Source organism: Klebsiella sp. GW_Kp181 (genome assembly GCF_040062315.1).
GTDB lineage: Bacteria > Pseudomonadota > Gammaproteobacteria > Enterobacterales > Enterobacteriaceae > Klebsiella > Klebsiella oxytoca.
This window is the reverse complement of record NZ_JBEAFR010000004.1, coordinates 57672-114218: the sequence shown is the minus strand read 5'-3', so window position 1 is coordinate 114218 and position 56547 is coordinate 57672. Positions and strand designations below refer to the sequence as shown.

The window sequence follows — 56547 nt, the reverse complement described above, 5'->3', positions numbered from 1 at the left end:
TGGTAATTATTTTCCGAAAGATTTTTTATAACATTTTCAATATCGTGATGATTATAAACCTGACAAATTTTAAAATCTTCATTGGTCATGTTCTGGTAATGGCGTAAGGCGCTGCAAAACTGCGGGAAACCAACGGCGGCGATTTTTTGCGACTTACTATTCGCTTCTTGTAAGATGCGATAAACGCCATGAAAATCATGGGCGATTTCAATGACGGGGATAGTAATATTGCTACGCAGGAGTGCGGCGGTACCGCCTCGGCTAATAATTATCTTAGTGCCGGATTGAATCATCTCATGGGCTTTATCGAGAACTTCTGAATAACGAAATTCATACACGGGGATGTCGAGTTTCCTTTCAATAAGGACATTCATGATTCGTTGGGTTATTGTCCTGGAAACTGAAAAGATAACAATTTCATTATTATTCATGCATTATTCTCGCAGACAGCAGGGTAGGCAAGCCTTAGTATATGATGAGCGCGAGGGGAATCAATGAGTGAAGTCATATTATACGCGATTCAGAATAAAAGCCTTACGCCGATGTAGACGTAAGGCTTAATAATTAGCGATTAGAAGCGCAGGCGGCGGTAGACAATTTGACCATTACACAGGGTAGCGCAGTTATCAATGTAACGGTCGCCTTCAATTTTAACGCCCTGAGTATCTTCAAAAACAATCTTCTCTTTTTGCAGTTTAACAATCGAAATATCAGCAAACGCGCCGGGCGCCAGGGTACCAATTTGTCCCTGCATCTTCATCAGGCGGGCCGGCGTAGCGGTTACCGCGCGAACAATATCGAAGAAGGACATTCCCATGTTGAGATATTTCGACATGACGTGGAGCAGACTGTAGACCTTATCCGTCCGTAAGCTATTTCTTAAAGTGAGATCGGTACTAATGATATCAGGATAGAATCCCTGCGCCATGGCGGTTCTGGCAACGTGAAAATCAAAGTGGGCCACGCCGTTTGAACAGTCGAAGATAACGCCCCGGGACTGGGCCTCTTTTATCGCCGCATAGACCTCGCCCTGTTCATTGAGAATCGAGTGGCCGGTGCCGTGGAAACAGTGCGCGTAAATATCATCGGCATTAAAATAGCGGATCAGTTCATCGGCGCAGAGAAGAGAGTCCGTGACGTGAACGCAAATCGTGGTATCCAGTTTACGCGCCAGGGAGACGGTAGATAGAAGAGGGTCGCTGGCGTACTGTTTCCCTTTAGCGATATCCTGGCTGTAGCGTAGTTTCAGGCCGAGAATATTGTCTCTGTTGCCATTCAGCGTTTGCGCTATCTTCACCTCGTTGTAATTTGCCGGGTTGGTATTTTCCAGATAACCGGTCGGCCCGCCTCCGAGGGTAGAAAGTCCGACGTTGACCACGTTCAGATAGCTTTTGATTTTCACCATGGCAGGATGAATCACGCTATTGCGAAAAAGCTGATAATTTACCCAGCCGCTGCTGCCGGCATCGACCATACTGGTGACCCCATTAGGCAAGCATACGATATCAGGGTTAACACTGATGGCGGTCCCGCCATGAAAAACATGGCCATGGAAGTCGATTAAGCCAGGCAGTACGATACAACCTGCGGCATCAATAACCGTTTCGGCCTGTAAATCATCAACGGCATTTAAGTCAACGATACGATCGCCGATGATGCCAATATTGCGATTAATATAATCGCGGCTATCAAGATCGGCGACCAGACCGTTTTTAATCAGAATATCCAGTTTCATTTTATGCTCCTGTTAAATGCCGATAAACTTCCAGTAGGGAATACCGATCAGGAAGAAGATTAATACGTTGACCACCACCATGATGGTGCCCAGCATCCAGAATGTTTTTTGCGGGACGTAGCCGCTGGAGAACGTAAATACGCCAGCGCCGTTGCCATAGTGCGTCAGCAATGCGCCATAGCCTGCGGAGAAGGCCAGAGAAAGCGCCACGTACATCGGGTGCGCCTGAGTCGTCATTCCCAGGGTAAAAAGTACCGGGTAGAATGAGACCACGAACGCGCTATTAGAGACAAAGAAATAGCGGACAGCAAGGCTGATAAAGACCAGGACGGCAATCGCGCTGATTTCATTCAGGTGCGACAGGTCAAGATAGTTTTTGATAACGTCGACCAGGAAGACATAGAACCCGCCTTTTGATAGCGCAACCGCGCATCCATAAAACGCGCCGTACCAGACGAAGGTCTGCCAGGCCGATTTTTCGCTCACCACGTCGTTCCAGCTCAGGACGCCGAAAAGCAGCAGGCAGGCGAGGAAAGCCAGGCCGACGGGAATAAAGGCGATGCCGGTAATGGAGCCCGTCATCCAGCCGAGTACGCCCAGAATAAAGAATACGATCAACAGCTTCTCTTCGCGCTTTACCGGACCCAGTTCACGCAGGCCTTTTTCAGCAATTTCGTTGACGTTATCAATAACTTTGAGTTCCGGGGCGTAGATTTTATACAGAATCCATGGCGCGAGCAGCAGCACCAGTCCGGCGGGCACAATGGCGGCTTTAAACCAGGTCATCCATTCGAGATTCACTTTCATGATCTCGTTAGCCAGCGAGACGGTAATTGAGTTGGTCGCCATCCCCGTCAGAAACAGGCTGGAGGTTCCCATTGAGACGACGTACATCAGGATGGTCAGATAGGCGCCGATTTTCCGGCTACCGTCGTCGGGCTTCGAGCCCAGCGCTTCGGCGATGTTCCTGAAGATGGGATAGGTGATGCCTCCGGAACGGGACATATTTGAACCTGTTGCCGGGGCCAGTACGGTATCCGTCACCATCATCAGATAGCCCAGGGTGAGGGTATTTTTACCGTAGCGTTTTAGCAGCAGATAGGCGATACGTTTACCCAGACCGGTAATGACAAACGCTTTGCAAATAATAAAGGCGCTGATGATAAACCAGACCATCGGGCTACCAAAACCCGCAAACAGAGGTGCAGGGTCGAGAACCAGAGAGGCAAACCCGAGAATAATCAGCATAATGACCGCATCGGTAAACGGACGTAAAACCAGTCCGCACAGCATCGCCAGATAGATGCCAACCATATGCCAGGTCGGCGCGGCGACGCCTTCCGGGTGCGGTATTATCCAAAATAAAACGGGAAAAAAGATAATGGGCAAGAGTTTTAAATAAAGCATTTTTATTACCTTTGCTTTAAAGCCACGGCCCGTCAGGGCACCGCGGCCTGATATTATTTAATCAAATTAACGATACATGTCGTCGATAAACTCAACGCCTGTCTCATCCAGTGATTTTTTGACCCAAAGGCGATTCGCGGTGCCGTTTTTCGCGGCCTCTACTTTGCTTGCATCGAATTTTGCATAATCTTTGGCTTTATTCAGTACGACTTCTGCGTCGCCGAGGGGGATAACAATGACGCCATCCGCATCGCCGACGATCAGGTCGCCCGGACAAACCGCGACGCCGCCAACGGCGATCGGCGTGTTCACCTCGCCGGGACCTTGTTTAAACGGGCCTGCGGGGTTGGAGCCGGTGGCGAACAGTGGAAAATCGAGAACCGACAGCGCATCGATGTCACGGATTGGCCCGTCCAGCACGATACCGGCGACTTTCTTCATGCAGTGGGCATAGGCCACCATGATCTCGCCCATCAGCGCTCGCGAACGGTCGCCTTCGTTGGAGACCACAATCACATCGTTCTCACCCGCCATATCCAGCGCGGCGTGCAGCATCAGGTTATCGCCCGCACGAACTTTTACGGTGATGGCGAAGCCCGCCATAATCGGTTTTTTCGGCGAAGAAATACGTTTAATCCCGTTACCCAGTACGGCAATACGATTCATGGTGTCAGCAATATTCGCCGCCGGGAGCTGTTCAAATTCTTTCAGAAGATCGACGCTGCAGGCCGGACGTTTTAAAAAAATACGGTTACCAATAGTCATGTTTTTCTCCTTAAAAACCCGGCACCGGCCAGGATGGTTTCTTACCGGATAAGACTTCATCAATGCCAATCGCGGAATGGAGCGAGGCTCTGTCGGTCGCTTCGATAGTGGCGGCGCCAATGTGCGGGGCAATCACGATATTGCTTAGCGAGAAAATCGGATCGTTGGCATCAAACGGCTCTTTCTTTAAGACGTCCACGCCCGCTCCGGCGATAGCGTGGGTGCTCAAGGCGTGATACAGCGCCTTTTCATCAACCAGCTTTCCGCGTGCGGTATTAATGAAGTAGGCGGTGGGCTTCATCATGGAAAACTGTTTCTCACCGACAAAATCGGTGGTTTCCGCAGTCGTCGGGCAGTGCAGAGAAACGAAGTCACTCTCTTTGAAAATACGGTCAAAATCGTCGGTGAGTTCTACGCCTTCGGGGATCTGCTGCTGGGTTTTATACGGATCGTAGGCGATAACTTTCATATTAAAGCCATGCAGCGCTTTGATTGCCACGCGTGAACCGATATTTCCCACGCCAATCAGGCCCAGCGTTTTACCATCCAGCTCCACTTTTGGCGTGCGCAGTTTTGCCCAGTAATAATCTTCAAGCATCTTTTCTTGTACCAGCTTGAAATTACGCGAGCAGTGCAGCATATAAAATATGGCCAGTTCGGCAACGGACATGCTGTTAGCAATTGGCGCATTTAATACGACTACGCCGTGACGTTTCGCTGACTCCAGATCGACCGTATCGTAACCGGCACCGTGTCGTGCAACGACTTTCAGCTTTTTAGCCGCCTCAAATACGCGATCGGACATTTTTGAAAGGCGTACGATAATACCGTCGCAGTCCCCGATGTCGCGAATGATATCTTCTTCTTCCATCCCTGAACCGTTAATCAGCTGATAACCGCGACTTTCCAGGTATTCTCTCCCTTCAGCCATGATTTCCTGCGGGAGTAAAATTTTGTACGTCATTTAACTATCTCCAGTGTTGATTACGTGGAGGTAATTGCATGGCGTGTGCCATAAATTAATTCAGCAAGCGCGTTTTCTTTAATTATTTGATAAGTATGAATATTTTGTTTTTTGGTTGGCTGGCTTATAGTGATGTCGTTCACATCCGCAGACGCCGCCGCGAGACTGGATATTTAATAATGAAATGGCTGAAATGCATAATTAAATGCGCTAGCGGTCAGCTTCACACTTTATTTTATTTGTAGGGGCGGAGGGGCCGTTTGTACCGATTGACATTCCGTACTGGACAACTTAAAACGTAAGCCAAAGGTTTAATCGGGAGAAATTTCGGCAATGAATAAATCACAGGTGGAGATATTCATGCTTATGGTTCGGGAGGGGAGTATTCACTTTGCATCTCAGCGGCTGAGTATTGCCCCTTCGCTAATAACAACCAGCATATGTGCGCTTGAAAATGAACTGGGTTTTAACCTGATTACGCGTGGCAGGAATATCAGAAAAGTTATTTTAACGGAGAAAGGGCACGCTTTTTATCGACTTGCACCAGATTTACTGAGATTGCTTAATGCGATTGCTGATATTCGTGGGGGAATAAAACAGCCCGGCAAGACGTGCCCGCCGGGTGCAATAATCAATTCAGGCCAAGAAAATACTGGGCGATTTTAAAATAGATAATTAATCCGGTACCGTCGATGAGGGTGGCGATAAACGGCGCTGACACCACCGCCGGGTCGATGCCGACGCGCTTAAGCGTCAGGGGGATCACCGACGACACCACCGCGCTCCACAGGGTGATGCATACCAGCGTCAGACTGACAATCAGGGTGATCTCCATGCCGATGCCCATCATCCAGGCGCGCAGGCAGCCCGCCAGGCCGAGCGTGATGGCGATCAGCAGCGAGGTTGAGACCTCTTTGCGGATCACGCGTCCCATATCGCGCAGTCGCACTTCCCCGAGCGCCATCGAACGTACTAGCGTAGAGGTTATCTGCGTTCCGCTGTTGCCGCCGGTACCAATCAGCAGTGGTATGAAAAAGGCCAGCGCGATAGCCGATTCCAGCGCCTCTTCAAAATGCTGTAACACGCTGCTGGTGTAGGCTTCGGCGACAAAGAGCAGCAGCAGCCATACCGAACGTTTTTTCCACAGCGCCCACGGGCTGGTTTCCAGATAGGGCTTTTCCAGCGGCAGCGTTGCCCCCTGGCGCTGAGCATCCTCGGTCACGTCATCTTCCAGCAGATGAGCGATCTCTTTTTCCATCAGGCAGCCGACCAGCTCACCCTTTTCGACCACCGGCACCAGATCGAGCCCGCGCTCGCCGAGTTCGGCGACCACCTGCGGGCGCGGGTCGTCGGGCCTGACGCGAAACAGACAGCTATCCATTAAATAACGGATGGATTGCGCGGTATCGCTCTCCTGCAGCAGCTTTTTAATCGATAAACTGCCGCGCAGTTTTTTTCCGGCGACGACAAAAACCTGGCCGGGGATCTCATCGCTGGCCAGCTGAGAAACGAACAGTTCTCGCGCCTCATGAACGCTGAGATGCTCCGGCAGGGTAATGAAATCGGTACGCATGTACTGGGCAATTGCGTCGCCGTCGAAAGTCGAAGTCGCCTGGTGTGCGGCGCACAGTTGAATGGAAGACATGGTGTAATTCCCTATAAAAAATCACTCATAGGGGCGAACAAGACAGGATGAGCACAAGCAGATCCCTACGTCCTGGTTTTAGCACTGCACAACGTATCTGTCCGACATGAACGCCGTCAGAAGTTACCTTGGCAACACCTTGATTCGATGGAAGCCTGTATTTCCCTGAGTGGTCTCTCTCGATACCAACAGGGCGGTAACTTATGTTTATGCAGGAGCCTCGCCATAACGAGATCGTTAAATGAGACGTGATTATTAGCGAAGTGAAATAATTAACCAAACGTATAATTCATGTCGTTTATTAATGGTTGAGAAAAACCGCTGGTTTTCGCGATAGGGGAGGTAGCAGGAGCGGGTTGTCTTAGCATGCACTTGTTAGTGGCAAACTATAATGATCGATGAATAAGTCAAGCAGGCTGTTATCAGCGCATTGATTAGTTGAAAAATCAGAGGTGACACATCCTATAAGCGATATTGTAAGAGGAAATCTATTATGTTGAAAAACAGGGTTAATCTCCAGGTTATTATCTGGACTACGCTGATTGGGGGCTTTATTAGCTCCCTGGTTAAGTCGGGAACGGAGGCCAATATGCCGCCTCGCGTGGCGGGAGAAATATCGCCTCCGGCGGCGCATATCGACGCCTGGCTTGGCTGGCTCGGTATTAATTCACACTCGCTGGACTACGTTTACCAGGGAGTGACGATCCCCGGCGCCGTCATGCTTTATCACTGGTTATTCAGTTTTGCTTTCGCCTTTCTTTATGTCTTTATTTCCGCGTACTGGCCAAAGATTCGGCTCTGGTACGGCGCGGCCTATGGTCTGATTATTACTCTCGTTATGCACGGCTTTCTCATTCCCGCGTTGGGCTTCAGGCACCCGGCCTATTTAAACGGGGAAACCGGATGGCTGTGGAACCTGAATGGCTACGAGCTGTGGAGCGAAACCCTCGGTCATATTTGCTGGTCGTTTTCGATTGAAATCAGCATGATTGCCGTTCTTGCCCTGCTGGCAAAACCGCTACGAGGCGCATGGGCTAACGAGCCAGCATGATAGCGTTAGCCCCACTCGCGAGTTAAAAAGCCGTTTATCGCCGCGCACAGTTTATGAGTGGGGGGATTCCTTCTCCGTCGGCAGGCACTGCAAATGGCCGTGGCGCACGCCGCGCTGGGCGATAACGTCATCGGCAAAATGCTGAACGTCGCCCATATCCCCTTTCAGCACGGCAATTTCCAGACAATCGTCGTGATTAATATGCACATGCAGAGTAGCGACGGAGAGATCGTGGTGGTGATGTTGGGTGGAGACTAAACGGCTGGCGAGATCGCGTTTCTCATGTTCATAGACGTAAGAGAGCACCGCGAAGCCCTGGGTACCGTGCTCCTGAGCGGCCTCCTGGGCCAGCGCGCCGCGCAGAATATCGCGGATCGCTTCGGAACGGTTGTTGTAGCCACGGCGCTGGCTAAGGCTATCCAGCGTATCGAGTAAATCGTCATCGAGAGTAATGGTAATTCGTTGCATCTGGCTTAAACCTTATTTCGGCGCACGGGAAAGGCGGGAAGTACCGCATTTTGTAACACGCGACCGGCGTCAGAGGAAAAAGTTAATGCCTCGCCCACGGTTTGTATCTCCACGATTTTCCCCTCATCCATCACCATCACCCGCTGGCAAAAGCGCTCAACCAGGCGTAAATCGTGGGTGATAAAAAGACAGGCGGTGCCGAACTGCTGCTGGAGCTTTTTGAGCAGACGAATAACGCTCGCCTGGATCACGAGGTCGAGGTTAGAAACCGCCTCATCCAGGATCAGCAGCTTCGGTTCTACCGTCAGCGCCCGCGCCAGGCAGATGCGCTGTAGCTGCCCGCCGCTCAGCTGCGGGGGGCGCTTATTCAGCACGCTATCGTCGAGATCCACCGCCCTGAGCATTTCGCTGGCCCGGGCCAGCTGCTCCGCTTTCGTCAACGATAGCAGGTGACGCATAGGCTCGCGCAGAATCTCGCGTACGGTTTTACGCGGATTGACCGCGCTGATGGCGTCCTGAAACACCATCTGAATATCCCGACGGAACGCCTTTTGTTTAGCGCGATTGAGCCGGGAGAGCGGCTCTCCCCGCCAGCAGATGCGACCCTGCGTTGGGGATTCCAGGCCGACGAGCAGGCGCGCCAGCGTGCTTTTGCCGCAGCCGCTACGCCCCAGCAGGGCCACGGTTTCACCGCTTTTCAGCGCTAAAGAGACCTCTGTTAGCACCTTTAAGTCCGGGTAGTGATGGGTAATTGTCGAGGCGGTCAGTAATGTCATCAGCTTAGCTCCAGACCATAAAGGGCGAGATGCGCCGCCACCAGCCCGCGGGTGATGTCGTGTCGCGGGGCGCGAAACAGAGATTCCACATCTCCCTGTTCCACAATGCTGCCGCTATCCATTACCGCGACATCGTCCGCCAGCCTGGCCACCACCCCCATATCATGCGTCACCAGCAGCATACCGGGGCCGCGGTTTTGCATAATACTTACCAGCAGATCGAGAATGCGTGCCTGGACCACCGCGTCCAGATCGGTGGTGGGTTCGTCGGCAACGATAAAGGGCGCATCGCACAGCAACGCCATAGCAATCATCATTCGCTGCAGCATGCCGCCGCTCATCTCAAACGGGTATAGCTTGAGCACGCGCGGCGCGTTCTCCAGCCCGACGGCTTCCAGCGCCGCAATAAGCGTGGCGTCGTCTGAGGCTTTATCCAGGGCCCGGCAGGTTTCCCGGGCGTGATCGGCCATTGTTCGCAGCGGATTAAAAGCGCTGCGCGGATTCTGCATAATGGTGGCGATTTTGCTGCCGCGTAGCGCACAGGGAGAAACCGGCTGGCCGTCGGCAAGGATTATCCCCGCCGTCTGGCGTACGCCGGGAGGCAAAATGCCCAGCGCCGCGGCGCAGGTCAGGGATTTGCCGCTGCCGCTGCCGCCAACCAGCGCCAGCACGCGCCCGCGTTTGATCGTCAAAGAAACGCCGTGCACCAGCGGACGCTCGGCCCGTAAGGCGATGTTTTGCAGTTCAATTTGTTGCGGCATCAGTGGGTATGCTCCGTAACCAGATGAGGGTCCAGACGATCGCGCAGCGCGTCACCCACCATGTTAAAGGCCATCACGGTGATAAACAGCGCCAGCCCCGGCCAGAACATTTGCAGCGGCTGGGTCCAGATATATTGGCGCGCGTCGTTAATCATCACTCCCCATTCGGCGGTGGGCGCGGTGACGCCGAGGCCAAGGAACGACATCCCGGCGACGTGCAGCATCATGTGACCAATATCCAGCGTCGCCAGTACCAACAGCGACGGGATCACGGCACCGGCCAGATGGTCGATAAACACCCGGACATGGCCCGCGCCGGAAAGCCGGGAAGCGAGCACAAATTCGCGCTGGCGCAGGGAGAGGGTCAGGCTGCGCACCATCCGTGCGTACCACGCCCAGTGCGACAGGGCGATGGCGATAATCACATTGGTCAGCCCGGTTCCCAGCACGCCGACCATAAAGAAAGAGAGGATCGAGGTCGGGAAAGTCATAAACATATCCGCGATGCGCATGGTGACCTGATCGACGCGACCGCCGATAAGCCCCGCGCTGCCGCCGACGATCAATCCCAGCGCCAGCACCAGCAGCAGGCAGGCCATCACCGAGCCAAGCGATATGCGGGTTGCCGCCAGCAATCGCGAGAAGATATCGCGGCCCAGATGATCGGTGCCCAGCCAGTGCTGGCTATCAGGTGCCAGCAGGCGCGAAGGCAGATCGATCGCCTGCGGATCGTAAGGCAGCCACCACTGGCTGGTGAGCGCAACGACCGCCAGCAGGGCGATGATGAGTAAAGAGAGGCGAACAGACCCGCGCGAAGAGAGGAAAAAGTTCACGAACGCGCTCCTTCATGGCGACGAATGCGCGGATCCAGCGCGGCATTCAACAGGTCAACCATCAGGTTACAGACCACAAAAACAATCACCATCATCAGCGTAAAGCACTGAATGACCGGATAGTCGCGGTTAAATATCGCCGAGACGGCGTAGCGCCCCACGCCGGGCCAGGCAAAGATATTCTCGATAATCATCGTGCCGCCAATCAGCTCGCCGATATGCATTCCTACGGCGGTGATCATCGGCAGCGAAGCGTTACGCAAAATATGACGACGTTCGGTTTGTTTCTCGTTCAGACCGCGCAGTCTGGCCCAGGTCACATGGCGCTGCCCGGCGACCTCCAGCATACTGGCGCGCAGCAGACGAGCGTTGATCGCCAGTGACATAAAGGCAATCGACACCGCCGGTAGAATGATGTGCTGCCAGCCGCCATAGCCCATCGCAGGCAACCATTGCAGGTAAACCGAAAAGAACATCACCAGCAGAAAGGCAAGCCAGAAGTTGGGCATCGACACGCCAAGAAAGGCGATAACCCGCACAATAAAATCCGGCAGGCGGTCACGATGCCGCGCCGCCCAAATACCGAGCGGTACGGAGGTGAGGAGAATCAACACCAGCGCAGCCCCCGCCAGCTGTAGCGTGGCGGGCAGGAAGTTCAGCATGTCATCCAGCACCGGACGCTGAGTGGCGAACGAGATGCCGAAATCCAGATGCAGCGCCTGCCACAGCCAGCTGCCGTACTGGACGATAAGCGGCTGATCCAGTCCCAGCATCACGCGGGTCGAGGCGACCATCTCTGGCGTTGGCGGCAGGTTCGACAGACGCAAATAGTCGAGCGCCGGGTCGCCGGTGCCCAGGCGCAGCATGAGGAAGATAATCACCGAGGCGGCGAAGATCATCGGGATCAGCAGCGAGATCCGCCGTAGCGCGTAACGTAGCATCAGGGTTTCACCGGTTTAATCTGTTCAAACGGAATTTCAGACGCGATCGGCGCGTAAGGAATCGCCCCCAGCTCCGGTCTGGCGACCACCATCGTCGAGACATAGCTGATGGGCAGATAAACCGCGTCATTGTGCAGACGGGTCAAAATGTCGCGGTACAATGCCTGACGGTGGGGTTCGTCGGTGGTTTCCAGCACCTCGCCAATCTCTTTATCAATAACCGGTTTGTCGGCTAAACCCTGCTGCGCCTGAAAATCGGCGTGCGACGGCACGCGCATCGAACTCATAAAGGCGTGCGGATCGTACGGCGCCCCCCAGGTGCGGTTGAAAATCATGCCGAAGCGACCATCGCGCTGGCGGGCATAAATACTGCTCTCTTCCTCGCCGACCAGCGCCACGTCCACGCCAATCTGCCGCATATCGGCCTGAATGATTTCCGCCATCGACTTGCTCAGGGCGTCAGTGCCAATGAACGACAGTTCAACGCGCAGCGGCTGGCCGTTTTTCTCGCGAATCTCTTTTCCCGCAGGCAGTAGCCAGCCCGCTTTTTCCAGCAATGCTTTCGCCTGCTGCGGATCGTACCGGCGCGGCGTCAGGCCAATGTCGGCATAAGGCACGGTGGGGGCGAACAGCGTATCAGCAACCTGCTGCGTGCCGTACAGGGCGTTATCGATCAGCGTTTTTTTATTCACCGCGTAGTTCAGCGCTTCACGCACCAACAGCTCACTGGTGGGCGCTTTGGCGGAATTTAGCGCCAGCATCACCGTCTCTATTGGCCGGGAAAGCTGGGTACGGTACGCCGGGTTCTGGCTGAAACGGGCAAAGGTGTCGAGCGGCAGCAGCCCTTCGTTACCGTACAGCAGGTCGATATCTCCGGTTTCAAAAGCTACAGCGCGGGTCGTCGGGTCCGGGATCACCTTGACGGTAATCTTTTCAATTTGCGGCTTTTCCCCCCAGTAGCGCTCGTTACGCACCAGCACATCGTACTGATTGAGTTTTGATGCCTTCAGTACCCAAGGGCCGGTGCCAATCGGCGCTTTAATGCCGTGCAGGGTCTCATTGTCTTTAAACTGCGACGGGGCGATAAAGCGGAAAGGGCGCGGCAGGGCCAGCTCTTGCAGGAACGGGTAATACGCGCTTTTCAGGGTGATTTGCAGTTGGTTTTGGCTGAGCGCTTTGACATCGACAATCTGATTGACCAGCTCCAGCCAGGCGTGGCGCTGGCGGTTATCGAGCACCACGCGGAAGTTCTCCGCGGCGGCATGGGCGTCAAACGCTTCGCCGTTGGAAAATGTCACATCATCGCGCAGGGTGAAAATCCAGACTTTGCCGTCCGCCGATTGGGTCCAGCTTTTGGCCAGCCAGGGTTTTACCGAACCATCCGCCTGATACTTTACCAGTGGCTCATAGACCATGCTCTGGGCGAACATCTGATTGGGCGTGTAGAGGTGAGGATTAAGCGGCCCCACGTTGACCGGCCATGCGGTGGTGAGTTCATTGGGCGCGGCGCAGGCCAGCAACGGAGCGCAGGCGAATAGCGCCAGCAGGGTGGTGCGGATGATAGACAAAGCATTTTCTCAGCGACAGGAAAGTATGACGATTTTAATAATTCATCATACTTTCGACGTAAGCTGGATCAATATAGGGGCTGAAAGTATAAGAAAATGATATGTCTCTTTCGGCTGTATGAGATTGCGAACCCGCCTGCAGCCTGGCTAAGCGTAGCGCAAGCCTTGAAGCATCAGCTTCGGGAGCAGAGCGCAGCGTGACAGAGTTTCCCGGAGGCGATGCTGCGCATCTGTCCGGGCTACCGGCCCGCAGACGGTGATGAATCTGTAGCCCGGGCAAGGCGCGTTAAGCGCCGCCCCCGGGGAGCAGAGCGCACAGTGCAGCAGAGTTTCCCGGAGGCGATGCTGCGCATCTGTCCGGGCTATCAGACCCTCAGGGGGTTCTGAACAGATCCAGCAGCGTGGCGACCTGCTCATCAATGGGCGTTAAATCACGCTTAACGATCAAATGCAGCGGCGTGGCGCGCCGCGCGCCGTGTCCCAGCGGCAGCATCTTCAGCACTCCTTGCTGTAGCTGAGGGCGAATACGCTCCTCCGGCAGCCAGCCGAAACCGACCTGGTACAGCACCGCATCAATGGCGGCATCAATGGTGGAAAAGGTCCATGCATCGCGGGAGGATTGCGGATCGCTGCTGCGATCGGCGATGCGCACCAGCGGCCAGGGGGCCAGCGCGTTATCATCCAGCGGCCCCTGCAGCGCGGAGAGCGGATGCTCGCGATGGGCGACGGCGACAAAATCAATATTCATCAGCCATTCGCCGCGGCCGGTAATATCCTGGCGGCGGGTCAGCACCATCACGTCCGCCTCGCTGCGGGCCGGATGTTCCTCCTCAACGTTTTCCAGCACTTCGGTCAGCCTGACCTGGGTCTGCGGATAGCGCTGTTGAAACTGGCGCAGAATGGCGAACAGCCGCTCGCGCGGAAAAATGCTGTCGACCACCAGGTCCAGTCGGGTTCGCGTGCCGTCGCGCAGGGTGGCGGCATGGGTTTCGACGTAAGCGAAGGCCTGCAGCAGCGGTTTAACCTGGCCAAGCAGCAGCTCACCCGCCGGGGTCAGCACCGCGCGACGGCCCGATGGCGTGAGTAGCGTGACGCCGAGGCGCTCCTGCAGCAGCGCGAGATTATAGCTCACCGACGACTGACTGCGGTGGGTCTCTTCCGCCGCCTTCGCGAAGCTACCCAGTTCGACCACCTTTTCCAGCAGCGCCCATTGTTCCAGCGTAGTCTTGTGCATGATTCATCTAAAAAGTGAATGAGTTTAATCCAAACATAGCGTTATTCATCCATTTTTTAAAGCAGTATGCTTGTTCTCAACAAATAGAGGAGAACAAATTATGAGCACATTCGACAAACATGACCTGAGCGGTTTTATCGGTAAACATCTGGTTTATACCTATGATAATGGCTGGAACTACGAAATTTACGTGAAAAACGCCACCACTCTGGATTACCGCATTCACAGCGGCATCGTCGCGAATCGTTGGGTGAAAGATCAACAGGCTTACATCGTTCGCGTTGGTGAAAGCATCTACAAAATTTCCTGGACCGAACCAACCGGTACCGACGTCAGCCTGATCGTAAACCTCGGCGACAAACTGTTCCACGGCACTATCTTTTTCCCACGCTGGGTGATGAATAATCCGGAAAAAACCGTCTGCTTCCAGAACGATCATATCCCGCTGATGGTTTCCTACCGTGAAGCCGGCCCGGCGTATCCGACGGAGGTGATTGATGAGTTTGCCACCATCACTTTTGTGCGCGATTGCGGCGCGGATAATGACGAAGTGATTAATTGCCCGGCTAATGAATTGCCTGAAAATTTTCCTGGCAATCTGTAATAATTTTGAAATAGTTTAGTGATTCGACTGGATTTTTTATATTTGGTCATCCATGTTTAAAAATGGCTAATTGAAAGCTGGTTTAACTTCCGTTTACTTTTCCCTACTGCGTTCCCGCTATTTTGCTATATGGCGGGAACATCATGCCTCCTTACCTTACTCTGAATTCCTTCGTATCTTATTGAATTTAAACATAATTACCATTCACATTTAATTAATATTAATTTCTTAATATTATCCTAAGCAAACCTGTCTAGATTTAATAACATCTGAATACAAAGTAATGAAACGCGGCATCGGACTGATTTGCTTTCATTTTCATTTTGTTTAAGTCAGCAGGTGCAGGATATTTCTTATCGACCCCGTGTTTAGTCGGGTCATTTACAGAACAGGAAAATGATGAGCGATTTTTTGCCGTTTTCGCGCCCGTCGATGGGCGACGCAGAGCTGGCTGCGCTGCGTGAAGTTTTGCAATCCGGCTGGATCACCACCGGACCGAAAAATCAGGCGCTGGAAGAAGCGTTTTGCGCATTAACCGGCAACCGCCACGCCATCGCCGTCAGTTCGGCGACCGGCGGCATGCACGTTACGCTGATGGCGCTGGGTATCAGCGCCGGCGATGAAGTGATCACCCCTTCGCAGACCTGGGTCTCCACGCTGAACATGATCTGCCTGCTCGGCGCGACGCCGGTGATGATCGATGTCGATCCCGATAACCTGATGATTACTCCCGAAGCGGTTGAAGCGGCGATCACTCCACGGACCAAGGCGATCGTCCCGGTGCACTATGCGGGCGCGCCGGTGGATATCGACGCCATTCGCGCGATTGCCGAGCGTCACGGTATTCCGGTGATTGAAGATGCTGCCCACGCGGCAGGGACGTACTACAAAGGCCGTCACGTCGGCTGGCGCGGCACCGCCATTTTCTCATTCCATGCGATCAAAAATATGACCTGCGCCGAAGGCGGGCTGGTTGTAACCGACGATGATGAACTGGCCGCACGTATTCGCAGCCTGAAGTTCCACGGCCTCGGCGTAGATGCTTACGATCGGCAGACCCTGGGTCGCGCCCCGCAGGCGGAGGTGATTTCGCCGGGCTTTAAATACAATCTGGCGGATATCAACGCCGCGCTGGCGCTGGTGCAGCTGGACAAGCTTGCCGCCGCCAATCAGCGCCGTGCCGCCATTGCGCAACGCTATCTCCGCGAGCTGGCGGATACGCCTTTCCGGCCGCTGGCGGTGCCGTCATGGGAGCATCAGCACGCCTGGCACCTGTTTATTATCCGCGTTGATGAAGCCGCCTGCGGTATCAGCCGCGATGCCCTGATGGAAAAACTGAAGGCCATGGGCATTGGCACCGGTCTGCACTTCCGCGCCGCGCATACGCAAAAGTATTACCGCGAGCGTTTCCCCGACGTTTCATTACCGCATACGGAATGGAACAGCGCGCGCATTTGTTCCATCCCATTGTTCCCGGATATGACCGACGACGATGTCACTAGGGTCATTTCCGCACTGCACCAGCTGTCAGGACGTTGATATGTTTAGCTATCCTCCCGTGAAAAAGGTCTCGGTCGTTATTCCTGTCTATAACGAGCAGGAGAGCCTGCCGGAGCTTATCCGCCGTACCGATACCGCCTGCGCGACGCTCGGTCGGCAGTATGAAATTCTGCTGGTCGACGATGGCAGCAGCGATGATTCGGCGCGAATGCTGACCGAAGCCGCTGAAGCCGAAGGCAGCCATGTAGTTGCGGTACTGTTGAACCGCAACTACGGCCAGCACTCGGCAATTATGGCGGGTTTTAGCCACGTCACCGGCGACCTGATCATCACCCTCGATGCTGACCTGCAAAACCCGCCGGAAGAGATCCCGCGCCTGGTGGAGAAGGCCGACGAAGGCTACGACGTTGTCGGTACCGTGCGTCAGAATCGCCAGGATACCTGGTTCCGTAAAAGCGCCTCCAGGATGATCAATCGTCTGATTCAGCGCACCACCGGTAAAGCGATGGGCGATTACGGCTGCATGCTGCGCGCCTATCGCCGCCATATTATCGACGCGATGCTTAACTGCCATGAGCGCAGTACGTTTATCCCGATTCTGGCGAATACTTTTGCCCGTCGCGCGGTGGAGATCCCGGTGATGCACGCCGAGCGCGAGTTCGGTGATTCCAAATACAGTTTTATGCGTCTGATTAACCTGATGTATGACCTGGTGACCTGCCTCACTACCACGCCGCTGCGCCTGCTGAGCCTGTTCGGCAGCGCCATCGCTCTGCTGGGCTTCGCCTTCGGTCTGCTGTTGGTGGTGCTGCGCCTGGTATTTGGCCCGCAGTGGGCGGCGGAAGGGGTGTTCATGCTGTTCGCGGTGCTGTTTATGTTTATCGGCGCCCAGTTCGTCGGTATGGGTCTGCTCGGGGAGTATATCGGCCGTATCTATAACGACGTTCGCGCCCGTCCCCGCTACTTTATTCAACGTGTTGTTCGCCAGCCGGAAACGGCATCTCAAGAGGAAGATCGTTCATGAAAGCCGTAGTCTTCGCTTATCACGATATGGGTTGTGCAGGTATTCAGTCTCTGCTGGATGCCGGTTATGACATCGCCGCCATTTTTACCCATCCGGATAACCCTGGCGAAAACCATTTCTTTGGCTCCGTGGCGCGCATTGCCGCGGAACAAGGTATTCCGGTATGGGCGCCGGAAGATGTGAATCATCCGCTGTGGATCGAACGTCTCCGCGAGATAAAACCGGACGTGCTGTTCTCGTTCTATTACCGCAATCTGCTGTGCGAGGACATTCTGAATATCGCGCCGCAGGGGGCTTTTAACCTGCATGGTTCCCTGCTGCCGAAATACCGCGGCCGCGCGCCGCTGAACTGGGTGCTGGTCAACGGCGAAAGCGAAACTGGCGTGACGCTGCACCGCATGGTGAGCCGCGCCGATGCCGGGAATATCGTAGCGCAGAAAAGCGTAGCTATCGGCGAGGATGAGGCGGCGCTGGCCCTGCATCGTAAACTCTGCGCTGCGGCGTCGGACCTGCTGGCTCAGGCGCTGCCCGCGATCCGCGATGGTAAAATCGAAGAGCGCGCGCAGGATGAAAGCCAGGCGACCTGGGTCGGTCGCCGCACGCCGGAAGACGGTCGCCTCGACTGGGAGCACTCCGCCCGGAGCCTGCATAATCTTGTGCGCGCGGTTTCCGATCCATGGCCGGGCGCGTTCGGCTATGCCGGCGCGAACAAGTTTATCGTCTGGAAGTCCCGCGTACGTGACGATCTACCCGCCGCCAAAGCGGGGACCGTGCTTTCCGTCACGCCGCTGGTCGTCGCCTGTCAGGAAGGGGCATTAGAAATCGTCACCGGGCAGACCGAGCGCGGCGTTTATATGCAGGGTACGCAGCTGGCGCAGGCGCTGGGGCTGGTAGCCGGAGCGGTGCTGAGCAGCAAACCGGTCGTGGCGATTAAGCGGCGTACCCGCGTGCTGATCCTCGGGGTGAACGGTTTTATCGGCAACCACCTGACCGAGCGTCTGCTGCAGGACGACAACTACGAGATTTACGGACTGGACATTGGCTCAGACGCCATCAGCCGCTTCCTCGACAACCCGCGTTTCCACTTCGTTGAGGGCGATATCAGTATCCACTCCGAGTGGATCGAGTATCACATCAAGAAGTGCGATGTGGTCCTGCCGCTGGTGGCGATTGCCACGCCAATCGAATATACCCGTAACCCGCTGCGCGTGTTTGAGCTGGATTTCGAAGAGAACCTGAAGATTATCCGCGACTGCGTGAAGTACGATAAGCGCATCATTTTCCCGTCGACCTCGGAAGTGTACGGCATGTGCACCGACAACAATTTCGATGAAGATGCCTCTAATCTGGTCGTCGGGCCGATTAACAAACAGCGCTGGATCTATTCGGTCTCCAAGCAGTTGCTGGATCGCGTGATCTGGGCCTACGGCGATAAGAACGGCCTGAAGTTTACCCTGTTCCGTCCGTTCAACTGGATGGGGCCGCGCCTTGATAACCTGAACGCCGCGCGTATCGGCAGCTCTCGCGCCATTACCCAACTGATCCTCAACCTGGTAGAAGGCTCGCCGATCAAGCTGATTGAAGGCGGGAAACAGAAGCGCTGCTTCACCGATATCAGCGACGGTATCGAAGCGCTGTTCCGCATCATTGAGAACAAAGACGGCCGCTGCGACGGGCAGATCATCAACATCGGTAACCCGGATAACGAAGCGAGCATCAAAGAGCTGGCGGAAATGCTGCTGGCCTGCTTTGAACGTCATCCGCTGCGCGACCGTTTCCCGCCGTTTGCCGGTTTCCGCGAAGTGGAAAGCAGCGATTATTACGGGAAGGGTTATCAGGACGTCGAGCACCGTAAGCCCAGCATTCGCAACGCGAAACGCTGCCTGAACTGGGTGCCGACGGTCGAAATGGAAGAGACCGTGGAACATACCCTGGACTTCTTCCTGCGCACGGTTGAATTGACGGACAACGGCAAATCATGAAACAGGTCGGCTTACGCATAGATGTCGATACCTTTCGCGGCACGCGGGACGGGGTCCCGCGGCTGCTGGCTCTGCTGAGCCAGCACGGGATTCAGGCAAGCTTCTTTTTCAGCGTCGGGCCGGACAATATGGGGCGTCATTTATGGCGCCTGATAAAACCGAAATTTCTGTGGAAGATGCTGCGCTCAAAGGCCGCTTCGCTGTACGGCTGGGATATCCTGCTGGCAGGTACCGCCTGGCCAGGGCGCAGGATCGGCGCGGGCAATGAAGAGGTTATCCGCGCCGCCGCGCAGGAGCATGAAGTCGGTCTGCACGCCTGGGATCACTATAGCTGGCAAACGTGGAGCGGAGTCTGGCCGCAGGAGAAGTTGACGCTGGAGGTGGAGCGCGGGCTGCTGGAGCTGGAGCGGATCATCGGTCGTCCGGTGACCTGCTCCGCCGTTGCCGGCTGGCGTGCCGATCAGCGGGTCATTAAAGCCAAAGAGGCGTTTGATTTCCTCTACAACAGCGACTGCCGGGGAACCGCCCCTTTTCTGCCGCAGCTCGGTAACGGCGCTTCCGGGACCGTGCAGATCCCGGTTACCTTACCCACCTGGGATGAAGTGGTCGGCAGCGCGGTCGATATTGCGGGCTTCAATCGCTATCTGCTGGATTGCATCCACCGCGATAAGGGCACCCCGGTCTATACCATCCACGCTGAAGTGGAAGGGATCGCCTTTGCGCAACAGTTTGACGAGCTGCTGACCATGGCCGCTCAGCAAGAGATCCGTTTTTGCCCGCTAAGCCAGCTGCTGCCCGTCGATTTTAGCGCGCTGCCGCGAGGCAAGGTGGTTCGTGGTGAATTAGCCGGCCGGGAAGGCTGGCTTGGGCGTGAACAATTACTGAATTCGGGTGTTTGATGAAAAGCATTCGCTACGGCGCCTCTCTGGTCGCCCTTTTTGTCCTCTACTATTTACTCCCCCTCAACTTCCGCCTGCTGTGGCAACCGGATGAAACCCGCTACGCGGAGATCAGCCGCGAAATGCTGGCGACCGGCGACTGGGTGGTGCCGCACTTCCTCGGTCTGCGCTACTTTGAGAAGCCGATTGCCGGCTACTGGATCAACAGCATCGGCCAGTGGCTATTCGGTCATAATAATTTTGCCGTCCGCTTTGGGGTGGTGTTCTCCATTACCGTCACCGCCCTGCTGGTGGCCTGGCTGGCATGGCGTATTTTCCGCGATAAACGCCTGGCGATTTTGTCGCCAGTGATATTCCTGACCGCGCTGCTGGTCTACGGTATCGGCACCTATGCGGTGCTCGACCCGATGATTACCATGTGGCTGGCGCTGGCAATGTGCAGCTTCTGGGGTGCGGCGCAGGCTCAAAGCCACAGCGGTAAAATCTTCGGCTACGTCTTGCTGGGCGTGGCCTGCGGGATGGGAGTGATGACCAAAGGCTTCCTCGCGCTGGCGGTGCCGGTGGTTGGAGTGCTGCCATGGGTCATTGCGCGTAAACGCTGGCGTGAAGTGCTGACTTACGGGTGGCTGGCGGTGGGCGTCTGCGCGCTGGTGGTTCTGCCGTGGGGGCTGGCCATCGCCAAACGAGAGCCGGACTTCTGGCGCTACTTCTTCTGGGTTGAACATATCCAGCGTTTCGCGGAAAAAGATGCCCAGCATAAAGCGCCATTCTGGTACTACATCCCGTTCCTGATTGCCGGAAGCCTGCCGTGGCTGGCGCTGCTGCCGGGAGCGCTCAAGCGCGGCTGGACCGAGCGCGACGAGTCGCGCGGGGCGCTCTATTTGCTCGGATGGGTGGCGATGCCGTTTCTGTTCTTCAGCATTGCTAAGGGTAAGCTTCCGACCTACATCCTGCCGTGTTTCGCGCCGCTGTCGATTCTGATGGCGCGCTACGCGCTGGATGCGGCAAAGGCGGGGGCGAAAGCGCTGAAAATTAACGGCGCGATCAACCTGGCTTTTGGCCTGATTGGTCTGGTAGCGGTGCTGGTGGTTTCGCCGTGGGGCTTTATGCACAAGCCGGTATGGAGCCATATTGAGCTGTATAAATGCCTGCTGGCGGCGCTAATATTCGGCTGTTGGGCGCTGATGGGATGGCTGGCGATGAAGAATAACGGTCGCCGCTGGACGCTTGCCGCGTGCTGCCCGCTGGGGTTGGCGCTGCTGGTGGGTTTCGCGATTCCCGACCGGGTTATAGACAGCAAGCAGCCGCAGTTTATGGTGGATATCGTGAGCGAATCGTTGACGCCGAGCCGCTACGTGTTGACCAATAACGTCGGTATTGCCGGCGGACTGTCCTGGGAGCTCAAGCGCAGCGATATTATCCTGTTCGACAAGCAGGGCGAGCTGAAATATGGTCTCTCCTGGCCGGATGCGCAGCACCAGTTTGTTGATAAGGCGCAATTTGCTGACTGGTTAGCGGCGCACCGCCAGCAGGGGCCGATCTCGTTGGTTCTGCTGATGGATAAAGGAGAGAGTATGGCCGATCTACCGCTACCGAAACCGGATAGCTCTTATGAGCTGGGGCGGGTAGTGTTTATCCAGTACCTGCCGCAATGAGCGTGTGGATCTGTCTGGTTTTCGCCAGCCTGCTGAGCTGCGCCGGACAGCTGTGCCAGAAACAGGCGACCCGCCCGTCCAAATCCGGGCGGCGCGGGCACCATATTCTTGGCTGGCTGGGGCTGGCGCTGCTCTCTCTGGGCTGTAGCATGCTGCTGTGGCTTAGCGTGCTGCAGTCGATTCCGGTCAGCATCGCCTACCCTATGCTGAGCCTGAACTTTGTCTGGGTGACGCTGGCAGCATGGGGGATCTGGCGCGAGCCGGTCGCACGCCGCCACTGGTTTGGCGTGGCGCTTATCGTCGTTGGGATCGTTATTCTGGGGAGCCGCATCTGATGGGCTTAATCTGGGCGTTATTCAGTGTCGGACTGGTGAGCGGCGCGCAGCTGCTGCTGCGCAGCGCGATGGTCGAGCTGCCGCCGCTGACGGATTTATTTACCTTCCTCAACCATCTGCTGCATCTGCGGGCGGGCACCTTTGGCCTGGCGTTTGGTCTTTTGGGTTACCTGCTGTCGATGGTCTGCTGGTACTTTGCCCTGCATCAGCTGCCGCTGGCGAAAGCCTACGCGCTGCTGAGCCTGAGCTACATTCTGGTCTGGGCCGCCGCCATCTGGCTCCCCGGCTGGCATGAACCTTTCCACTGGCAATCGCTGCTGGGCGTGCTGCTGATTGTCGCCGGGGTACTGACGATCTTCTGGCCGGTTAAGCGGCAGGGCTAGCCTGGAAGCCTGCTTTTCGGGCGTCCGGGCCCGAGCAGGATGGCTAACTTACTGCCGCCTTTAGTGGTTTCCATCCATATTTTACAGACGCTGGTTAACGGCACCGACAGCAGCATTCCCACCGGGCCAAGCAGCCACCCCCAGACCAGCAATGAGAGGAAAACTACCAGCGTAGACATGCCCAACCGGTGGCCCATCATGCGCGGTTCGAGAATATTGCCGATAATCATATGCACGACTAAAAAGAGCGCGCCAACCAGCAGGCATTCGTAATAACCGTTAAAAAGTAACGCCTGGATCATTGGCGGGACGGCGGAAATCACCGAGCCAATGTTAGGCACATAGTTCAGCAGAAAAGCCAACACGCCCCACATCAGCGCAAACTGAACCCCCATCAGCATCAGTCCTAACCAGATAATCACCCCTGTCCACAGGCTGAGCAGCGTTTTCAGCGCCAGATAATGCGAGACGCCTTTTAACGCCCGGTGAAGACCGGCGATATGGATTTGCGGGTTGTTCAGTGCAAAGCGGAGTTTATAGGGGACATGACGGACTTCAAACAGCATAAAGACCACGGTCATGACCAGTAAAATAACGCTGGCCATGGCGCCAGAGAGGCCAGTCATCAGGACGGTAGTGAACGTCATTAGCTTGTCGGAGTCCATGCGTTGCAGCATACGTTCCGGGGACATGTGAATATGCAAAAACGGCAGCGCCTCCTGCAGGCGCAGGACTTTCGCCGTCAGCTCCTTATTATACTTTGGCAGCATGGCGACGAATTCGTTAACCGACGCGGCCAGCACGCCAATTAACGCGGTAAGTACGATCAGCATCACCACGACCACGATGGTAATGGCTACCGGACGTCTGATACCGCGGCGAATAAACCAGGTGACCAGCGGATTCAGGACAATGGCGAAGAACAATGCCAGTAATAGCTGCACGATGATATCTGCCGCGGCGTGGATACCGGCGAGGATAACCACCAGTGACGCCAGTTTGAGCAGAATATGCATGCCCGTTTTATCGGGCTGAGGGGTTGTCATTCACTCTTCCTTTCTATGATTTTCATTAAGTGTAGCGTCTGGCTTGCTGCCAGGAATCCTAATCTGGCTGCTGATTTATAACGTGCGGCGTGGTAGAAATGAAACACTGTTGTAAAAATCTGGTGGAACCCGATGCCCGAAACCGTCGCTGAACCGGCGCTTAATGGATTGCGCCTCAATCTGCGGATTGTCTCTGTCGTTATCTTTAACTTTGCCAGCTACCTGACCATAGGCCTGCCGCTGGCGGTATTGCCCGGCTATGTTCATGATGTAATGGGGTATAGCGCCTTCTGGGCCGGGCTGGTGATTAGCCTGCAGTATTTTGCTACGCTGCTCAGCCGCCCTCACGCCGGGCGCTATGCCGATCTGCTGGGCCCGAAAAAAATCGTTGTTTTTGGCCTGTGCGGCTGCTTTCTGAGCGGACTGTGCTATCTGCTGGCGGCGTTCTGCGGCGACTGGCCCGTGGTTAGCCTGGCGCTGTTGTGTCTGGGGCGCATTATTCTCGGCATCGGGCAGAGCTTTGCGGGCACCGGCTCAACGCTGTGGGGCGTAGGGGTAGTCGGTTCGCTGCATATCGGGCGGGTTATTTCCTGGAACGGGATTGTGACCTACGGGGCGATGGCGATGGGCGCGCCGCTCGGGGTGCTCTGTTACTCGCTGATTGGCCTGCACGGTCTGGCGTTGACGATTATGGTGGTTGCGCTGGTGGCGGTGCTGTGCGCGTTGCCGCGGGCGGCGGTAAAAGCGGGTAAGGGTAAAGCGATGTCGTTTCGCGCGGTGCTGGGGCGCGTCTGGCTCTACGGCATGGCGCTGGCCCTCGCATCGGCGGGTTTCGGCGTTATCGCCACCTTTATCACCCTGTTTTATGATGCCAAAGGCTGGGACGGCGCGGCCTTCGCCCTGACGCTGTTTAGCTGCGCCTTTGTCGGCACTCGCCTGCTGTTTCCCAACGGAATTAATCGCCTCGGTGGGCTGAACGTGGCGATGATCTGTTTTGTCGTCGAGATTATCGGGCTGCTGTTAGTGGGCCTGGCGGAGACGCCGCTGATGGCGAAAATCGGTACTTTCTTTGCCGGAGCCGGTTTTTCGCTGGTGTTCCCGGCGCTTGGCGTGGTGGCGGTGAAGGCGGTGCCGCAGCACAACCAGGGGTCGGCGCTGGCAACCTATACGGTATTTATGGATCTCTCGCTGGGGATCACCGGCCCGCTGGCCGGGCTGCTGATGGCGTGGGCGGGAATTTCATCGATCTATCTGGCGACGGCGGGGCTGGTCGCGGTAGCGCTGCTGCTGGGATGGCGATTAAAAAAACGGCCCCCGGTCAATGAACCGGAGGCCGCGGCGTCAGGCCAGTAGTTACTGGATGACGAGGGTGTTGATAATGTTTTCCGCTTCGGTCTGAGCCTGCTGCTGGTTGTCCGCTGGCAGCGTGATCTGCAGCGTCAGCAGTTTGTCATCAACCTTGCCGAGAAGCACGGAAGACCAGGCAGTCTGGCCCTTAGCGGAGATGATGGTGTCCAGCTGTTGCAGGGTGTGGCCTTTGAGCTCAATGGATTTATTGCTCACGACCTGCAGCTGCGGGTCGCGGCTGCGCTGCTGCTCTTCCAGGCGCTGGCTCATCACCGCCAGCTCTTCGTTGGTATTGTCGCCAATAATCACGATCACCGCTTTTTGTCCGGTGGCATCAGAGTAGACGTGCATATTGTTGGCCTGGGTGCCCAGCTTGCCGCTCTGGTCGGTCATACCGGCAGGCAGGGAGAAGCTCAGTTTGCCATCCAGCAGACTAATAGGTTGCCCGCTGGCGTTGCTTTCCGCAGCAGCCCCGGCAGTCGGCGTTTTGGTATCGCTGTTATCACAGGCAGCAAGCCCCATAACCAGCAGGCCAATACCGACATATTTAACCAAATTGCGCATTGACATCTTCCTTTCGATAAACGGCCATTAACGGCTCATTCGCTTATCTTATCACATCGTTTCGCGAGTACTCTTAACCTGGCTGCAATGCGGATAAATCAGATTTATCTGCCAGTTTTTTCAGCAGCATATTCAACAACATGCCGTACATCGGCAGGAAGAATACGATGCTAATCAGCACTTTGAAGCAATAATCGACGATGGCGATTTCCCCCCAGTGCGCTGCCATAAACGGGTCCGGGCTGCGCCAGAAGGCAATAAAGAAGAAGGCCAGCGTATCGCTGATGTTACCGAAAAGGGTGGATGCCGTGGGCGCCAGCCACCAGCGGCGGCTCTGACGCAGGCGGTTAAAGACGTGGACGTCAAGGATTTGCCCCAGCGCGTAGGCCATAAAGCTGGCGGCGGCGATACGAGCGACAAACAGGTTAAAGCTGGTTAAGGCGGCAAAGCCCTGCCACTCGCCCATGTAGAACAGCGCGGAAACCCCGTAGGAGATCAGCAGCGCCGGGATCATCACCGCGAGGATAATGCGTCGCGCCAGCGGAGCGCCGAAAATGCGTACCGTCAGATCGGTGGCGAGGAAAATAAACGGAAAGCTGAACGCGCCCCAGGTGGTATGAAAACCAAAGATGGAGATTGGTAGCTGCACCAGATAGTTACTGGAAGTGATGACCAGCAGATGGAAAAGCGATAGCCAGATCAGCGCTTTTTTACGCTGTACGGTAGTAAACGGACTCATATTGTGACCTTTTTATGCCCGTTATTCTTCAAGCTGCAGATGCGTTAACTTTCCTCGCTCATCCCAGTCACTTACTGATGTAAGCTCCTGGAAATTCGCTGCGTCGTCGCCTTTCTGCAACTCGAATGATTTAGGGCCAGAGAGTTGGGGTGAGGGAACCCAATAAAAACGGCTGCATGATACTGCGTTGCGTGCGTAATGCAATGGTTGTTTTTCGCGCAAACGTTAACCTGGCTTGCGTACTGGCGAACTGGGGGTAAACTAAGGCCGTTTTGTTAATGTGAGATGAAAATGAGCGAACTTTTCTCCAGCCCTGACCATACGCTTGATGCACAGGGGCTTCGTTGCCCGGAACCGGTGATGATGGTGCGCAAGACCGTGCGTACGATGCCGGTGGGCGAGACGCTGCTAATCGTGGCCGACGATCCGGCGACCACCCGCGATATTCCCGGTTTCTGCCGCTTTATGGAGCATGAGCTACTGGCGCAGGAAACCGAGGCGCTGCCGTACCGCTATCTGATTCGTAAAAGCCACTGAGCCAGGCCTCCCCGGATCGCGGCTGACGCCTTATCCGGGCTACAAAAAACAGACCGCACTAACCTGTAGCCCGGACAAGGCGCGTCAAGCGCCGCCCCAGGGGAAAGCATGCAAAGTTCGCAGCCAGTGATTTCCCGGATGGCGGCTAACGCCTTATCCGCGCTACAAAAAACCAGACCGCACTCATCCGTGGCCCGGGCAAGGCGCGTCAAGCGCCGCCCCCGGGGAAAGTATGCAGAGTTCGCAGCCAGTGATTTCCCGGATGGCGGCTAACGCCTTATTCGGGCTACAAAAAACCAGACCGCACTCATCCGTAGCCCGGGCAAGGCGCGTCAAGCGCCGCCCCCGGGGCTTGCCCTCATTTTTTACGCAGCAACCGCAGCGCGTTAGCGGTGACCAGCACCGTCGCCCCGGTATCAGCCAGCACCGCCAGCCACAGGCCGGTCAGGCCGAGCAAGGTGGTGACGAGGAAAATGCCCTTCAGACCCAAAGCAATGGCGATGTTCTGCCGGATATTGGCGTGGGTGGCGCGCGCCAGCGAAATCATCTGCGCCAGCCCGGTCAGGCGGTTATGGGTCAATGCCGCATCGGCGGTCTCCAGAGCAACGTCGGTGCCGCTGCCCATCGCGATACCTATCGTCGCCGCTTTCATCGCCGGCGCATCGTTGATACCGTCGCCGACCATGGCCAGCGGCGACTGGGCATTAAGCGCTATCACCGCCTGCACTTTGTCCGCGGGCAGCAGCCCGGCGCGGAACGCCAGTCCCAGCTCGTTAGCGATAGCCGCCGCCGCACGTGGATTATCGCCGGTCAGTATCACTCCCTGAACGCCCAACTGATGGAGCTCATCCACCGCCTGACGGGCATCATCGCGAAGCGTATCGCGCAGCGCCAGAATCCCCAGCAGCGTCTTATCGCGCATTACCAGCACCACGGTTTGCCCGGCGCTCTCCAGCTGCTGAATAGGTTCATCGTACTGCGGATCGCGAGTTTTACCGGCGGCGCAAATCAGCACCTGGCGTCCTTCAACCTGAGCCTCAATGCCGGATCCGGCCAGCGCGCGCTGATCGCTTGCCGACGGAATGACCAGCCGGCGCTGTTCTGCCTCACGCACGATAGCCTGGGCTAACGGGTGGCTGGAGCCTTGCTCCACGGCGGCCGCGAGCGCCAGCAGATCGTTTTCGCTGATGTCTGCGGTCGCCATCACCGCAGTGACGCGCGGCTGGCCGATGGTCAGGGTACCGGTTTTATCAAACGCCACCTGGCGCACGCGGCCGAGCTGCTCCAGCGCCGCGCCGCCTTTAATCAGCGCGCCGCGTCGTGCCGCTACCGCCAGCCCGGAGGTAATTGCCGCCGGGGTGGAGATCACCAGCGCGCACGGACAGCCAATCAGCAGCAGCGTTAAGCCTTTATAGATCCACGGCAGCCAGGCGCCCGCAAACAGCAGCGGCGGAACAATGGCCACCAGCAGGGCGACGACCATAATCGCCGGGGTATAGATGCGGCTAAAGCGATCGATAAAGCGTTCAATCGGCGCGCGGCGCTCCTCCGCTTCTTCAATCAGCTTAAGAATACGATCGATAGCGCTGTCGCCCGGTTCGGAGATCACCGTCAGCTGTACCAGACGATCGACGCTGGTGGCGCCGGCCGCTACGCGTTCCCCGGCGTTACGCTCTACCGGTACGGATTCACCGGTCAAAGCGCTCTCATCGAAGCTGGCGAAGGGGGAGAGTAGCTGGCCATCGGCAGGGAGGCGGCCTCCGGCGGCGACTTCAATCACGTCGCCGGGGCGCAGGTCGCGCTGGGCTACGGTTTCACGCACGCCATCGCGCACGCGGATTGCCGTGTCGGGCTTCAGCGCCATCAATGCGCTGACGCCTTGCCGCGCGCGGCTGGCAGCCCATCCCTCAAGACGTTCGCCGATTAAAAACAGTAGCAGGACCATCGCCGCTTCGGCGGTGGCGCCGATAAACAGCGCGCCGATGGCTGCGACGCTCATCAGGGTTTCAATGGCGAACCAGCTTCCGCTTCTGATCAGGCGTATCGCTTGCCGGGCGACCGGCCACAGGCCGACCAGCGTGGTTGCGATGAAGGCGATTTCGCCCAGAGGCGGGCTGAACTGCTCCAGCCCCCAGCTTAGTCCCATCATGATGACCAGCGTGATGAGCGGCAGATTCTCGCGCAGCCACGAGGTGGACTCTTCTGCCCGTGGCGCGTTTTCATCACGCAGCTGATAGCCCGCGGCGCGCACGGCGCTTTCGATTCGCGGACCAACATCGCCCTCGGCGTTGACCAGCAGCTTTTCGGTGGCGAACAGTACCTGCACCTGGCTGACCCCCGGTACCTGGCGAACGGCGGTTTCGACCTTGCGCGCGCAGGCTGCGCAATCCATGCCTTCTACCAGCCAACTAAAGCGTGCGTGCCTCAGAGCCTCGTTTTCCTCGGTGGTTTCGCTGCTGCAGGCGTGGTCCGCGCAGCAGCTTTCCGCCGGCTGCGCGGCAGGGGTAAATTTTAACGATGAGAAGTGTGGGACTTTTTTATCCTGCGATTCTGGAGCCGACATGGGACCCTCCGGGTAATGATAATTTTCTCATTACCCGCAGGATACACTCTGGAGTCGACTCCAGAGTCAAGCGCTTAATTACAAATAAAGCGCGCGGACGATCAGGAAGTGCCCGGCGAAGTAAAATGCCGAGGAGATCGCGTTGTCAGCGCGGAAGCGGCGGCGATAATGGCTGATCAGCCAGACCGCGTTGCCGAGCAGCAGGAATGCCGCGCCAGCGAAGCCGGACAGGGCGGTATCCGTCGGGCGGGCGAACCACAGCTCCCCGGCCAGCCAGACCATCACCAGCGTCATCGCGATAAAGGTAAACACCGGCATCCGCATCTCTTCCAGACGCGTCCAGATAATCGCCAGCAGCAGCGCGCCGAGGATCAGCAGCACCAGCGGCAGCGGCCAGAAGAAAGATAGCGTCAGCTGGCTGGCAAACCAGATGGTGTAGAGCAGATGCGAGAGAAAGAATGCCCCCACGGCGTACATTACCCGCTGCCGCGGCAGCAGGGTCAGCGCGTCGCCGACCAGCGAGGCGCAAAGCCCCGCCAGCACCAGATAGCTGATGGCGTTAAACATCGGCGCTTGCCAGGCCAGTAACAGAAGCAGGATCAGCGTGACGGGTTTAAACACCCAGCGACGCCAGGCTGGCCCACGATAAGACGCATCGACGTAAAGCCATGCGGAGAAACAGACAGCAATAAATGACCAAAGCATAGTAAGTCCCTGTATCTGTTATCATTACGTAAGTGATTGTACTTACAGTACTGAATCTCAGTGTAGTGGTTTGCAGAGGAAGATGACAATGATAATCAAGCCACAGTATGCTTATTCCTGATAATTCCTGGGGGCAAGGTGAATGAGTAAAGTTCCGCTGTTTTTTATGGTTGCCGTTGCCATCATTGCGGTTGCCGCGTCGTATCGCTATGTGCAGCAGCGTCGGGAAAAAATGGATAACGATGCCGCGCCGCTGTTGCAAAAACGGGTGGTGGTGAGCAATAAGCGGGAGAAGGTGATTAACGATCGCCGTTCGCGCCAGCAGACGGTGACGCCTGCCGGCAGCGAAATGCGTTATGAAGCAAGCTTCAGGCCGGAAAGCGGCGGGCTGGAAGTGGTTTTTCGTCTGCAGGCGCCGCAGTATCATGCGCTAAGCGTCGGCGATAAGGGCGTACTGAGCTATAAAGGTTCGCGGTTTATGGGTTTTACGCCCGAGCCCTGAACCTTTTATTCGGCCTTATTTCTTCTTCAGGGTCGCCTTGAGCTTTTTCTGCCAGGCGACCAGTTCGAACACGCCGAAGATGAAAATACGAATTTGCTCGAAGCGCCCCAGCGGCGGCATCTCTTTCGTCTGCGTCGCCTTGAGCAGCGTGAGCTGCAGGCCGTGCATCAGAATCATAAAGATCAGCGCCACGTTAACAAAGATATTGAGCGGCTTTGGGAACGGTTGGAACAGATTCAGCAATAAAAACGCCCACACGCACAGCATCAGCAAGCGGCCAAAGTTAATCAGCATGGTTTTCTCCTTGTGCCTCACGTTGATAGAGACGGTAGGCGACCTGTCCGGCCACTTTCTCACGGTACGGATGCCAATTTACAGGCACCGGCGGTAACCCGTTTTCAACTTCACTTTCAATGTAGATGAGCGCTTCATCGCTAAGCCAGCCGTTGTTTTCCAGCAGCTTTAGCGTCTCTTCAAGCAGCCCTTTGCGAAACGGGGGATCGACAAACACGATGTGATGCGGCGTGCCCGCCTGAGCAAGAAACGCTAAGGTATTGGTATTCACGACTTTGCCGTTGCTGGCTTTGAGAGTCGCCAGATTTTTTTGCAACTGCTGCGCGACGCCGCGTTCCATTTCCAGCAGCGTGGCGTTAGCCGCGTAGCGGGAGAGGGCTTCAAGGCCCAGCGCGCCGCTGCCGGCGAAGCAATCGAGGCAGCTCGCGTCAACGATCGACGGCGCCAGCCAGTTAAATAGCGTTTCGCGCACCCGGTCGGTGGTCGGGCGCAGACCCGGGCTCTCCGGCACCGGTAATTTACGGCCTCGCCATTGCCCGCCGATAATACGGATCTGACCGCTGCCTGCGTGGTTTGGTTTCTTCATTTCTTTGCTCAAGTCTCAACTTCCGGGCTGCTATTCTAACGATCGCCAGCGGTTGACGAAACCTTAATCCGGGGGCGGTGATGCGAGTTAAGTTAAGTGGTAGACTATCCGACTAATTTCATCATTTTTCAGCTTCCGCTATCAACAGGCCGAAGCTGTGCCATGAATTAACAGCGAGGAGTGTAGTCGCAAATGGCGAAAGACAAAAAACGTGGCTTCTTTTCCTGGCTGGGCTTTGGTCAAAAAGAACAGGCGCAGGAAACCGACGCAGAACAAAAAGTAGAAGCTCAGCAAGAGGTTGAAGAACAGGCTCCGGAAAGCGAAACGCCTGCGGCTGCGCCGGAAACGGTCGACGCGCCGGCGACGGAGCACCAGGATGCCGAAGCCTTTGCCGCCGAGGTGGTCGAGGTGACCGGGCAGGTTGTGGAGAGCGAACAGCCGCAGGCGGTTGTCGACTCCCCGGCGGTTGAGACGATTGCAGAACCGCCTGTGGTTGATGAAATTGTCGCTGAGCCTGTAGTTGAAGAAGCTATCGCCGAGCCGGTAGTGGCTGAAGCTATAGTTGAGCTGACGCCGGAAGAGGTGATTGCCGAACCGGAAGCTGTCGTTGTTGAAAAGGGTGAAGAAGCTGTCATTGAAGAGCCGGAAATCGTTGAGCCGGTAGAAGAAGCCGAAATCACCGACGAAGAGCTGGAAGCGCAGGCGCTGGCTGCAGCCGATGCGGCGGAAAACGCCGTGGAAGTGGTGCCGGACGAAACCGTGGTGACGCCGTTAGAGCAGGAAAAACCCACCAAAGAAGGGTTCTTCGCTCGCCTCAAACGCAGCCTGATAAAAACCAAGCAGAACCTCGGTTCCGGATTTATCAGTCTGTTCCGCGGCAAGAAAATCGACGATGATCTGTTTGAAGAGCTGGAAGAGCAGCTGCTGATTGCCGATGTTGGCGTGGAAACCACCCGTAAGATCATCACTAATCTTACCAACGACGCCAGCCGCAAGCAGTTGCGCGACGCCGAGGCGCTGTACGGCCTGCTTAAAGAAGAGATGGGCGATATTCTGGCGAAGGTGGACGAGCCGCTGAACGTAGAAGGCAAGGCGCCATTTGTAATTCTGATGGTTGGCGTCAACGGCGTCGGTAAAACCACCACCATCGGCAAGCTGGCGCGTCAGTTTGAGCAGCAGGGAAAATCGGTGATGCTGGCCGCGGGCGATACCTTCCGCGCGGCGGCGGTAGAGCAGCTTCAGGTGTGGGGTCAACGCAACAATATTCCGGTGATTGCCCAGCATACCGGCGCGGATTCGGCATCGGTTATTTTCGATGCCATCCAGGCGGCGAAGGCGCGCAACATTGACGTCCTGATTGCCGATACTGCGGGTCGTCTGCAGAATAAATCGCACCTGATGGAAGAACTGAAGAAGATTGTCCGCGTCATGAAAAAACTGGATGTCGATGCGCCGCATGAGGTCATGCTGACCATTGACGCCAGCACCGGGCAAAACGCGATTAGCCAGGCCAAACTGTTCCATGAGGCGGTTGGACTGACCGGTATCACTTTGACTAAGCTGGATGGTACCGCCAAGGGCGGGGTTATCTTCTCGGTTGCCGATCAGTTCGGTATTCCGATTCGCTACATCGGTGTTGGCGAACGTATTGAAGATCTGCGTCCGTTTAATGCGGGCGACTTTATTGAGGCACTTTTTGCCCGAGAGGATTAAAAATGATTCGCTTTGAACAAGTCAGCAAAGCCTATCTCGGTGGGAGACAAGCGCTGCAGGGGGTGACTTTTCACCTGCAGGCGGGTGAGATGGCGTTTCTGACCGGCCATTCCGGCGCGGGGAAAAGTACCCTGCTGAAGCTTATCTGCGGTATCGAGCGGCCCAGCGCCGGCAAAATCCTTTTCGGCGGCCATGACATTAGCCGCCTGAAGAGCCGCGAAGTGCCGTTTTTGCGCCGTCAGATTGGCATGATTTTCCAGGACCACCATCTGCTGATGGACCGTACCGTTTACGATAATGTGGCGATCCCGCTGATTATCGCCGGCGCCAGCGGCGATGACATTCGCCGTCGCGTGTCGGCGGCGCTGGATAAAGTCGGGCTGCTGGACAAAGCGAAAAACCTGCCGATTCAGCTTTCAGGCGGGGAACAACAGCGCGTGGGTATCGCCCGCGCGGTGGTCAACAAACCAGCGGTCCTGCTGGCGGATGAACCGACCGGTAACCTCGACGAAGCGCTGTCGGAAGGGATCTTACGTCTGTTTGAAGAGTTTAACCGCGTTGGGGTGACGGTGCTGATGGCGACGCATGATCTGGGGCTTATCTCCAGTCGTCCGTATCGCGTTCTGTCCCTCAGCGAGGGGCATATGCATGGAGGCCATATCGGTGAATAAGCGCGAGGCAATGAACCACATTCGCCGGTTCGGCAATCGATTCGATCGTTTCCGCAATGCGGGCGGAGCGGGCGGCAGCGGTGGACGCAATACGTCGAAGCGGCCTAAGGCGGCGCCGAATCCGGCTTCCCGCAAGAGCAACGTGTTCAATGAACAGGTGCGCTATGCCTGGCATGGCGCGGTGCAGGATCTGAAAAGCACGCCGCTGGCGACGTTCCTGACGGTGATGGTTATCGCCATTTCGTTGACCCTGCCAAGCGTGTGCTACATGGTCTACAAAAACGTCAGCACCGCGGCGTCGCAGTATTATCCCACGCCGCAAATCACCGTCTATCTGGAGAAAACGCTGGATGACGATGCCGCTGCGCGGGTAGTCGGTCAACTGCAGGCGGAGCAGGGCGTCGAGAAGGTCAACTATCTGTCGCGCGATGAAGCCCTTGGCGAATTCCGCAACTGGTCAGGCTTCGGCGGCGCGCTGGATATGCTGGAAGAGAACCCGCTGCCGGCGGTGGCGATCGTCGTGCCGAAAATTGATTTCCAGAGTGTCGAAGCGCTGAACACGCTGCGCGACCGCGTGAGTCATGTTCAGGGCGTTGATGAAGTCCGAATGGATGATAGCTGGTTTGCGCGCCTCTCGTCGCTGACCGGGCTGGTCGGACGCGTGTCGGCGATGATCGGCGTACTGATGGTGGCGGCGGTGTTCCTGGTGATCGGTAACAGCGTGCGTCTGAGCATTTTCGCCCGCCGCGATACCATAAACGTGCAGAAACTGATTGGCGCAACCGACGGCTTTATTCTGCGTCCTTTTCTTTACGGCGGTGCGCTGCTGGGGTTCTCCGGCGCGTTTCTGTCGCTGATCCTGTCGGAAATTATGGTCATGCGCCTTTCGTCGGCGGTCACCGAAGTGGCGAAAGTCTTCGGCACGCAGTTTGAACTCAGCGGCTTAGGCTTTGATGAGTGCCTGCTGATGCTGATTGTTTGCTCAATGATTGGCTGGGTCGCCGCCTGGCTGGCAACCGTACAACATTTACGTCACTTTACTCCCGAGTAGTAAAAATCTGGTATAATCTTTCCCTGCACTGAATATCTCTCTGCAGGGAAAGAGTCCCTGTCGACGCTTCCCTAAACTTCATAACCATGTCACATTTTGTGCGTAATCTATTCACATCGTTGCATGGAACTTGTGGATAAAATCACTGTCTGATACTAATGTGAGTGATATTCTCGTTGCTCATCAATGCTGGCATGTTTGTTGCTCCGCTGTGAGGACAGAATGGTGCCAGAAGATATCGATTGAGAGGATTTGAATGACCAAAGATATGCAAACTTTAGCCTTAGCCCCCGTTGGTAACCTGGAATCGTACATCCGGGCTGCTAACACTTGGCCGATGTTGTCGGCTGATGAAGAGCGGGAGCTTGCTGAAAAGCTGCATTACCAGGGCGATCTGGAAGCAGCGAAAAAGCTGATCCTGTCTCACCTGCGCTTTGTTGTTCATATTGCTCGTAACTACTCGGGTTATGGCCTACCGCAGGCGGATCTGATTCAGGAAGGCAACATCGGCCTGATGAAAGCCGTGCGCCGTTTTAACCCGGAAGTGGGCGTGCGTCTGGTTTCCTTCGCCGTGCACTGGATCAAAGCGGAGATTCATGAATACGTTCTGCGTAACTGGCGTATTGTGAAGGTCGCGACCACGAAAGCGCAGCGTAAGCTGTTCTTTAACCTGCGTAAAACTAAGCAGCGTCTGGGCTGGTTCAACCAGGACGAAGTCGAAATGGTAGCTCGCGAGCTGGGCGTATCGAGCAAAGACGTGCGTGAGATGGAGTCACGTATGGCGGCGCAGGATATGACCTTCGACATGTCGTCGGATGATGAATCCGATAGCCAGCCGATGGCGCCGGTGCTCTATCTGCAGGATAAAACGTCTAACTTTGCCGACGGCATTGAAGACGACAACTGGGAAGAGCAGGCGGCGAATAAGCTGACTGACGCGATGCAGGGTCTTGACGAACGTAGCCAGGATATCATCCGCGCCCGCTGGCTGGACGAAGACAATAAGTCCACGCTGCAGGAGCTGGCGGATCGCTACGGCGTATCGGCCGAGCGAGTACGGCAGCTGGAAAAGAACGCCATGAAAAAACTGCGCGCCGCTATCGAAGCCTAATCTGCGCGCCAGTCCCGCGATAACGCCCCACATTACGTTGGGGCGTTTTGTTTTTCTGCCTCCGTCAGCGCCTGCGGGCAGTGCCTGTTCAGACACTCAAGCAGCACGTTGAACGCTGGCTCCATCTGCGTTTCCGGCTGCGAAGCAAACCCCATCAACAGTCCTTTCTTCCGCTGCGCCGTCAGGTAATAGCGCGACAGCGGACGCACTAAAATATTGCGCGCGTTGGCATCGCGGGCAATCGCCACGTCATCTGCCTCATCCGGCAAATTCAGAATCAGATGCAGTCCGGCATTGTCGCTGAAGTCCGACAGCGCATGCGCTCCGCAGTGCCGCTGAATCAGTTCGGTCAAAAAGACGCGACGGCGGCTGTAGAGCAGGCGCATACGACGAATGTGCGCCGAGTAATGACCGGCATTGATAAATTCCGCCAGCGCCAGCTGGATAAGCGAATGGCCGCCGCGGTAGAGCTCGGCATGGGCGTTTTTGAGTTCAGCCGCAAGCGGTCGAGGCAGCACGACGTAGCCCAGCCGCAGCCCCGGGTAGAGCGTTTTACTGAACGTGCCGACGTAGACCACCGGCGCTTCGGGGACTAAGCCCTGTAGCGCCGGGATCGGCTGGCCGGAAAAGCGAAACTCGCTGTCGTAATCATCTTCCACAATCCAGCTGCCGTGCTGATGGGCTAGGGTGAGCAGGCGCTGTCGGCGTTCAAGGCTCATTACCGCGCCGAGGGGATACTGATGGGATGGCGTAACGAAGATCAGCCGCGGCGCTTCGGCTACGCTTTCGGGCGGGCACAGGCCGCTGGCATCCACCACAATCGGCTCAGCCCGCACTTCATTCATCGCCAACACGTGGCGAATGCCCCAGTAGGAAGGCTCCTCCACCCAGGCGAGATCGCCGCGGTCGCACAGCATGCGGGTGATCAGGTCGATGGCCTGGTGGATCCCTTCAGTAATAAGAATTTGATCTGCCTGACACAGAACGCCGCGCGCTACTCTCAGATAGTCCACCAACGCGTGCTGCAGCTCGGCGGTACCGCCGTTACAGCTATAGCTGAGCTGTTCGGGTTTTGGACGGCGGCTGATGCGTGCCTGAATTTTACTGAACAGCGGGTGGGGAAATGCATTGACGTCCGGTACGCCGGGGATAAACGCCCCCCACTGACGCGGGCTGGCGCTGATGTGCCCCAGCAGGTGTTGGCCGCGACGGGAAAGAGTCCCGCTGGGGGGCTGCGCGGGATGGCTTTCGTTGGCGCTGCTGGCGGGAAGAAACATATCGGGCAGCGTTTTCGCCACGAAAGTGCCGCTGCCGCGACGGGACACAACGTACCCCTCAGCCAGGAGTTGTTCGTAAACTGTTAAAATTGTGTTGCGAGACATTCCTAGTTCCCCCGCCAGATCCCGCGACGGCGGCAGTCGGCTATGGGGCGGGAGAGAACCATCCAGAATGGCGTGGCGAATCGCCTTGTAAAGGCGCTTGTGCAGGAGCGGATCGGTTTCTTTCTGCAATCTGACCAGCACCAGGTCTGCGATAAGCGAACGCAATTGGATCCCTCAGATAATCTAAATTGGTACTCGATTATAGGGCCAAATCCTGTGTAAATAAACGACATAGTTTCGGATTTGTTGCGATAACGTGACACACATGACAGGAGATTCCCGGTGAAAAGTTCAGAACTGAATCAGCGTCGCCAGCAGGCGACTCCACGCGGCGTAGGGGTGATGTGCAGCTACTTTGTTGAGAAAGCGGAGAACGCTACGCTGTGGGATATTGAAGGGAATGAGGTGATCGATTTCGCCGCCGGCATCGCGGTGCTGAATACCGGCCATCGCCACCCAAAAATCGTTGCCGCCGTTGAACAGCAGCTGCAGGCCTTTACCCACACGGCTTACCAGATTGTCCCGTACGAAAGCTATGTCACGCTGGCCGAGCGGATTAACGAACTGGCGCCGATTGACGGTCCGGCGAAAACCGCCTTTTTTACCACGGGGGCAGAAGCGGTTGAAAACGCGGTGAAAATCGCGCGCGCTTATACCGGCCGTCCGGGGTTGATTACCTTCGGCGGCGGCTTCCACGGTCGTACGTTTATGACCATGGCGCTGACCGGCAAAGTGGCGCCTTACAAGATTGGTTTCGGCCCGTTCCCGGGCTCGGTTTATCACGCCGTCTACCCTAACGCCGCCCATGGCATTACCACCGCCGACGCGATGAAGAGCCTGGAGCGCATTTTCAAAGCGGATATCGCGGCCGATCAGGTGGCGGCGATTGTGCTGGAGCCGATTCAGGGGGAAGGCGGCTTTAACGTTGCCCCGCCTGAGTTTATGCAGGCGCTGCGCGCGCTGTGCGATACCCACGGCATTCTGCTGATTGCCGATGAAGTACAAACCGGCTTTGCGCGCACCGGTAAGCTATTTGCGATGCAGCACTATGATGTGAAGCCTGACCTGATGACGATGGCCAAAAGCCTGGCCGGCGGTTTCCCGCTCTCCGGCGTGGTAGGTCGCGCCGAGGTGATGGATGCGCCTGCGCCGGGCGGCCTGGGCGGCACCTATGCCGGTAACCCGCTGGCGGTCGCGGCGGCGCACGCGGTGCTGGACGTGATTGAAGAAGAACAGCTGTGCCAGCGCGCTGAGCGCTTAGGCAGCCATCTGAAAGAGGTGTTGAATCAGGCGCGTCAAAGCTGCCCGGCCATTGCTGACGTTCGCGGTCAGGGCTCGATGGTGGCGGTGGAGTTTAACGATCCGCAAACCGGGGAGCCGTCGGCGGAGATCACCCGTCAAATCCAGCAACAAGCCCAGGAGAACGGCCTGCTGCTGCTGAGCTGCGGCGTCTATGGCAACGTCATTCGCTTCCTCTATCCGTTAACGATTCCGGATGCGCAGTTTACGAAAGCGCTGGATATTCTGGCCCGCGTGCTGAAGCGCTAACTTTTCGCCCGGTCAGGCTGCGGCGGCACGGAAGCCGAACAGAAACAGGAGGCCGCAGACTGGTTATTCATGCTCAGCGTGAGTGGTTTATCACCCTGATATCACCTTTTTTCCGGCAGCGCACGCTGCCGGAATAAAACGGAAAATATTATGTCTGACAACTCCACCTTTTCTTCGGTTCTGACGAGCCGGGAGCGTACCGCTGTACCTGCAAAATCCCTGAGTTTCATTGAAGGCGTGTCGATGATCGTCGGCACCAATATCGGCGCTGGGGTGCTATCCATCGCCTATGCCTCCAGCAAAGCGGGCTTTCTGCCGCTGCTGTTTTGGCTGATTGTGGTCGGTAGTCTGACGACCATTACCATGCTCTACGTAGCGGAGTCGACGCTGCGCACGCGCAAGCATCTGCAGCTTAGCGGCCTGTCGCAGCGCTACGTTGGCCGCTTTGGCGCGCTGATGATGTTCCTCTCTGTTTGCGTCAACAGCGTCGGCGCGCTGACGGCCTATATGACCGGCAGCGGTAAATTATTGCATTCGTTATTCGGTATCTCGCCGGCTCTCGGCAGCGCGCTGTTTTTTATTCCGGCGGCCGGGGTACTTTATCTTGGCCTGAAGGCGATTGGCCGGGGCGAGAAATTTATCAGTATCGGCATGGTCGTCATGATAACCATACTTGTCGCCGCGACGTTGCTGAAAGAGACCGCCAGCGTCGGCTATTTGCTGGATGGTAACTGGCTGTATATGGTGCCGGTATTTAACGTTGTCGCGTTCTGCTTCTCCGCGCAGTATATCGTGCCGGAAATGGCGCGCGGTTTCGCTGATAAACCGGAGAAACTGCCGAAGGCCATTATGGTGGGAATGTTATTAACCTTTTGCCTGCTGGCGCTGGTCCCGCTCTCGGTGATTGCATTAAGCGGGCTGGATAATATTTCTGATGTGGCGACCATTTCCTGGGGACGTGCGCTCGGCGAGTGGGCCTTCTTCTCGGCAAACCTTTTTGCGCTCTGCGCGATGCTGACCTCCTATTGGGGGCTGGGCGGCAGCTTCCTGACCAATATCTTCGATCAGTTTCGCCTTGGAAACGACGAGCAGCCGTTGAAACGCTTTAAGGTGCTGTTAGTGGTCGCCGTACCGCCTTTCATTCTGGCCTACAGTGGGATGGTATCCTTCGTGAATGCGCTCTATTTTGCCGGGGTATTTAGCGGGGTGATTTTATCTATCATGCCGATCCTGATCCTTAAAGGCTCGCGCAGGCAGGGTGATATCAATCCCGGTTGGACCTGCCCGGCGCTGATTACGCATCCTTTAATCCAGATCTTCATCGTATTGCTCTATCTTTGCAGCGCCGCCTACGCCATTGCTTCCGCCTTTGGCTACCTGCCTGCGGGCTGGTAGTACCGTCGCTCATGCCACCGCGTTCGGTTTATTCCGGCGCGGGTTTTTATTTGTCACTTATCTGTTACATACTCCGCAATTTTATCGTTTCCAATTCTCCTGAATGACGGTATGTTTAGCATAGTGTGCTGCAAAAGCGCAGGCGGCAGACCCTAATCTAACTATCATATGCTTTACTTATGTGTCTAATTAGAACAATGCGCTAATAAACAACATCACAACAAATGCAAAAACCATAATAATGGGGAGCCTCAGGATGAATATGAAGGGTAAAGCGTTACTGGCAGGATGTATTGCCTTAATCATGAGCGGTGCGGCAATGGCCGAGGATATCAAAGTGGCCGTTGTTGGCGCGATGTCCGGTCCGGTAGCGCAGTACGGCGACCAGGAGTTCACTGGCGCAGAGCAGGCTATTGCGGATATCAACGCTAAAGGCGGTATCAAAGGCAATAAGCTGCAGATGGTAAAGTACGATGACGCCTGTGACCCGAAACAAGCGGTTGCCGTCGCCAACAAAGTGATTAACGACGGTATCAAATACGTTATCGGCCACCTGTGCTCTTCTTCCACCCAGCCGGCGTCTGATATCTATGAAGATGAAGGCGTGCTGATGATCACCCCGGCGGCCACCGCGCCGGAGCTGACAGCTCGCGGCTATCACCTGATTCTGCGCACTACCGGCCTGGACTCCGACCAGGGGCCAACCGCCGCCAAATATATTCTGGAAAGCGTGAAACCACAGCGTATCGCGATTGTTCACGATAAGCAGCAGTACGGCGAAGGCCTGGCCCGTGCTGTACAGGATAATCTGAAGAAGGGTGGCGCCAACGTGGTGTTCTTTGATGGCATCACCGCCGGCGAGAAAGACTTCTCCACCCTGGTGGCGCGCCTGAAAAAAGAGAATATCGACTTCGTTTACTACGGCGGCTATCACCCGGAGATGGGGCAGATCCTGCGTCAGTCTCGCGCCGCTGGCCTGAAAACGCAGTTTATGGGGCCGGAAGGTGTCGCCAACGTGTCGCTGTCTAATATCGCGGGCGCTTCTGCGGAAGGTATGCTGGTCACCAAGCCGAAAAACTACGACCAGGTTCCGGCGAACAAACCGATTGTGGATGCGATCAAGGCGAAGAAACAGGATCCGAGCGGCGCGTTCGTGTGGACCACCTATGCCGCGCTGCAGTCGCTGGAAGCGGGCCTGAATCAGTCTGACGATCCGGCTGAAATCGCGAAATACCTGAAAGGGGCAACGGTTGAGACCGTGATGGGGCCGCTCTCCTGGAACGAGAAGGGCGACCTGAAAGGCTTCGAATTCGGTGTGTTTACCTGGCATGCCAATGGTACAGCGACCGACGCCAAATAATTTAACCTGCGCCTTTCGCGCCGCAGATGCGTTGTCTGCGCCCCTCAACCCCGGTCACTTACTGATGTAAGCTCCCGGGGATTTCGGGTCTTGACGCCTTTCTGCAACGCGAAATGCTGGGTTAAATCAGTTGATCCTTGCCTCTTCGCATAGGCGAGGAGAAAGGTAAAAGCAAAAAGGCAACGTAAGTTGCCTTTTTTAGTCGGTAGGCCGGGTAAGGCGTTACGCCGCAACCCGGGGAATGCACCGGGGTTGATGCATTGGTGCGGTTTCTTCCCGGGTCGCGCTGCGCTTACCCGGGCTACAGGCTGGTGCGGTCTGGTTTTTTGTCGCCCGGGTAAGGCGTTCGGCCGCAATCCGGGAATGTTCAGCCTTCTTTCGTCTATTTACTGATTTTTTACCCAACCGCCCGTTTGCGCGCTAAAACCCAGCGCCTGCATAAACGCCGCCATCACGCCGCGGTCTTCCACGCCGGCATCCGCAATCCGCCAACTGGTGATTTCTGGATTATCCTTTAGCGCTTCTTCCACTAAATATTGCCCGACGCCGCGACGGCGGGTCACTTCACGCACGCACAGCGCGCTGAGTTCGCCCTCAACGCCATTCAGCGTAATACGTACCGCTCCCAGCAGACGCTCGTTGAAGCGGGCGGCGTAAATACGATGGCTCTCATCTATCGCCAGTGCCGCGAGATCCTGCGACGGCCAGATTTTCCCTAAGTCGATACGATCCTGATCGCTGAAGTGTTGTAAACGAATAATGGTCAATTTCATGCTCGGTGAGTCCAGTTAAAACGGATGCGTCAGTGTATCCAAATTCCCCGCCAGGCGGAGCGCCGTTTTTTGCCTGGTCATCAGGGGATTCGTTTTCCTGGAAGGTACAGGGTAGAGCAATTCATCATGGATCGAAAAATAAGCAGAATTTTAACCTGATATATAGCGTTTTATTCCGCCTTATGTATCGTTATTTTATGCTGTTTGCTGGACTTTTTTTGTTTATCTTCCCGTAAATACAGAATATTATCTTTGCTTAATCGCCTGAAAAATAGAGAATTTACTCTGGATTCAGGCAAAAAACCTCGCTAAACCATTAAAGATAATGGTAAAAGTAGCGTTGTTTAAGAAAAGCACAGAATGCTTTTTAACCATAAAAATACAAAATATTTACACCACATCACGAACGGGGTTCTGCAGCATGAAAAGGAACGCGAAAACGGTTATCGCGGGGTTAGTCGCACTGGCGATGTCCCAGGCGGCTTTTGCCAAAGATATTAAGGTCGCCGTTGTTGGCGCGATGTCTGGCCCGGTAGCCCAGTGGGGCGATATGGAATTTAACGGCGCGCGCCAGGCAATCAAAGACATTAACGCTCAGGGCGGCATTAAGGGCGATAAGCTGGTCGGCGTAGAGTACGATGATGCCTGTGACCCGAAACAGGCCGTTGCGGTGGCGAACAAAATCGTCAATGACGGCATCCAGTATGTTATCGGCCACCTCTGCTCTTCTTCCACTCAGCCGGCATCCGATATCTATGAAGATGAAGGCATTTTGATGATCTCGCCGGGAGCGACTAACCCGGAGCTGACTCAGCGCGGTTATCAGTACATCATGCGTACTGCGGGTCTGGACTCCTCGCAGGGACCGACCGCCGCTAAATACATCATGGAAAACGTCAAACCGCAGCGTATTGCTATCATTCATGATAAACAGCAGTACGGCGAAGGCCTGGCGCGCTCTGTTCAGGAAAGCCTGAAAAAAGGCGGCGCGAATATCGTCTTCTTCGACGGCATCACCGCTGGCGAAAAAGACTTCTCCGCGCTGCTGGCGCGCCTGAAAAAAGAGAATATCGACTTCGTTTACTACGGCGGCTACTACCCGGAAATGGGTCAGATGCTGCGCCAGGCGCGTTCCGTAGGGCTGAAAACCGTGTTTATGGGCCCGGAAGGCGTGGGTAACGCGTCGCTGTCCAACATCGCGGGCGATGCGGCGGAAGGCATGCTGGTCACGATGCCAAAACGCTATGACCAGGACCCGGCTAACAGCGCTATCGTTGACGCGCTCAAAGCGGAGAAGAAGGACCCGAGCGGTCCGTATGTCTGGATCACCTACGCCGCCGTACAGTCACTGGCGCAGGCGATGGACCGGGCCGGAAGCCAGGAGCCGCTGGATTTAATCAAAGATCTGAAAGCTCACGGCGCGAAAACCGTGATTGGGCCGCTGAATTGGGACGAAAAAGGCGATTTGAAGGGATTTGAGTTTGGTGTCTTCCAGTGGCACGCGGATGGGTCATCCACCCTCGCGAAATAAGCCATAAGACAAGTTATCCCACCGCCCGTGCAAAGCGGGCGGGTTGAAAAAGGTTACCTTATGTCCGAGCAGTTTCTCTATTTTTTGCAGCAGATGTTTAACGGCGTCACGCTGGGAAGCACCTATGCGCTGATTGCCATCGGCTATACCATGGTGTACGGCATTATCGGCATGATCAACTTCGCCCACGGCGAGGTGTATATGATTGGCAGCTACGTCTCCTTCATGATCATTGCCGCCCTGATGATGATGGGTATTGATACCAGCTGGCTGCTGGTTGCTGCCGGATTCGTCGGCGCTATCGTGATTGCCAGCGCCTACGGCTGGAGTATCGAGCGCGTGGCCTACCGGCCGGTTCGCAGCTCAAAACGCCTGATTGCGCTGATCTCCGCCATCGGGATGTCGATCTTCCTGCAAAACTACGTCAGTCTGACGGAAGGCTCGCGCGATGTCGCGCTGCCAAGCCTGTTTAACGGCCAGTGGACGGTGGGCAGTAGCGACAACTTCTCCGCGACCATTACCACCATGCAGCTGGTGATCTGGATGGTGACGTTTATCGCCATGCTGGCGCTAACGCTGTTTATTCGCTATTCCCGCATGGGGCGCGCCTGCCGCGCCTGCGCTGAAGATCTGAAAATGGCCAGCCTGCTCGGGATTAACACCGACCGCGTGATTGCGCTGACCTTTGTGATCGGCGCGGCAATGGCGGCGGTTGCCGGCGTTCTGCTCGGACAGTTTTACGGCGTTATCAACCCCTACATCGGCTTTATGGCCGGGATGAAGGCCTTCACCGCTGCGGTTCTGGGCGGCATCGGCAGCATTCCTGGCGCGATGATCGGCGGGCTGATCCTCGGTATTGCCGAAGCGCTCTCTTCTGCCTATCTCAGCACGGAATATAAAGACGTGGTCTCCTTCGCGCTGCTGATCCTGGTTCTGCTGGTGATGCCTACCGGCATCCTGGGCCGTCCGGAGGTAGAAAAAGTATGAAACCGATGCATTTTGCGATGGCGCTGCTGTCGGCAGTTATGTTCTTTATCCTGGCGGGCGTCTTTATGGGCGTGCAGCTGGAGCTTGACGGCACGAAGCTGGTGGTGGATACCGCCGCCGATATCCGCTGGCAGTGGATCTTTATCGGAACCGCAGTGGTTTTCTTCTTCCAGCTGCTGCGTCCCATTTTTCAGAAAACCATGAAGAACGTCTCCGGGCCGAAGTTTATTCTGCCGGCTATCGACGGTTCGACGGTAAAACAGAAGCTATTCCTGATCGCCCTGCTGGTTATCGCCGTGGCGTGGCCATTTATGGTGTCGCGCGGGACGGTGGATATCGCCACGCTGACGATGATCTATATCATCCTCGGCCTGGGTCTTAACGTGGTGGTGGGGCTTTCCGGCCTGTTGGTGCTGGGCTACGGCGGCTTTTATGCCATCGGCGCCTATACCTTTGCGCTGCTGAACCACTATTACGGCCTGGGGTTCTGGACCTGCCTGCCGCTGGCGGGGCTGGTTTCGGCGGCGGCGGGCTTCCTGCTTGGCTTCCCGGTCCTGCGTCTGCGCGGCGACTATCTGGCGATTGTCACGCTCGGCTTCGGCGAAATCGTGCGCATCCTGCTGCTTAACAACACCGAAATAACCGGCGGTCCGAACGGCATTAGCCAGATCCCAAAACCGACGCTCTTCGGCCTTGAATTTAGCCGCAGCGCCCGTGAAGGCGGCTGGGATACGTTCAGCAACTTCTTTGGCGTGAAGTACGACCCCTCCGATCGCGTCATTTTCCTCTACCTGGTCGCTCTGCTGCTGGTGGTGTTAAGTCTGTTCGTGATTAACCGTCTGCTGCGTATGCCGCTGGGCCGCGCGTGGGAAGCGCTGCGCGAAGATGAAATCGCCTGTCGCTCGCTGGGCCTCAGCCCGACGCGCATCAAGCTGACCGCTTTTACCATCAGCGCCGCGTTTGCCGGTTTTGCCGGCACCCTGTTCGCCGCCCGTCAGGGCTTCGTCAGCCCGGAATCCTTCACCTTCGCCGAGTCGGCCTTTGTGCTGGCGATTGTGGTTCTCGGCGGTATGGGCTCCCAGTTTGCGGTGATCCTGGCGGCGGTTCTGCTGGTGGTCTCGCGCGAGCTGATGCGTGATTTCAATGAGTACAGCATGCTGATGCTGGGCGCGCTGATGGTTCTGATGATGATCTGGCGTCCGCAGGGCCTTCTGCCGATGACGCGTCCGCAGCTGAAGCTGAAAAACGGTCAGGCAAAAGGAGAGCAGGCATGAGTCAGCCATTATTATCCGTAAACGGCCTGATGATGCGTTTTGGCGGTCTGCTGGCGGTTAACAACGTGTCGCTGGAGCTGCGGGAACGGGAAATTGTCTCGCTTATCGGCCCGAACGGCGCGGGCAAAACCACCGTTTTTAACTGTCTGACCGGTTTCTACAAGCCCACTGGCGGCACTATTATGCTGCGTGACCAGCATCTGGAAGGGCTGCCGGGACAGCAGATTGCCCGCATGGGCGTAGTGCGAACGTTCCAGCACGTGCGTCTGTTCCGCGAAATGACGGTGATTGAAAACCTGCTGGTGGCACAGCATCAGCAGCTGAAAACCGGGGTTTTCTCCGGCCTGCTGAAGACGCCATCTTTCCGCCGCGCCCAGAGCGAAGCGCTCGATCGCGCCGCGACCTGGCTTGAGCGTATTGGCCTGCTCGAACACGCCAACCGCCAGGCCAGTAACCTGGCCTACGGCGACCAGCGCCGTCTGGAGATCGCCCGCTGCATGGTGACCCAGCCGGAAATCCTGATGCTGGATGAGCCCGCAGCGGGGCTAAACCCGAAAGAGACCAAAGAGCTGGATGAGCTGATCGTCGAGCTGCGCAGCCATCACAACACCACCATCCTGCTGATTGAGCACGATATGAAGCTGGTGATGGGCATTTCCGACCGTATTTACGTGGTAAACCAGGGCACGCCGCTGGCCAACGGTACGCCGGAAGCGATCCGCAACAACCCGGACGTGATCCGCGCCTATTTAGGTGAAGCATAATGGTGGTGACGCATAAGATGGAAAAAGTGATGTTATCTTTTGACAACGTCAGCGCGCATTACGGCAAAATCCAGGCGCTGCACAACGTCAGTCTGCATATCAATCAGGGAGAAATTGTCACCCTGATTGGTGCCAACGGTGCGGGGAAAACCACGCTGCTGGGTACCCTGTGCGGCGACCCGCGCGCCTCCAGCGGCCGCGTGGTTTTCGACGGTAAAGATATTACCGACTGGCAGACGGCGAAAATCATGCGCGAAGCGGTGGCGATCGTGCCGGAAGGGCGCCGGGTCTTCTCGCGGATGACGGTGGAAGAGAACCTGGCGATGGGCGGTTTTTTTGCCGATCGCGACCAGTTTCAGACCCGTATTAAATGGGTGTATGAGCTGTTTCCGCGCCTGCATGAGCGCCGGGTTCAGCGGGCGGGCACCATGTCCGGCGGCGAGCAGCAGATGCTGGCCATCGGGCGCGCGCTGATGAGCCAGCCGCGCCTGCTGCTGCTGGATGAGCCTTCGCTCGGTCTGGCGCCGATTATCATTCAGCAAATCTTCGATACCATCGAACAGCTGCGCGAGCAGGGGATGACTATCTTCCTCGTCGAGCAGAACGCCAACCAGGCGCTGAAGCTGGCCGACCGCGGCTACGTGCTGGAAAACGGTCACGTGGTGCTGGAGGATACCGGTGACGCGCTGCTGGCGAATGAAGCGGTACGCAGCGCCTATCTGGGCGGGTAGTGTAATCAAGACGCCCGGCAGGAACGCCAGAACGGTATATTACAGAGGTTCGCTATTCACACCAAACGCCCGGCATCTGCCGGGCGTTTTACTTGACTCCTACAGCTCCAGAGAGCGTTTCCACAGCATAAAATCATACTGTTCGAGCGCATCCGCTTTGGTGCGCCAGGTTCCGCTGGCGGTAGCGATGATTTTCTCAAACAGGCCGTCGGCGATATCCGCCAGCGGCGTGCCTTCGATAATCGGCCCGCAGTCATAATCGATAATATCCGGCATCTTTTTTGCGAGCGCGGTGTTGGTTGAAACTTTGAGAACCGGAACGATAGGGTTCCCCGTCGGCGTACCCAACCCGGTTGAGAAGATCACCACGTTGCCCCCCGCCGCGACCAGGCCCGTTACCGCGTCCACATCGTTGCCCGGCGTGCAGACCAGCGAAAGGCCGCTTTCTCCCATCGGTTCGGCATAGTCGCATACCGCGCTAACTGGCGCTCTGCCGCCTTTTTTCGCCGCGCCGGCGGATTTTATCGCGTCAGTGATCAGCCCATCGGCAATGTTTCCCGGGCTGGGGTTATCGGCGATGGTGGTGCCGAAGAAGTTCGCGACATGCTCATAGTTTTTCATCAGCGACAAAAACTTCTCTTTCAGCTCCCGGGTCGCGCAGCGCTGAACGATATCCCCTTCCGCGCCGCACAGCTCGGGGAATTCCGCCAGCCCCGATGCGCCGCCGAGGGCGACGAGGCGGTCTGATACTTCGCCCATCGCCGGGTTTGCGCTGATCCCCGAGAACCCGTCAGAAGCGCCGCACTTCACGCCGATTTTGAGGTGGGAGAGCGGGACGTCCTGCCGCTCGGCGACGGGGGCTTCGCGGATCGCGTTATAAGTTTCGGTCAACGCATCCTGCATCATTTTCTCTTCGCTACTCCAGTCCTGCTGCCTGAAGTAAATAATCGGTTTGCTGAAGTTCGGGTTGCGCTTCGCCAGCGCGGCGTTGAAATCAACAATTCGCGCTTTTTCACAGCCGAGAGCAAAAACCGTCACGCCAAGAACGTTAGGATGATCGGAATAGGCGGCCAGCACGTCGCACATCGTCATGCTGTCCGAGGTGGCGCCGCCGCAGCCGGAATTAACGGTAATACAGCGAATACCGTCAAGATGCGGAAAGGGCAGATGTCGGGTATCGTTTAAAGCCCCTGCCGATGTCACCTGGCGAGCAAAATTTTTCAGGCCGTTATTGGCGTAGCCAAGGGCGTCGTTCAGCGCATCGGTGACGCGCTGAACGTTGCGGTTTTCACAGAATACCAGCGGAATGACCAGCCAGTAGTTTGCGGTGGCGACCCGGCCATCTTCACGCACGATTCCCTTAAACGTCCGCTGCTGCCAGGCGGAAACATCCGGCTGCTGCCAGTCATAGGGGGCGACATCGTCAAGCGTAACCGGGGCCGCGTAGTGTTTGATATTCTCCGTTGTGATGGCTTCGCCCCGGGTGATGGGGCGCGTCGCTTTCCCGACCGGTACGCCGTACAGCGAAACGATATCGCCGGGCGCAATATCCTCGGTGGCAAATTTATGTTTGGCTTTGACATCGCTACGCAGAACGTAGGCCTCATCGTTCCAGTGAACCCGCTGTTCTTTGCGTAAGTCCTGCAGCGCAACGATTAAGTTATCAGTAGGGTCAATCTTTAAGATGGTCTGCATGTTATTTATCCTTTGTTATAAGCGCATCAGGACTTAGTGATGGGTAACCGCAACGCCGTTTGTCGCTTTTCTGCCGGCAAGAGCGGCAATCAGCAGCGCACAGCAGACGGTAATCAGCGACAGTGCGACCAGGCCCGCCGAATCATTGCCGAAGAAGGTATCGACCTCAACGCGAATGAGCGGCGCCAGGAAGCTACAAAACGCGCCCATGGTGGTGCAAAAGCCGATACTGGCGGCCAGCGCCGAGCCTGACACAATCTGCGCCGGGAAAGTCCAGAAAATGGGTTGCACGGAGAGAAAGCCGATGGCCGACAGCGAGAGCGCGGCAATGGCGAGCACCGGGCCGGACCAGGCAGAAACAAACAGCCCCAGCGCCGCAGCCAGCATACAGATGACCGAAATCAGTACCCGGCGAGCCGGCATTTTGTCCGCCAGACGCGGAATGTAATAGACGCCGACGGCGGAGCAGGCCCACGGAATGGCGGCGACCAGCGACTCTTTAAAGCCGAGCGTGGAACCCATTAGCGAGGCGACTTGCGAAGGCAGGAAGAACATCAGTCCGTACACGCTGATCTGGATGGTGCCGTAGATCAGCGCCAGGTGCCAGACTTTAAGGCTTTTCAGCGCGGTACCAACGCTGCTGGTTTCCGTCTGCCGCTGCTCCTGCTGTAGCTGGGCAATCAGCGCCTTTTTCTCTTCTTCGTTCAGGAAGCGCGCTTTGGCCGGCGTATCGTCGAGCCAGAACCAGGCGAAGATCCCCATGATGACCGCCGGAATGCCTTCAATAAAGAACATCCAGAACCAGCCGGGTTTACCGAGGAAACCGTGCATTTCCAGCAGCGCGCCGGAGATGGGCGAGCCTAAGGTCAGCGCCAGCGGTACGCCGAGTACGAAGATACCGACGACGGATGCGCGAACTTTATTGGGAAAGTAGATGGAGGCCAGCAGCAGAATACCGGGATAAAAACCGGCTTCGCCTAATCCCAGTAGAAAACGCAGAACAATAAACTGGGTTTCCGTCTGCACCAGTCCGGTGAGGGCAGAGAGAACGCCCCACAGCGCAGTAGTGATGCTTAACCATTTCTGCGCGCCAATTTTATTCAGGATCAGGTTTGCGGGAATGCCAAATAGCGCATAGGCGGCGAAAAAGATCCCTGCCCCGAGGGCGAAGGCGGAATTGGAGAGCCCAATATCCACCTGCATCGCCTCTTTAGCGAATCCCACGTTCACCCTGTCGATAAAGGCGATGAAGTACAAAATAAACATCAGTGGCACCAGGCGCTTCCATGATTTCGTAATCGCGGAATTGAGGGCCGGATTGTCGTAAGCTGTGATGGTTTTCATAATACCTCCGCGTGGGGGTCAGGCATTAATTTCAATACCAGCACGGGAAAGTATCCGCAAAATACTTTCGGTCTGGCCGGTTGTGAGTGAGCTAAACGGTGGCGTGCAGCGGTCGGACTGAATAATTCCGCGCAGCTGTAGCGCTTTTTTAAATGTTGGAATGAACGGATCGTTAACCGCGTAAATATCCATTAACCCATCCACTTTTTGCTGATACCGCGAAATTTGCTGCAAATCGTTATCGTTAAATGCCTGCATCCAGTCGCGGAATATTTCAGGGCAAATATTGGATAACCCGCCGATACATCCATCGCCCCCCGCCAGGACATTGTGCGCGAAGTTATTGTCATAACCGGCATAGACTTCAAAATACGGTAGTTCAGATTTTACCTGGCGAATCACCTGCGACGTGTGATTGGTATCCGGAATGGTGTCTTTAATACCGACAATGTTTGGGAACTCTCTGGCGAGTCGTAAACAGACCTCTGGCGAGACGCAATAGCCGGTACGTTCCGGGAAGTTATAAATAAATATTTTGGCGGCGGTGCGGCGAGCTATCTGGCTATAAAATGTATAAATGCCTTCATCAGTCAGGCGGAAGTACCACGGGCTGATAATCATGACGCCATCCAGTCCGCACTCATCTGCATAGTTAGCCAGCTCTACGCACTCGTCAATATCCATGCGGCTGGTACCCGCATAGGCCTTTATTCCCTCGCGCGGGAACTCTGCCGCCATTTGAATTACCTGACGGGATGTTTTCATATCCAGCGAGAAAAACTCACCGGTACTGCCCATGACGACAAATCCCGATACGCTGCTTTTAATGAAATCATACAGGCGAAAGTTGCCTTCAGGATCCAGCCTGCCCTGCTCATCAAAAACCGTTATTGCCGGGGTGATGTAATGACTTTGCATATTAAACCTCTTTGTTGTTCGTATATACAAACAGTGTTTGTATTTGCGATTAAGCATAAGTAAACACGCCATCGACGTGAAGTCAAATGGCGCCAAAGTCGTGCGGATAATTGATTAAATCAATGAATAGATGGGGAATTATGCAAAATAGTCGGGCGCCACGGTGGATCATTAAATATCGGTATTGTGTGGGCAATCACAATTCCGAAGGCGCCGTTGGCAAATAAATCAGTAATTTTTAATATCAGGCAGCTTATTCAGCACGCTTTCGATACGACCCTTGGCCTCTTTTAGCGCATGAATTACCTGCTGCGTTTTTTCATCGCTGGCGCGGAAAGAGGGCAATGAGACGCTGATCGCCGCCAGAATAATGCCTTTCTGCTGCAGGGGGACGGCGAAGCAGATGGTATCGTCGTTGATTTCCCGATCGTCCATGGCATAACCGTTGGCGGCAACCATATCCAGCTGCTGACGAAGCTGGGCCATATTCGTTACGCTGCGGGCGGTAACGGAAGGAAAACCCTGCGGATAGAGCTCCAGAATCTCTTCATCGCGGTGCTTATGCAGCAGCGCCTTGCCCAAGGCGGAGCAGATTGCCGGCAGGCGCGTCCCTACCTTAGAGACCAGCTGCACGGTTTGATCGCCCTGGACTTTATCAACATACAGTACCCAGGCGTCATCCAGAATGCCGAGCTGGCAAACTTCGTTGCATTCAGTGACCACCGCGTGCATTTCGCTATTGATCGTTTTCAGCCAGAACTCTTTTTCGACGGTGGCGCTGGCCAGAACCGCGCAGGAGATCCCCAGGGTGTAAATCCCGTTGCGATCGTCGTGACTGATATATTTGCGATACTGCAGTGATTTGAGGATCGGGAAAATGGTTCCCTTGGAAATATCCGTTTTGAGCGATAGCTCGGAAAGCGTCATTCCATCCGCGTTGGCTAAGGTTTCCAGAATGAGCAAAACGCGCTCGGTAGGTTTATGAAGCGTCTTCATATTTTTCCTTTTGACGGCTCGCCGTAGAGTGCTCTTTAACGCACTCTATTTAACTACAGATCCCCGTTTATCTGTAGTCTGCGCCGTCTCTCTTTTTCCCTTGCCATTTCCCTGCCACTTTTTTTTCACCGTTTCATCATGTTTTTGCCAATTTATTGTAATATTTTTGTAATGCAATAGTTATTTTTCTGTCATTCGAGCATGTCATGTTACCCCCGCGAACATAAAACGCGTGAAATCGCGCATCCGGAACAACAAGAGAGATAACCGATGATATCGTTACGACATACAGCTTTAGGACTGGCGCTCAGCCTGGCATTTGCCGGACAAGCCCTGGCGGTAACCACTATCCCGTTCTGGCACTCGATGGAAGGGGAGTTGGGGAAAGAAGTTGATTCACTGGCGCAACGTTTCAATGCAGCCAACCCGGACTATAAAATTGTCCCGGTGTATAAAGGCAACTATGAGCAGAGCCTGAGCGCAGGCATCGCCGCCTTCCGTACCGGCAACGCGCCGGCGCTATTACAGGTTTATGAAGTCGGCACCGCGACGATGATGGCCTCAAAGGCGATTAAGCCGGTTTATCAGGTGTTCAGCGATGCGGGCATTCAGTTTGACGAAACGCAGTTCGTTCCCACCGTTTCCGGTTATTACACTGATTCGAAAACCGGACACTTGCTCTCTCAACCGTTTAACAGCTCCACGCCGGTGTTGTACTACAACAAAGACGCCTTTAAAAAAGCCGGGTTAGATCCGGAACAGCCGCCGAAAACCTGGCAGGATCTGGCGGCGTATACCGCGAAGCTGAAGGCTGCCGGGATGAAATGCGGCTACGCCAGCGGCTGGCAGGGCTGGATCCAGATTGAAAACTTCAGCGCCTGGCACGGCCTGCCGGTGGCGACCAAAAACAACGGCTTCGACGGTACCGATGCGGTACTGGAGTTCAACAAGCCGGAGCAGGTCAAGCATATCGCTCTGCTCGAAGAACTGAATAAGAAAGGCGACTTCAGCTACTTCGGGCGTAAAGACGAATCCACCGAGAAGTTCTATAACGGCGACTGCGCCATTACCACCGCCTCTTCCGGCTCCCTCGCGGATATTCGCCAGTACGCGAAGTTCAACTATGGCGTAGGGATGATGCCGTACGACGCCGACGTGAAAGGCGTGCCGCAAAACGCCATTATCGGCGGGGCCAGCCTGTGGGTGATGCAGGGGAAAGACAAAGAAACCTATACCGGGGTCGCCAGATTCCTCGATTTCCTGACTAAACCGGAAAACGCGGCCGAATGGCACCAGAAAACTGGCTATCTGCCGATTACCACCGCTGCTTATAACCTGACCCGCGAACAGGGCTTCTATGATAAGAACCCCGGTGCCGATATCGCGACGCGCCAGATGCTGAACAAGCCGCCGCTGCCATTCACCAAAGGTCTGCGCCTGGGCAATATGCCGCAGATTCGCACCATCGTGGATGAAGAACTGGAAAGCGTATGGACCGGGAAGAAAACGCCTCAGCAGGCGCTGGACGCCGCGGTTGAGCGCGGTAATCAGCTGCTGCGCCGTTTCGAGCAGTCAACGAAGTCGTAATCTTTTAGCCCGTCCCTCATCCTCACCCTCTCCCGAAAGCGGAGAGGGACCGTTCGGAGCACTCCTCTTCCTTGCCTTTTGGGAGAGGGCCGGGATGAGGGGAAAACAACGCAGAGTTTAACTATGTCATCATCCCGTCCGGTGTTTAAATCCCGCTGGCTGCCCTATGTGCTGGTCGCGCCGCAGCTGGTTATCACCGTCGTATTCTTTATCTGGCCCGCTGGCGAAGCGCTGTGGTATTCGCTCCAGAGCGTCGATCCTTTTGGGCTCTCCAGCCAGTTTGTCGGCCTGGACAACTTTTTAGCCCTGTTCCACGACCCGTATTACCTGGACTCCTTCTGGACCACCATTAAGTTCAGTACGATGGTTACCGTCAGCGGTCTGCTGATCTCGCTGTTTTTCGCCGCGCTGGTCGATTATGTGGTGCGCGGCAGCCGCTTCTATCAAACGCTGATGCTCCTGCCCTATGCCGTTGCGCCCGCGGTGGCGGCGGTGCTGTGGATCTTCTTATTCAACCCAGGACGCGGGCTGATTACCCATCTTCTCGGCGAAATGGGCTACGACTGGAACCACGCGCAGAACAGCGGTCAGGCGATGTTCCTTGTGGTTTTCGCCTCGGTCTGGAAGCAAATTAGTTACAACTTCCTGTTCTTCTTTGCCGCGCTGCAATCGATTCCCCGCTCGCTGGTTGAAGCCGCCGCGATTGACGGCGCCGGGCCGGTTCGCCGCTTCTTCAGGCTGGCGCTACCGCTGATCGCCCCGGTGAGTTTCTTCCTGCTGGTAGTGAATCTGGTGTACGCCTTCTTTGATACCTTTCCGGTTATCGATGCCGCAACCGGCGGCGGGCCGGTGCAGGCGACGACGACGCTGATTTATAAGATCTACCGTGAAGGTTTCGCCGGGCTCGACCTGTCCGCTTCCGCCGCCCAGTCGGTGGTGCTGATGTTCCTCGTCATTATTCTGACGGTGGTGCAGTTCCGCTACGTTGAGAAAAAGGTGCGCTACCAATGATTGAAAACCGTCGCGGGCTGACGATTTTCAGCCACACGATGCTGATTTTAGGGATCGCGGTCATTCTGTTCCCGCTGTATGTCGCCTTTGTCGCGGCGACGCTGGACAGTAAAGCGGTCTTTGACACGCCGATGACGCTGATACCCGGCGGGCATCTTCTCGAAAACATGAAATTCATCTGGGTGAATGGCGTCGGGGCCAACAGCGCGCCGTTCTGGCTGATGATGCTCAACAGTTTCATCATGGCCTTTGGCATCACGGTGGGCAAAATTACGGTATCGATGCTCTCCGCTTTCGCCATCGTCTGGTTTCGTTTTCCGCTGCGCAACCTGTTCTTCTGGATGATCTTTATCACGCTGATGCTGCCGGTTGAGGTGCGCATTTTCCCGACCGTAGAAGTGATCGCCAATCTGAAAATGCTCGACAGCTATGCCGGACTCACGCTGCCGCTGATGGCCTCGGCGACCGCCACCTTCCTGTTTCGCCAGTTCTTTATGACCCTGCCGGACGAGCTTATCGAGGCCGCACGTATCGACGGCGCATCGCCGATGCGCTTTTTCCGCGACATCGTCCTGCCGCTGTCGAAAACCAACCTGGCGGCGCTGTTCGTCATCACCTTTATTTACGGCTGGAACCAGTATTTGTGGCCGCTGCTGATTATTACCGACGTGAATCTCGGCACCGCGGTCGCGGGCATCAAAGGGATGATCGCCATCGGCCAGGGCACCACGCAGTGGAATCAGGTGATGGCGGCGATGCTGCTCACGTTGATTCCTCCGGTAGTCATCGTTTTAGCCATGCAGCGCGCGTTCGTGCGTGGTTTAGTGGATAGTGAGAAATAAAATGGCAGGACTGAAGCTACAGGCAGTAACCAAAAGCTGGGATGGCAAAACCCAGGTGATCCAACCGCTGACGCTGGACGTTGCGGACGGCGAATTTATTGTGATGGTGGGCCCTTCAGGCTGCGGAAAATCAACCCTGCTGCGTATGGTGGCGGGTCTGGAGCGGGTTACCAGCGGCGATATCTGGATTGACCGCAAGCGTGTTACCGAAATGGAACCGAAAGATCGCGGCATCGCGATGGTGTTCCAGAACTACGCCCTCTACCCGCATATGAGCGTGGAAGAGAATATGGCGTGGGGTCTGAAAATTCGCGGTTTGGGCAAAGGATTAATTGCTGAGCGCGTCCAGGAGGCGGCGCGCATTCTGGAGCTGGACGGCCTGCTGAAACGCCGTCCGCGCGAACTCTCAGGCGGCCAGCGCCAACGCGTGGCGATGGGGCGGGCTATCGT

At 56.1% G+C, this 56547-nt stretch carries 55 protein-coding genes and 1 riboswitch (2 of these 56 running past the window's edge); of the genes, 29 read left to right on the top strand and 26 right to left on the bottom strand.

All coding sequences use genetic code 11. The features are described 5' to 3' along the window. The 5 genes from ABLV11_RS04730 to ABLV11_RS04710 all read right to left on the bottom strand — a co-directional run. On the bottom strand, positions 1 to 431 hold the beginning of the coding sequence (locus ABLV11_RS04730) for a sigma-54-dependent Fis family transcriptional regulator (protein ID WP_032729102.1). The gene continues 1453 nt to the left of window position 1, outside the view; the window shows 431 of its 1884 coding nt (coding positions 1–431); its start codon is at positions 429 to 431; the stop codon falls past the left edge of the window. Positions 432 to 571: 140 nt separating this feature from the next. Next, positions 572 to 1735: a metallo-dependent hydrolase gene (locus ABLV11_RS04725; RefSeq protein ID WP_126488084.1), complete on the bottom strand. Its 1164-nt coding sequence runs from the start codon at positions 1733 to 1735 to the stop codon at positions 572 to 574. Between the two features lie 12 nt (positions 1736 to 1747). Then, the gene (locus ABLV11_RS04720; protein ID WP_004106639.1) at positions 1748 to 3142 is read right to left on the bottom strand and encodes a DASS family sodium-coupled anion symporter; all 1395 of its coding nucleotides are present in this window, start codon (positions 3140 to 3142) and stop codon (positions 1748 to 1750) included. Between the two features lie 66 nt (positions 3143 to 3208). Then, entirely contained in the window at positions 3209 to 3907 is a 699-nt protein-coding gene (locus tag ABLV11_RS04715; RefSeq protein ID WP_126488086.1) for an RraA family protein, read from the bottom strand. A gap of 10 nt (positions 3908 to 3917) precedes the next feature. Continuing rightward, positions 3918 to 4871 carry a hydroxyacid dehydrogenase gene (locus ABLV11_RS04710; protein WP_004106636.1) on the bottom strand — a complete coding sequence of 318 codons (954 nt, stop codon included), beginning with the start codon at positions 4869 to 4871 and terminating at the stop codon, positions 3918 to 3920. A 333-nt stretch (positions 4872 to 5204) separates the two neighbouring features. On the opposite strand from ABLV11_RS04710, the gene ABLV11_RS04705 reads away from it, so the two are divergent. Further along, a complete protein-coding gene (locus ABLV11_RS04705) occupies positions 5205 to 5537 on the top strand; it encodes a LysR family transcriptional regulator (RefSeq protein WP_071786756.1) in 333 nt (110 codons plus the stop codon). Here the strand turns inward: ABLV11_RS04705 and ABLV11_RS04700 are convergent. Further along, complete coding sequence (locus ABLV11_RS04700; protein WP_004106632.1) at positions 5503 to 6516, bottom strand: magnesium transporter; 1014 nt, start codon at positions 6514 to 6516, stop codon at positions 5503 to 5505. The two genes, ABLV11_RS04705 and ABLV11_RS04700, sit on opposite strands and share 35 nt — an antisense overlap. 56 nt (positions 6517 to 6572) lie before the next feature. Continuing rightward, positions 6573 to 6756: riboswitch (M-box (ykoK) riboswitch) on the bottom strand. 253 nt (positions 6757 to 7009) lie between these two features. Here ABLV11_RS04700 and ABLV11_RS04695 point away from each other — a divergent pair. Then, entirely contained in the window at positions 7010 to 7567 is a 558-nt protein-coding gene (locus ABLV11_RS04695; RefSeq protein WP_004106630.1) for a DUF1440 domain-containing protein, read from the top strand. A 51-nt stretch (positions 7568 to 7618) separates the two neighbouring features. On the opposite strand, the gene nikR is transcribed toward ABLV11_RS04695, so the two are convergent. The 7 genes from nikR to ABLV11_RS04660 all read right to left on the bottom strand — a co-directional run bounded on the left by nikR (position 7619) and on the right by ABLV11_RS04660 (position 14148). Continuing rightward, positions 7619 to 8035, bottom strand: coding sequence for a nickel-responsive transcriptional regulator NikR (nikR, locus tag ABLV11_RS04690; protein ID WP_004106628.1), 417 nt, complete (start codon positions 8033 to 8035; stop codon positions 7619 to 7621). Between the two features lie 5 nt (positions 8036 to 8040). Continuing rightward, positions 8041 to 8811 carry a nickel import ATP-binding protein NikE gene (nikE, locus tag ABLV11_RS04685; RefSeq protein ID WP_004116149.1) on the bottom strand — a complete coding sequence of 257 codons (771 nt, stop codon included), beginning with the start codon at positions 8809 to 8811 and terminating at the stop codon, positions 8041 to 8043. Beyond that, complete coding sequence (gene nikD, locus ABLV11_RS04680; protein WP_004106623.1) at positions 8811 to 9572, bottom strand: nickel import ATP-binding protein NikD; 762 nt, start codon at positions 9570 to 9572, stop codon at positions 8811 to 8813. Before nikD ends, nikE begins: the two co-directional genes overlap by 1 nt. Next, positions 9572 to 10405 carry a nickel ABC transporter permease subunit NikC gene (gene nikC / locus ABLV11_RS04675; RefSeq protein WP_004106621.1) on the bottom strand — a complete coding sequence of 278 codons (834 nt, stop codon included), beginning with the start codon at positions 10403 to 10405 and terminating at the stop codon, positions 9572 to 9574. The genes nikD and nikC overlap by 1 nt, the downstream gene beginning before the upstream one ends. Next, positions 10402 to 11346 (bottom strand): nickel ABC transporter permease subunit NikB, encoded by a 945-nt coding sequence (nikB, locus tag ABLV11_RS04670; protein WP_049593680.1) that lies wholly within the window; start codon positions 11344 to 11346, stop codon positions 10402 to 10404. Before nikB ends, nikC begins: the two co-directional genes overlap by 4 nt. Beyond that, entirely contained in the window at positions 11346 to 12914 is a 1569-nt protein-coding gene (gene nikA / locus ABLV11_RS04665) for a nickel ABC transporter substrate-binding protein (protein WP_126488088.1), read from the bottom strand. Before nikA ends, nikB begins: the two co-directional genes overlap by 1 nt. Positions 12915 to 13287: 373 nt before the next feature. Beyond that, positions 13288 to 14148 (bottom strand): LysR family transcriptional regulator, encoded by an 861-nt coding sequence (locus tag ABLV11_RS04660; RefSeq protein ID WP_004106612.1) that lies wholly within the window; start codon positions 14146 to 14148, stop codon positions 13288 to 13290. Positions 14149 to 14245: 97 nt separating this feature from the next. Between ABLV11_RS04660 and ABLV11_RS04655 the strand changes: the two genes are divergently transcribed. The 8 genes from ABLV11_RS04655 (at position 14246) to arnF (ending at position 22530) form a co-directional block, all read left to right on the top strand. After that, positions 14246 to 14752 (top strand): phenolic acid decarboxylase, encoded by a 507-nt coding sequence (locus ABLV11_RS04655; RefSeq protein ID WP_024274787.1) that lies wholly within the window; start codon positions 14246 to 14248, stop codon positions 14750 to 14752. Between the two features lie 399 nt (positions 14753 to 15151). Beyond that, positions 15152 to 16291: a UDP-4-amino-4-deoxy-L-arabinose aminotransferase gene (gene arnB, locus ABLV11_RS04650; protein ID WP_004106608.1), complete on the top strand. Its 1140-nt coding sequence runs from the start codon at positions 15152 to 15154 to the stop codon at positions 16289 to 16291. Between the two features lies 1 nt (position 16292). Then, a complete protein-coding gene (gene arnC, locus ABLV11_RS04645) occupies positions 16293 to 17276 on the top strand; it encodes an undecaprenyl-phosphate 4-deoxy-4-formamido-L-arabinose transferase (RefSeq protein ID WP_004106606.1) in 984 nt (327 codons plus the stop codon). Continuing rightward, on the top strand, positions 17273 to 19258 hold the full coding sequence (gene arnA / locus ABLV11_RS04640) for a bifunctional UDP-4-amino-4-deoxy-L-arabinose formyltransferase/UDP-glucuronic acid oxidase ArnA (protein ID WP_004106604.1): 1986 nt from the start codon (positions 17273 to 17275) through the stop codon (positions 19256 to 19258). Before arnC ends, arnA begins: the two co-directional genes overlap by 4 nt. Beyond that, on the top strand, positions 19255 to 20157 hold the full coding sequence (arnD, locus tag ABLV11_RS04635; protein WP_064371025.1) for a 4-deoxy-4-formamido-L-arabinose-phosphoundecaprenol deformylase: 903 nt from the start codon (positions 19255 to 19257) through the stop codon (positions 20155 to 20157). Before arnA ends, arnD begins: the two co-directional genes overlap by 4 nt. Further along, on the top strand, positions 20157 to 21812 hold the full coding sequence (arnT, locus tag ABLV11_RS04630) for a lipid IV(A) 4-amino-4-deoxy-L-arabinosyltransferase (protein ID WP_047720542.1): 1656 nt from the start codon (positions 20157 to 20159) through the stop codon (positions 21810 to 21812). The genes arnD and arnT overlap by 1 nt, the downstream gene beginning before the upstream one ends. Beyond that, on the top strand, positions 21809 to 22147 hold the full coding sequence (gene arnE, locus ABLV11_RS04625; protein WP_004106593.1) for a 4-amino-4-deoxy-L-arabinose-phosphoundecaprenol flippase subunit ArnE: 339 nt from the start codon (positions 21809 to 21811) through the stop codon (positions 22145 to 22147). Before arnT ends, arnE begins: the two co-directional genes overlap by 4 nt. Next, positions 22147 to 22530, top strand: coding sequence for a 4-amino-4-deoxy-L-arabinose-phosphoundecaprenol flippase subunit ArnF (arnF, locus tag ABLV11_RS04620; protein WP_004106591.1), 384 nt, complete (start codon positions 22147 to 22149; stop codon positions 22528 to 22530). The genes arnE and arnF overlap by 1 nt, the downstream gene beginning before the upstream one ends. Here the strand turns inward: arnF and ABLV11_RS04615 are convergent. After that, on the bottom strand, positions 22527 to 23576 hold the full coding sequence (locus ABLV11_RS04615) for an AI-2E family transporter (RefSeq protein ID WP_004116107.1): 1050 nt from the start codon (positions 23574 to 23576) through the stop codon (positions 22527 to 22529). The genes arnF and ABLV11_RS04615 overlap by 4 nt on opposite strands. Before the next feature lie 132 nt (positions 23577 to 23708). Between ABLV11_RS04615 and ABLV11_RS04610 the strand changes: the two genes are divergently transcribed. Beyond that, positions 23709 to 24929, top strand: coding sequence for an MFS transporter (locus tag ABLV11_RS04610; RefSeq protein ID WP_064356218.1), 1221 nt, complete (start codon positions 23709 to 23711; stop codon positions 24927 to 24929). Here ABLV11_RS04610 and ABLV11_RS04605 read toward each other — a convergent pair whose 3' ends face one another. Together ABLV11_RS04605 and ABLV11_RS04600 are read right to left on the bottom strand one after the other, a co-directional pair. Then, positions 24930 to 25487 carry a DcrB family lipoprotein gene (locus ABLV11_RS04605; RefSeq protein WP_126488092.1) on the bottom strand — a complete coding sequence of 186 codons (558 nt, stop codon included), beginning with the start codon at positions 25485 to 25487 and terminating at the stop codon, positions 24930 to 24932. A gap of 73 nt (positions 25488 to 25560) precedes the next feature. Beyond that, positions 25561 to 26226, bottom strand: coding sequence for a 7-cyano-7-deazaguanine/7-aminomethyl-7-deazaguanine transporter (locus tag ABLV11_RS04600; RefSeq protein WP_004106584.1), 666 nt, complete (start codon positions 26224 to 26226; stop codon positions 25561 to 25563). A gap of 291 nt (positions 26227 to 26517) precedes the next feature. Here ABLV11_RS04600 and tusA point away from each other — a divergent pair, with 291 nt between their 5' ends. Beyond that, on the top strand, positions 26518 to 26763 hold the full coding sequence (gene tusA / locus ABLV11_RS04595; protein ID WP_004106582.1) for a sulfurtransferase TusA: 246 nt from the start codon (positions 26518 to 26520) through the stop codon (positions 26761 to 26763). A 358-nt stretch (positions 26764 to 27121) separates the two neighbouring features. Here tusA and zntA read toward each other — a convergent pair whose 3' ends face one another. Together zntA and ABLV11_RS04585 are read right to left on the bottom strand one after the other, a co-directional pair. Further along, positions 27122 to 29326: a Zn(II)/Cd(II)/Pb(II) translocating P-type ATPase ZntA gene (gene zntA, locus ABLV11_RS04590; protein ID WP_126488093.1), complete on the bottom strand. Its 2205-nt coding sequence runs from the start codon at positions 29324 to 29326 to the stop codon at positions 27122 to 27124. Between the two features lie 78 nt (positions 29327 to 29404). Further along, entirely contained in the window at positions 29405 to 30031 is a 627-nt protein-coding gene (locus ABLV11_RS04585; RefSeq protein WP_004106578.1) for a lysoplasmalogenase, read from the bottom strand. Between the two features lie 142 nt (positions 30032 to 30173). On the opposite strand from ABLV11_RS04585, the gene ABLV11_RS04580 reads away from it, so the two are divergent. Further along, on the top strand, positions 30174 to 30533 hold the full coding sequence (locus ABLV11_RS04580; RefSeq protein WP_004106576.1) for a DUF2500 domain-containing protein: 360 nt from the start codon (positions 30174 to 30176) through the stop codon (positions 30531 to 30533). A 15-nt stretch (positions 30534 to 30548) separates the two neighbouring features. Here ABLV11_RS04580 and ABLV11_RS04575 read toward each other — a convergent pair whose 3' ends face one another. Both ABLV11_RS04575 and rsmD read right to left on the bottom strand, forming a co-directional pair. After that, positions 30549 to 30827, bottom strand: coding sequence for a DUF1145 family protein (locus ABLV11_RS04575; protein ID WP_004106574.1), 279 nt, complete (start codon positions 30825 to 30827; stop codon positions 30549 to 30551). After that, on the bottom strand, positions 30817 to 31413 hold the full coding sequence (gene rsmD, locus ABLV11_RS04570) for a 16S rRNA (guanine(966)-N(2))-methyltransferase (RefSeq protein WP_004106572.1): 597 nt from the start codon (positions 31411 to 31413) through the stop codon (positions 30817 to 30819). The genes ABLV11_RS04575 and rsmD overlap by 11 nt, the downstream gene beginning before the upstream one ends. A 192-nt stretch (positions 31414 to 31605) precedes the next feature. On the opposite strand from rsmD, the gene ftsY reads away from it, so the two are divergent. The 4 genes from ftsY (at position 31606) to rpoH (ending at position 35959) form a co-directional block, all read left to right on the top strand. Then, on the top strand, positions 31606 to 33126 hold the full coding sequence (gene ftsY / locus ABLV11_RS04565; RefSeq protein ID WP_064356220.1) for a signal recognition particle-docking protein FtsY: 1521 nt from the start codon (positions 31606 to 31608) through the stop codon (positions 33124 to 33126). Positions 33127 to 33128: 2 nt separating this feature from the next. Beyond that, a complete protein-coding gene (ftsE, locus tag ABLV11_RS04560; RefSeq protein WP_004106557.1) occupies positions 33129 to 33797 on the top strand; it encodes a cell division ATP-binding protein FtsE in 669 nt (222 codons plus the stop codon). Next, entirely contained in the window at positions 33790 to 34848 is a 1059-nt protein-coding gene (ftsX, locus tag ABLV11_RS04555) for a permease-like cell division protein FtsX (RefSeq protein ID WP_024274786.1), read from the top strand. Before ftsE ends, ftsX begins: the two co-directional genes overlap by 8 nt. Positions 34849 to 35104: 256 nt before the next feature. Continuing rightward, positions 35105 to 35959 carry an RNA polymerase sigma factor RpoH gene (rpoH, locus tag ABLV11_RS04550; protein WP_004106554.1) on the top strand — a complete coding sequence of 285 codons (855 nt, stop codon included), beginning with the start codon at positions 35105 to 35107 and terminating at the stop codon, positions 35957 to 35959. Between the two features lie 32 nt (positions 35960 to 35991). Here rpoH and ABLV11_RS04545 read toward each other — a convergent pair whose 3' ends face one another. Then, the gene (locus ABLV11_RS04545; RefSeq protein ID WP_017145296.1) at positions 35992 to 37506 is read right to left on the bottom strand and encodes a PLP-dependent aminotransferase family protein; all 1515 of its coding nucleotides are present in this window, start codon (positions 37504 to 37506) and stop codon (positions 35992 to 35994) included. Between the two features lie 117 nt (positions 37507 to 37623). Between ABLV11_RS04545 and ABLV11_RS04540 the strand changes: the two genes are divergently transcribed. From ABLV11_RS04540 to ABLV11_RS04530, 3 genes are all read left to right on the top strand, one after another. Next, on the top strand, positions 37624 to 38889 hold the full coding sequence (locus tag ABLV11_RS04540) for a 4-aminobutyrate--2-oxoglutarate transaminase (protein WP_004116085.1): 1266 nt from the start codon (positions 37624 to 37626) through the stop codon (positions 38887 to 38889). A gap of 150 nt (positions 38890 to 39039) precedes the next feature. Next, positions 39040 to 40284: an amino acid permease gene (locus tag ABLV11_RS04535; protein WP_004106549.1), complete on the top strand. Its 1245-nt coding sequence runs from the start codon at positions 39040 to 39042 to the stop codon at positions 40282 to 40284. 256 nt (positions 40285 to 40540) lie between these two features. After that, positions 40541 to 41644 (top strand): branched-chain amino acid ABC transporter substrate-binding protein, encoded by a 1104-nt coding sequence (locus tag ABLV11_RS04530; protein ID WP_016807580.1) that lies wholly within the window; start codon positions 40541 to 40543, stop codon positions 41642 to 41644. Positions 41645 to 42030: 386 nt separating this feature from the next. Here the strand turns inward: ABLV11_RS04530 and panM are convergent, their stop codons facing one another. Then, positions 42031 to 42417, bottom strand: a complete 387-nt coding sequence (panM, locus tag ABLV11_RS04525) for an aspartate 1-decarboxylase autocleavage activator PanM (RefSeq protein WP_004116081.1) — start codon at positions 42415 to 42417, stop codon at positions 42031 to 42033. A gap of 421 nt (positions 42418 to 42838) precedes the next feature. On the opposite strand from panM, the gene livK reads away from it, so the two are divergent. The 5 genes from livK to livF are packed head-to-tail and all read left to right on the top strand — an operon-like array spanning position 42839 to position 47704. Then, the gene (gene livK, locus ABLV11_RS04520; protein WP_004116079.1) at positions 42839 to 43948 is read left to right on the top strand and encodes a high-affinity branched-chain amino acid ABC transporter substrate-binding protein LivK; all 1110 of its coding nucleotides are present in this window, start codon (positions 42839 to 42841) and stop codon (positions 43946 to 43948) included. Positions 43949 to 44008: 60 nt separating this feature from the next. Beyond that, positions 44009 to 44935, top strand: a complete 927-nt coding sequence (gene livH, locus ABLV11_RS04515; protein WP_163530548.1) for a high-affinity branched-chain amino acid ABC transporter permease LivH — start codon at positions 44009 to 44011, stop codon at positions 44933 to 44935. Next, positions 44932 to 46209 carry a branched chain amino acid ABC transporter permease LivM gene (gene livM, locus ABLV11_RS04510; protein ID WP_004106539.1) on the top strand — a complete coding sequence of 426 codons (1278 nt, stop codon included), beginning with the start codon at positions 44932 to 44934 and terminating at the stop codon, positions 46207 to 46209. The genes livH and livM overlap by 4 nt, the downstream gene beginning before the upstream one ends. Beyond that, positions 46206 to 46973, top strand: coding sequence for a high-affinity branched-chain amino acid ABC transporter ATP-binding protein LivG (gene livG, locus ABLV11_RS04505; protein WP_004106537.1), 768 nt, complete (start codon positions 46206 to 46208; stop codon positions 46971 to 46973). Before livM ends, livG begins: the two co-directional genes overlap by 4 nt. A 17-nt stretch (positions 46974 to 46990) precedes the next feature. Next, entirely contained in the window at positions 46991 to 47704 is a 714-nt protein-coding gene (gene livF, locus ABLV11_RS04500) for a high-affinity branched-chain amino acid ABC transporter ATP-binding protein LivF (RefSeq protein WP_004126158.1), read from the top strand. A gap of 99 nt (positions 47705 to 47803) precedes the next feature. Here the strand turns inward: livF and ABLV11_RS04495 are convergent, their stop codons facing one another. The 4 genes from ABLV11_RS04495 to ABLV11_RS04480 form a co-directional block, all read right to left on the bottom strand. After that, on the bottom strand, positions 47804 to 49399 hold the full coding sequence (locus ABLV11_RS04495) for an altronate dehydratase family protein (protein ID WP_224329776.1): 1596 nt from the start codon (positions 49397 to 49399) through the stop codon (positions 47804 to 47806). Positions 49400 to 49432: 33 nt separating this feature from the next. Beyond that, complete coding sequence (locus ABLV11_RS04490) at positions 49433 to 50743, bottom strand: MFS transporter (protein WP_004116060.1); 1311 nt, start codon at positions 50741 to 50743, stop codon at positions 49433 to 49435. Positions 50744 to 50761: 18 nt separating this feature from the next. Beyond that, on the bottom strand, positions 50762 to 51661 hold the full coding sequence (locus ABLV11_RS04485; protein WP_126488100.1) for a dihydrodipicolinate synthase family protein: 900 nt from the start codon (positions 51659 to 51661) through the stop codon (positions 50762 to 50764). Positions 51662 to 51889: 228 nt separating this feature from the next. After that, a complete protein-coding gene (locus ABLV11_RS04480; RefSeq protein ID WP_004116057.1) occupies positions 51890 to 52657 on the bottom strand; it encodes an IclR family transcriptional regulator in 768 nt (255 codons plus the stop codon). Positions 52658 to 52927: 270 nt separating this feature from the next. Between ABLV11_RS04480 and ugpB the strand changes: the two genes are divergently transcribed. From ugpB to ABLV11_RS04460, 4 genes are all read left to right on the top strand, one after another. Then, a complete protein-coding gene (gene ugpB / locus ABLV11_RS04475; RefSeq protein ID WP_126488102.1) occupies positions 52928 to 54244 on the top strand; it encodes a sn-glycerol-3-phosphate ABC transporter substrate-binding protein UgpB in 1317 nt (438 codons plus the stop codon). A gap of 123 nt (positions 54245 to 54367) precedes the next feature. Then, the gene (ugpA, locus tag ABLV11_RS04470) at positions 54368 to 55255 is read left to right on the top strand and encodes a sn-glycerol-3-phosphate ABC transporter permease UgpA (protein WP_004106512.1); all 888 of its coding nucleotides are present in this window, start codon (positions 54368 to 54370) and stop codon (positions 55253 to 55255) included. After that, positions 55252 to 56097 (top strand): sn-glycerol-3-phosphate ABC transporter permease UgpE, encoded by an 846-nt coding sequence (gene ugpE, locus ABLV11_RS04465; protein ID WP_004116045.1) that lies wholly within the window; start codon positions 55252 to 55254, stop codon positions 56095 to 56097. The genes ugpA and ugpE overlap by 4 nt, the downstream gene beginning before the upstream one ends. A gap of 1 nt (position 56098) precedes the next feature. Then, positions 56099 to 56547, top strand: the 5' end (the start) of a protein-coding gene (locus tag ABLV11_RS04460) for a sn-glycerol-3-phosphate import ATP-binding protein UgpC (RefSeq protein ID WP_016810028.1). It continues 622 nt past the right edge of the window; 449 of the gene's 1071 nt are visible here — the first part of the coding sequence; its start codon is at positions 56099 to 56101; its stop codon lies beyond the right edge, outside the window.

Excerpts from the sequence above, each read along its gene's own strand:
- ABLV11_RS04725 (WP_126488084.1), bottom strand. The coding sequence starts at position 1,735 with ATGAAACTGGATATTCTGATTAAAAACGGTCTGGTCGCCGATCTTGAT.
- ABLV11_RS04720 (WP_004106639.1), bottom strand. The coding sequence starts at position 3,142 with ATGCTTTATTTAAAACTCTTGCCCATTATCTTTTTTCCCGTTTTATTT.
- ABLV11_RS04715 (WP_126488086.1), bottom strand. The coding sequence starts at position 3,907 with ATGACTATTGGTAACCGTATTTTTTTAAAACGTCCGGCCTGCAGCGTC.
- ABLV11_RS04710 (WP_004106636.1), bottom strand. The coding sequence starts at position 4,871 with ATGACGTACAAAATTTTACTCCCGCAGGAAATCATGGCTGAAGGGAGA.
- ABLV11_RS04705 (WP_071786756.1), top strand. The coding sequence starts at position 5,205 with ATGAATAAATCACAGGTGGAGATATTCATGCTTATGGTTCGGGAGGGG.
- ABLV11_RS04700 (WP_004106632.1), bottom strand. The coding sequence starts at position 6,516 with ATGTCTTCCATTCAACTGTGCGCCGCACACCAGGCGACTTCGACTTTC.
- ABLV11_RS04695 (WP_004106630.1), top strand. The coding sequence starts at position 7,010 with ATGTTGAAAAACAGGGTTAATCTCCAGGTTATTATCTGGACTACGCTG.
- nikR (WP_004106628.1), bottom strand. The coding sequence starts at position 8,035 with ATGCAACGAATTACCATTACTCTCGATGACGATTTACTCGATACGCTG.
- nikE (WP_004116149.1), bottom strand. The coding sequence starts at position 8,811 with ATGACATTACTGACCGCCTCGACAATTACCCATCACTACCCGGACTTA.
- nikD (WP_004106623.1), bottom strand. The coding sequence starts at position 9,572 with ATGCCGCAACAAATTGAACTGCAAAACATCGCCTTACGGGCCGAGCGT.
- nikB (WP_049593680.1), bottom strand. The coding sequence starts at position 11,346 with ATGCTACGTTACGCGCTACGGCGGATCTCGCTGCTGATCCCGATGATC.
- ABLV11_RS04660 (WP_004106612.1), bottom strand. The coding sequence starts at position 14,148 with ATGCACAAGACTACGCTGGAACAATGGGCGCTGCTGGAAAAGGTGGTC.
- arnB (WP_004106608.1), top strand. The coding sequence starts at position 15,152 with ATGAGCGATTTTTTGCCGTTTTCGCGCCCGTCGATGGGCGACGCAGAG.
- arnC (WP_004106606.1), top strand. The coding sequence starts at position 16,293 with ATGTTTAGCTATCCTCCCGTGAAAAAGGTCTCGGTCGTTATTCCTGTC.
- arnA (WP_004106604.1), top strand. The coding sequence starts at position 17,273 with ATGAAAGCCGTAGTCTTCGCTTATCACGATATGGGTTGTGCAGGTATT.
- arnD (WP_064371025.1), top strand. The coding sequence starts at position 19,255 with ATGAAACAGGTCGGCTTACGCATAGATGTCGATACCTTTCGCGGCACG.
- arnT (WP_047720542.1), top strand. The coding sequence starts at position 20,157 with ATGAAAAGCATTCGCTACGGCGCCTCTCTGGTCGCCCTTTTTGTCCTC.
- arnE (WP_004106593.1), top strand. The coding sequence starts at position 21,809 with ATGAGCGTGTGGATCTGTCTGGTTTTCGCCAGCCTGCTGAGCTGCGCC.
- arnF (WP_004106591.1), top strand. The coding sequence starts at position 22,147 with ATGGGCTTAATCTGGGCGTTATTCAGTGTCGGACTGGTGAGCGGCGCG.
- ABLV11_RS04615 (WP_004116107.1), bottom strand. The coding sequence starts at position 23,576 with ATGACAACCCCTCAGCCCGATAAAACGGGCATGCATATTCTGCTCAAA.
- ABLV11_RS04610 (WP_064356218.1), top strand. The coding sequence starts at position 23,709 with ATGCCCGAAACCGTCGCTGAACCGGCGCTTAATGGATTGCGCCTCAAT.
- ABLV11_RS04605 (WP_126488092.1), bottom strand. The coding sequence starts at position 25,487 with ATGCGCAATTTGGTTAAATATGTCGGTATTGGCCTGCTGGTTATGGGG.
- ABLV11_RS04600 (WP_004106584.1), bottom strand. The coding sequence starts at position 26,226 with ATGAGTCCGTTTACTACCGTACAGCGTAAAAAAGCGCTGATCTGGCTA.
- tusA (WP_004106582.1), top strand. The coding sequence starts at position 26,518 with ATGAGCGAACTTTTCTCCAGCCCTGACCATACGCTTGATGCACAGGGG.
- zntA (WP_126488093.1), bottom strand. The coding sequence starts at position 29,326 with ATGTCGGCTCCAGAATCGCAGGATAAAAAAGTCCCACACTTCTCATCG.
- ABLV11_RS04585 (WP_004106578.1), bottom strand. The coding sequence starts at position 30,031 with ATGCTTTGGTCATTTATTGCTGTCTGTTTCTCCGCATGGCTTTACGTC.
- ABLV11_RS04580 (WP_004106576.1), top strand. The coding sequence starts at position 30,174 with ATGAGTAAAGTTCCGCTGTTTTTTATGGTTGCCGTTGCCATCATTGCG.
- ABLV11_RS04575 (WP_004106574.1), bottom strand. The coding sequence starts at position 30,827 with ATGCTGATTAACTTTGGCCGCTTGCTGATGCTGTGCGTGTGGGCGTTT.
- rsmD (WP_004106572.1), bottom strand. The coding sequence starts at position 31,413 with ATGAAGAAACCAAACCACGCAGGCAGCGGTCAGATCCGTATTATCGGC.
- ftsY (WP_064356220.1), top strand. The coding sequence starts at position 31,606 with ATGGCGAAAGACAAAAAACGTGGCTTCTTTTCCTGGCTGGGCTTTGGT.
- ftsE (WP_004106557.1), top strand. The coding sequence starts at position 33,129 with ATGATTCGCTTTGAACAAGTCAGCAAAGCCTATCTCGGTGGGAGACAA.
- rpoH (WP_004106554.1), top strand. The coding sequence starts at position 35,105 with ATGACCAAAGATATGCAAACTTTAGCCTTAGCCCCCGTTGGTAACCTG.
- ABLV11_RS04535 (WP_004106549.1), top strand. The coding sequence starts at position 39,040 with ATGTCTGACAACTCCACCTTTTCTTCGGTTCTGACGAGCCGGGAGCGT.
- ABLV11_RS04530 (WP_016807580.1), top strand. The coding sequence starts at position 40,541 with ATGAATATGAAGGGTAAAGCGTTACTGGCAGGATGTATTGCCTTAATC.
- panM (WP_004116081.1), bottom strand. The coding sequence starts at position 42,417 with ATGAAATTGACCATTATTCGTTTACAACACTTCAGCGATCAGGATCGT.
- livK (WP_004116079.1), top strand. The coding sequence starts at position 42,839 with ATGAAAAGGAACGCGAAAACGGTTATCGCGGGGTTAGTCGCACTGGCG.
- livH (WP_163530548.1), top strand. The coding sequence starts at position 44,009 with ATGTCCGAGCAGTTTCTCTATTTTTTGCAGCAGATGTTTAACGGCGTC.
- livM (WP_004106539.1), top strand. The coding sequence starts at position 44,932 with ATGAAACCGATGCATTTTGCGATGGCGCTGCTGTCGGCAGTTATGTTC.
- livG (WP_004106537.1), top strand. The coding sequence starts at position 46,206 with ATGAGTCAGCCATTATTATCCGTAAACGGCCTGATGATGCGTTTTGGC.
- livF (WP_004126158.1), top strand. The coding sequence starts at position 46,991 with ATGGAAAAAGTGATGTTATCTTTTGACAACGTCAGCGCGCATTACGGC.
- ABLV11_RS04495 (WP_224329776.1), bottom strand. The coding sequence starts at position 49,399 with ATGCAGACCATCTTAAAGATTGACCCTACTGATAACTTAATCGTTGCG.
- ABLV11_RS04490 (WP_004116060.1), bottom strand. The coding sequence starts at position 50,743 with ATGAAAACCATCACAGCTTACGACAATCCGGCCCTCAATTCCGCGATT.
- ABLV11_RS04485 (WP_126488100.1), bottom strand. The coding sequence starts at position 51,661 with ATGCAAAGTCATTACATCACCCCGGCAATAACGGTTTTTGATGAGCAG.
- ABLV11_RS04480 (WP_004116057.1), bottom strand. The coding sequence starts at position 52,657 with ATGAAGACGCTTCATAAACCTACCGAGCGCGTTTTGCTCATTCTGGAA.
- ugpB (WP_126488102.1), top strand. The coding sequence starts at position 52,928 with ATGATATCGTTACGACATACAGCTTTAGGACTGGCGCTCAGCCTGGCA.
- ugpA (WP_004106512.1), top strand. The coding sequence starts at position 54,368 with ATGTCATCATCCCGTCCGGTGTTTAAATCCCGCTGGCTGCCCTATGTG.
- ugpE (WP_004116045.1), top strand. The coding sequence starts at position 55,252 with ATGATTGAAAACCGTCGCGGGCTGACGATTTTCAGCCACACGATGCTG.